Raw genomic sequence first — 51,359 nt, 5'->3', positions numbered from 1 at the left:
GAACAAGTGCCTGGACGTCACCGACAACAACTCCGCCAACGGCACCCGGATACAGATCTGGAGCTGCACCGGCGGCGCCAACCAGAAGTGGAACGCGCCCGCGGCCGGCGGCGGCACCAGCCCCTCGGCGCCGATGGCGGTGGCGCCGTACCTGTACAACGGCTGGGGCAGCCCGCCCGACCCGACCACCATCACCCAGGCCACCGGCGTCAAGTGGTTCACGCTCGCCTTCGTGCTGAGCAACGGCTACTGCAATCCGCAGTGGGACGGCAGCCGTCCACTGACCGGCGGAGTGGACCAGCAGACGGTCAACACCGTGCGGGCCAACGGCGGTGACGTCATCCCGTCCTTCGGCGGTTACAGCGGCAACAAGCTGGAGAGTTCCTGCTCCAGCGCCGGCGAGCTCGCCGCCGCCTACCAGAAGGTCATCAACGCCTACGGTCTGAAGGCGATCGACATCGACCTGGAGGCCGACGCCTACAGCAACGGCACCGTCCAGCAGCGCACGGTCGACGCGCTGAAGACCGTGAAGGCCAACAACCCCGGTCTGAAGGTCTACATCACCATCGGCACCGGGCAGAGCGGCCCCGACACCAGCCTCATCAACCGGGCCGCCGCCTCGGGGCTGACCGTCGACGCCTGGGCCATCATGCCGTTCGACTTCGGCGGCGCGGGCCAGAACATGGGCAACCTGACCGTCCAGGCGGCCGAGGGGCTGAAGAACGCGCTGAAGAACGCCTACCACTACAGCGACGACCAGGCCTACCGGGACATGGGCATCTCGTCCATGAACGGCATCACCGACCAGAACGAGACCGTCACCGTGGCCGACTTCCGCACCATCCTCGCCTACGCCCAGCAGCACCACCTGGCCCGGCTGACCTTCTGGTCCGCCAACCGGGACCGTCCCTGCACCGGTGGGCCCGCCGACAGCTGCTCCGGCGTCAGCCAGTCCGCCTGGGACTACACGCGGGTCTTCGCCGGCTACACCGGCTGACCGCCCTGGCCCCGGGACCGGCGGCGGGCACCGCCAGGACGGCCCGGGGCCCTCGCGGTGACCTCACGGGAGGCGATCGACGCGCTCGACGCCTCCCGTTTCCGGCTCTCCCGGCGCCTTCCGCGTCATGGCAGAGGCCGTCCACAAGGCGCCCGCGGGGCCAAGCACCCCGGCCGCCGGGCATCCCAAGCCGGACCTCCCCGTACACGCCCGGTGCTACGTCCATCCGCCCTCCGTCCCCGGCACCCGGGGCGCCGCACGGACCGGGAAACCCGGTGGAGGCGTCACCCGCGCCGTGCCTAAGGTCGTGGAATGAGTACGCGAACCTTCCGCATCACCGTCCGTGGCGCCTTCGACGCCCTCACCGACGCCCAGCGCGCCGCCCTGCTGGCCGACGCCGCCGAACACGACGTCCTGCGCGCCGCCTTCACCCCCGAGGGCACCCTCACCTACGACGTCGCCGCCCGGCCCGCCTTCGTCTTCCGCTTCTCGGCGACGGGAGAGAAGGAGGAGGACATCCTGGAGGCGACGGAACGGGCCGAGGAGACGGCGAAGTCCTGGCTGACTGCGCGCGGCTACGGCTTCAAGCACCTGCGGACCACCGCCGAGGACCTCTCCCAGGCTCCCCTGGGCAAGCGGCAGCGCCGCGCCGCCCGTACGACCGGCTCCTGACCCACGCCATAAACTTGAGCACTCAAGGACAAGGCAAGGGATGTGAGGGAGTGGGCCGTGAGTGAGGGCCTGGACGCGGCGCTGCGCCTGGTACGGGCCCAGTCGGCGCTCGTACGACGCTTCGACGCCCGGCTCGGCGGGCTGCACGGCGTCAGCCTCGCCGACTTCACCCTGCTGCTGCGGCTGGAGCAGGCACCGGGCGGCCGGATGCGCCGGGTGGACCTCGCCGAGGCACTGGGACTGACCGCCTCGGGCGTGACGCGCGGGCTCGCTCCGCTGGAGCGGATCGGGCTGGTGACCCGGGAGACGGACGCCCGGGACGCGCGTGTGGCGTACGCGGCGCTGACCGGGACGGGCCGGCATCGGCTGGCGGAGATGCGGGCCACGGCGGAGGAGACCGCCGCCGAGGTCTTCGCCGGCCCGGCGTGGCCCCCGGCGGACGTCGCCCGCCTCGCGGACCTGCTCACCCGTCTCGGCGGTACGGGTCTGACGGGCCGCTGAGTTCGCGCCGCCCTGCTCAACTCGTCGTGACGCAGCTCACTTTGACTCGCCCGGTATCCAGCCCTGGCGGCGCAGTACGGCCGACACGTCCGGCGCCCGGTAGTGCTCCCCCTTGAGCACCTTGCCGTCGGCCCGGCGGGCGACCGTCCCGTCCGGGCCTCGCTTGCTCATGTTGGCGCGGTGGATCTCGGCGATCACCTCGTCGAGGTCGATGCCGTGTACCAGGGCCGTGCCGTACGCCACGTACACCACGTCGGCCAGCTCGTGCGCGAGCCGGTCCAGCGGCCCCTCCACAGCGACCTCGGCGACCTCAGCGGCCTCCTCGGCGAGCAGTTCGCCGCGGTGCGCGGCCAGCTCCGGGTCCACCTCCGTCGGCGTGCTGCGGGCGTCGAGGCCGAAGGCGTGGTGGAACTCACGGACGAGGTGGGCGGGTGACGTGCTCACACGGTCGGCGGGCGAAGTGGTCATACGGCGACTGTAACGGCGGCCACTGACAACGCCCCTCGCCCCGTGCGGACCACCGCGGCATCCGCTCCCCGGTCCCGAGAGTGACCCCGGCCCTGGTCAGTGCCACGCCTCGCCTGGCAGGATCGCCGCATGTCCAAGGTGTTCCCCCGGCTCGGCAGGCGCCGAGCGCTGCAGGGCTCGGCCGTCGGTGCCGTCGCCCTCGCGCTGCTGCTGTGGTGGCTGCTGCCCTTGGGCGAGAAGCCGCCGAGCGGGACGATCGTGTTCAGCACCGGTACGCCCCGCGGGGTCTACCAGGAGTACGGCGAGCTGCTGCGCACCGAGCTGGGCAGGGACATGCCGGGCCTGAAGGTGAAGCTGCTCAACAGCGCCGGCTCGCAGGAGAACGTCCAGCGGGTGGCGACCGGGCAGGCCGACTTCACCATCGCGGCGGCCGACGCGGTGGCGACGTACGAGCTGCGGCACGGCAACGCCGTCGGCCGGTTGCGCGGTGTGGCCCGGCTCTACGACGACTACGTGCACCTCATCGTCCCCCGCGACTCCGACATCCGGAGCATCGCGGACCTGCGGCACAAGCGGGTGGCGACCGGACTGCCCGATTCGGGGGTGCGGCTGATAGCCGACCGGGTGCTGCGGGCCGCCGGCATCGACCCGCACAAGGGCATCACGCCGGTCGCGGACGGCATCGACACCGGGCCCGCGCGGCTGCGGGACGGGAAGATCGACGCCTTCTTCTGGTCCGGCGGCCTGCCCACGAAGGGGCTGGTCGCACTGGCGAAGCAGGATGGGTTCCGGTTCCTGCCGATCGACGACACCCTCGTCACCCGGCTGCACGAGCAGGGTGAGGGCGCGGGCTACTACCGGACAACGAACATTCCCGAGTCGGCCTACCCGCAGGTGCAGCAGGGGGCGCAGGTGCCGACGATCGCCGTGTCCAACCTGCTGATGACCCGCACGGACGTGGATCCCCGGCTGACCGAGTGGGTGACCCGTACGGTGATCAAGAGCCGGGACGACATCGGCGCCCATGTCCACTCCGCCCAACTGGTCGATCTGCGGACCGCCATCTACACCGACCCCCTGCCCTTGCAGGAGGGCGCCCGGCGGTACTACCGCTCGGTGAAGCCGTAAGGGTCTTTCCGTCGCCCTTGGCGGAGCCTAGGAGGCGGCGTCCGTGGCGCCCCCGCCGGTCTCGGCGTGCCGGGGCACCCGGACCGTCACCCGCAGCCCCCGCGGCTCGTGGTGGGCGTAGTCGATCGAGCCGCCGCCCGCCGCGAGGAGCGCGCGGGTGATGGACAGGCCCAGGCCCGAGCCCTTCACGTTCTGGTGCCGGCCGCTGCGCCAGAAACGGTCGCCCACGCGCGCGAGTTCCTCGTCGGTGAGGCCGGGGCCGGTGTCCGTGACGACGACGGTGGTGGTGTCGCCGTCGGCGGCGACGGTGACCGCGACCGTACCGCCCTCCGGGGTGAACTTCACGGCGTTGTCGATCACCGCGTCCAGGGCGCTGGACAGGGCGATCGGGTCGACCCAGCCGGTGGTGGGCGGGCAGTCGCCGGTCAGCCGGACGCCCTTGGTCCGGGCGGCCGGCGCCCAGGCGGCCACCCGTTCCTCGGCCAGCGCGCCGATGTCCGTCAGCACGAGGTCGGCGTCGGCGTGCTCGGCCAGCGCCAGGTCGAGCAGGTCGTCCAGGACCTGCGCGAGGCGCTTGCCCTCGGTGCGGACCGAGGCGATCTCCTCGTTGCCCTCGGGGAGTTCGAGGGCGAGCAGTTCGATGCGCAGCAGCAGTGCCGCGAGCGGGTTGCGGAGCTGGTGCGAGGCATCGGCGACGAAGGCGCGCTGCTGCTCCAGCACGGCCTCGACGTTGTCCGCCATCTCGTTGAACGAACGGGCCAGCCGTCTGAGTTCCGGCGGCCCGCCGGCGACCACGACGCGGGACTTGAGCCGCCCGGTGGCTATGTCGTGCGTGGTGGCGTCCAGGACCCTGACCGGCTTGAGCACCCAGCCGGTCAGCCGGAGCGCGGCGCCGACGGCGAGGAGCATGGCCGCGATCTCACCGGCACCGATGACCAGCCAGCCGCGCAGGATCCGGGAACGCAGCTGCTCGGTGGGCGAGTCGGTGACCACGACGGCGACGACATCCCCGTCCCGGATCACCGGCGAGGCGACGACGAGCCGGCTGTGCTGCCAGGGCCACGCCTGCGGCGGATCGTGGCTGCGCCGGCTGAGCAGCGCCTCGTCGAACGCCCTGCGTACCTGACCCGTGCTCGGGACGAACCAGTCTCCGGGCGCGTTGGCCATCGCCTCCGTACGGTTGCGGTAGAAGACGCCCGCGCGGATGCCGTAGACCTCGTAGTAACTCTCCAGTTCGCTGCGCAGGCTCTCCCGGCGCTCGTCCGTGGTGGTGCGGCGGGACCCGCCGGGCCCGTCGGTGACGAACTGGGCGAGCGCCGCAAAACGCGCCGTGTCGTCGATCCGGTCGACGACGACCCGCTGCTGCTGTGCGGCGGCCACGCTGACGGCGAGCGGGACGCCGAGCGCGAGCAGGACGGCCGCCAGCAGGACGATGAGCAGCGGGAGGAGACGTGTGCGCACCCGTCCCCGCTAGGCGGCCGGGGCGACGAGCCGGTAGCCGACGCCGCGTACGGTCTCGATCAGCGCGGGCATCCGCAGCTTGGCGCGCAGGGAGGCGACGTGCACCTCCAGGGTGCGGCCGGTCCCTTCCCAGCTGGTGCGCCAGACCTCGCTGATGATCTGTTCGCGCCGGAAGACCACGCCGGGCCGCTGGGCGAGCAGGGCGAGCAGATCGAACTCCTTGCGGGTCAGTTGGACGACCGAACCGTCCACGCTGACCTGGCGGGTGGGCAGTTCGATCCGGACGGGGCCGAGGAGCAGGGCGCTCTCGCCGCCCGTCGCCGGGTCCTCGTGCGCGGTGCGCCGGCTGACCGCGTGGATCCGGGCGAGCAGTTCCCCGGTGTCGTACGGCTTCACGACGTAGTCGTCGGCGCCCAGGTTGAGCCCGTGGATGCGGGAGCGGACGTCGGACCGCGCGGTGACCATGATCACCGGGGTGCTGGTGCGTTTGCGGATCTTGCCGCAGACCTCGTAGCCGTCCTGGTCGGGCAGGCCGAGGTCGAGCAGGACGACACCGAATCCGTCGCCCTCGGGGACGAGCGCCTGGAGGGCTTCCTCGCCGCTGCGCGCGTGGGTGACCTGGAAGCCGTGCTTCGCGAGGACGGCCGACAGCGCCGCGGCGACGTGGTTGTCGTCCTCGACGAGGAGCAGTCTCATCCCGGCCCCCTCCGGTTCGGCGGTCGTTCGGTCTCGGTTCGCGTCGGGCTTGTAGGTCACGCGCACGCGCGCGTGCACCATGGCAGTGACGCTGATGGACAAGGACGGCGTCAAGAGAGTTCCGGTTGCCCGTCGCTTCCGTTATCCGGCCGATACGCGCACCGGCGACAAGTGCTACGACATGTGTCCGATTGCTATCGGATCGTGATGCTCAGATCTCCCTCAGATGTGATGACGCAGGTCACAGCCCCTCACTACTGTCCTCGGAAACCGAGGAGGACGGAGCCTGAGAGCGATGACCAATGTATCGGTGGCCAAGGAAGATGTGGCCACGTCCGACGAACTGGTCGTCCTGAGGAGCGTCAACAAGCACTTCGGCGCGTTGCACGTGCTCCAGGACATAGATCTGACGATCGCCCGCGGCGAGGTCGTCGTGGTCATCGGGCCCTCCGGGTCCGGGAAGTCGACCCTGTGCCGCACCATCAACCGCCTGGAGACGATCGACTCGGGCACGATCACGATCGACGGCAAGCCCCTGCCGCACGAGGGCCGCGAGCTGGCGCGACTGCGGGCGGACGTCGGCATGGTGTTCCAGTCGTTCAACCTCTTCGCGCACAAGACCGTGCTCGAAAACGTGATGCTGGGCCAGGTCAAGGTCCGCAAGGCCGACAAGAAGCAGGCCGAGGAGAAGGCCCGGGCCCTGCTGGACCGGGTCGGCGTGGGCACGCAGGCCGACAAGTACCCCGCCCAGCTCTCCGGCGGCCAGCAGCAGCGGGTCGCGATCGCGCGGGCGCTGGCGATGGGCCCGAAGGTCATGCTGTTCGACGAGCCGACCTCCGCCCTCGACCCCGAGATGATCAACGAGGTCCTGGAGGTCATGCAGCAGCTCGCGCGCGAGGGCATGACGATGATCGTGGTCACCCACGAGATGGGCTTCGCGCGGTCGGCCGCGAACCGGGTGGTCTTCATGGCGGACGGCCGGATCGTCGAACAGGCCACGCCCGACCAGTTCTTCAGCAACCCGCGCAGCGACCGGGCCAAGGACTTCCTGTCCAAGATCCTGCACCACTGACGGCACCTCCGGGCCGCCCGGACTGCCCGGCCGACGCTCCGCACGGCCGCACCCGTCGCCCGGCCGCACGCCCGCCCGGTCCGCAGCACCCCCTGCCTCAGGGACCCGTACCTCACCACTCAGAAGGATGTTCACCATGAAGCTCCGCAAGGTCACCGCCGCCTCGGCCGTCCTCCTCGCCCTCTCCGTGACCGCCACCGCCTGTGGCGGCGACAAGAAGGACGACGGCGCCGATTCCTCCGGCGGTGGCAACAAGATCACCATCGGCATCAAGTTCGACCAGCCGGGCATCGGCCAGAAGACGCCGCAGGGTTACTCGGGCTTCGACGTCGACGTGGCCACCTATGTCGCCAAGAAGCTCGGTTACAACGCCGACCAGATCGAGTGGAGGGAGTCGAAGAGCGCGGACCGCGAGACCATGCTGAAGCGCGGTGACGTCGACTTCATCGCCGCCTCGTACTCGATCACCCCGGAGCGCCAGAAGCTGGTCGACTTCGCCGGGCCGTACCTGCTGGCCCACCAGGACGTGCTGGTCCGCGCGGACGACAGCAGCATCAAGTCGCCGGCCGACCTGAACAACAAGAAGCTGTGTTCCGTCACCGGCTCCACCTCGGCGCAGAACGTCAAGGAGAAGCTGGCGCCCAAGGCGCAGCTCCAGCAGTACCCGACGTACTCCGCGTGCCTGACCGGCCTGCAGAACAAGGTGATCGACGCCCTGACCACGGACGACTCGATCCTCGCCGGCTACGCCGCCCAGTCCCAGTTCAAGGGCAAGTTCAAGCTCGGCGGGCTGAAGATGACCAACGAGAACTACGGCATCGGCGTCAAGAAGGGCAGCGACCTCAAGGACAAGATCAACAAGGCGCTGGAGGCCATGGTCTCCGACGGTTCCTGGGATGCGGCCGTGAAGAAGAACTTCGGCCCGGCCGGCTACAAGAACGAGCCGGCTCCGAAGATCGGCGACATCAAGAGCTGAGGCAACGCCCGGTGGGTGCGCCGTCCGTGAGGGCGGCGCACCCGGGCATCCCTACACGCGAAAGCGCGGGAGATCGTGTTCGACTTTCTTGACGGTTACGACGTACTGGGCGCCTTCTGGACGACAGTGCAGCTCACGCTGCTGTCCGCCGTGGGCTCCCTGGTCTGGGGCACTCTGCTGGCCGCCATGCGGGTGGGCCCGGTACCGCTGATGCGCGGTTTCGGCACCACCTACGTGAACATCGTGCGGAACATCCCGCTCACGGTGATCATCCTGTTCTCGTCGCTCGGCCTCTACCAGACGCTGAACATCACCCTCGCCGGGAAGGACACCGACACGATCAACTTCCGGCTCGCCGTGCTGGGGCTGATCGTCTACACGTCGGCCTTCGTGTGCGAGGCGATCCGGTCCGGCATCAACACGGTGCCGGTCGGCCAGGCGGAGGCCGCGCGGGCCATCGGCCTGAGCTTCTCCCAGGTGCTGTTCCTGGTCGTGCTGCCGCAGGCCTTCCGGGCAGCCGTCGGCCCGCTGACCAACGTCCTGATCGCCTTGACGAAGAACACGACCGTGGCGGCCGCGATCGGCGTCGCCGAAGCGGCCCTGCTCATGAAGGACATGGTCGAGAAGGAGGCCCAGCTGCTGCTGATCTCCGCGATCATCGCCTTCGGATTCTGCTGCCTGACCCTGCCGACCGGTCTGATCCTCGGCTGGGTGGGCAAGAAGGTGGCGGTGAAGCGATGAGCTCGGTCCTCTACGACGCCCAGGGACCGCGCGCCAAACGGCGCAACATCCTCTACACGGCGCTCTTCGTCGTCGCGTTCGCGGCCGTCCTGTGGTGGGTGTACTCGTCCCTGGACGAGAAGCACCAGCTGGACTGGGCGCTGTGGAAGCCGTTCTTCAGCGGCTCCGAGGCGTACACCACGTACATCTGGCCCGGCCTGCAGAACACCCTGAAGGCGGCGGCCCTGTCGATGGTCATCGCGCTGCCGCTGGGCGCCGTCCTCGGCATCGCCCGGCTCTCGGACCACATATGGGTGCGGGGCCCGGCCACGGTCGTGGTCGAGTTCTTCCGGGCGATCCCCGTCCTGGTCCTGATGATCTTCGGCAACGAGCTGTACAGCCAGTACACCGACGTCAGTTCCGACGACCGTCCGCTGTACGCGGTCGTGACCGGCCTGGTGCTGTACAACGCGTCGGTGCTCGCCGAGATCGTCCGCGCGGGCATCCTCTCCCTGCCGAAGGGCCAGTCCGAGGCGGCCATGGCGATCGGCATGCGCAAGAACCAGGTGATGCGGCTCATCCTGCTGCCGCAGGCGGTCACCGCCATGCTTCCGGCGATCGTCAGCCAGCTCGTGGTCATCGTGAAGGACACCGCGCTCGGCGGCGCCGTCCTCACCTTCCCCGAACTGCTCGCCTCGGCGAACACGATGAGCGGCTACTACGGTGCCAACACCATCGCCTCCTTCACGGTGGTGGCCGTGATCTTCGTGGCCATCAACTTCTCGCTGACCTCGTTCGCGAGCTGGCTGGAGGGCCGGCTGCGACGCGGCAAGAAGTCGACCGGGGCGGTGCTCGGCGTCGACGAGACCGTGGACATCCCCGGCCACGCGGGCACGGGAACCGCGGCCTGACGTCCGGTCAGACCCGAATGCCTCACCCGGGGGCAGTGGCATGATCGCCACTGCCCCCGGTCGCTTGACGCAAACTCTGCCAATGGGTTGCATACGTTGTGTGATCGTGCACCCCGCTTCACCTTCCTGTTCACTTGTCTCCGTCAAGGCATCGCCGCGAGCAGGGGGCGCCACACCGTGGACCCGGTGATCATCGTCGGAGCGGGGCCCGTCGGGCTCACGCTCGCCCTGGCGCTGGCGCGTCAGCAGGTGCCGTCCATCGTGCTGGACGAGGGTGTCGGCAAGGACGAGCCCCGTCCGGCACGCACCGTCGTCCTGCGCGAGGACACGGCCGCCCTGCTGGAGCGGCTGACCGGGGCAACGCTCGCGGAGCAGGGCGTGCGCTGGGCCAGCTGGCGGTCCGTCAGGCGCAAGCAGGTGATGAGCGAGGTCGCCTTCGCCGAGACCGAACCCGCGCCGCTGCACATCGCCCAGCACGTGCTCACCGGCCTTCTGCGCGGGGCCATCGCGGCGGAGCCCCTGGTGAAGACGGCGGCGGAGAGCCGCCTGGACGCGATCGAGCAGGAGCGTTCCGGCGTCACCGCGCGCACGCGCGGCCCCGAGGGCACCTGGTGGCGCGGCAGTTATCTGGTGGGCTGCGACGGTGCCCGCTCGACCGTGCGCAAGCTCCAGGACATCCGCTTCCCGGGCCGTACGGCGGTGGAGCGGCACGCGGTCGCCGCGCTGCGCACGGAACTTCCGTGGGAGGGTCACGCGTTGCTCCATCGGATGCCGCCGTGGCGGTCGTCCGGGCCCTCGGCCGGGGAGGTGACCGCCCGCCCCCTCCCGGACGGCGTGTGGCGCCTGGACTGGCTGCTGCCACCGGGCAAGGACCTGGTCACCCCCGAGATCCTGCTGGCCAGGATCCAGGAGACCCTCACGGGCTGGACGGGCAGCACCACCCCCGTGTACGAGCTGCTCGACACCGGCGTCCACACGGTGCACCACCGCCTAGCCCGCCGGTGGCGCGCCGGCCGGGTCTTCCTCGCCGGGGACGCGGCCCACCTGCTCGGCGCGCTCGGCACCCAGGGGCTCGACGAGGGCCTCAGGGACGCCGACAACCTCGCCTGGAAGCTGGCCGCGGCCTGGCACCACGGCCCGCACGAAGCCCTGCTGGACAGTTACCAGACCGAGCGGCGCGCGCTGGTCTCCGCCCGGCTGCGCGCCGCCGACCAGGCCCTGCCGGTGCTGCGCGGCGGAGGCGGTCTGCGCCACATCGTCCCGGGCGCGGCCCGCAGCCACGACGCGCTGCTCACCGACGGCCATCTGGGCCGCGGCCCGCTGGGTGCGCCCGGCACGTACGCCGACTCGCCGCTCGCACCCCGGCGACTGGAAGGGGAGATCCCGGTCGACACCCCGCCCGGCGCACCGGTCGCCGACGTCCGGGTCACGGCGGAGGACGGGTCCTTCGTCCAGCTGCACGACCGGCTAGGCCGTGGCGCGCTGCTCGTCGTGCTCATCGCGCCCGGTACGGGTGTCTGGGACCGCAAGCACTGGATGTCCGCCGGGGTGATGCCCCGGCTCGCGGCCGCCGTGACCGCGCTGCCGCACCCCGCCGAGCTCCTGGTGGCCGAGAGCTACCCGGGAGCGCCGGCGCACAGCGTGCTGCTCGTCCGCCCCGACGGGCACCTGGTCACCGCACTGAGCGGGGTCCGCCCGGCCGACCTGTACGCGGCGGCCGAGGCGACGGTGGGGGGCGCGGTGCGGACGCAGGAGACGGAGCAGAAGGAGGAGACGAAGAGGGACAGGGAGAAGGAGAGGAAGGCGGCGGCGGAGGCCGGCTCGGGCGCCCGCTGACGGCGGGCCCGCTCGTACACCGACGGTGGATCCCGGCGACGGCTCCGACGCGCGCCGACCGCGCTCCGCAGGTGACTCCCGTACGCGCCGACCACACGCCCTCGCACCCCGTCCACAGGGTGACACTCGGTTGACCGCGGTGCGGCAGCAGTGCTGTACTCCGGATCGTGACCGACACCTGTGTGCGCCTGTGGCGGAGGGTCCATATGGACCTCGTCCGCTATGCGGGCTGCGTGTGTCGCCCGTCCTGCTGAATTCGCACCCTCTTCTCTTCCCGGGCGCCGTCGCGCGCCCGTTCCGCGAACGCTCCTCAGGACGGTGTACGTGTCTGTCCCCTCCCCCTCTCCTTCCCTGCCCGCGTCCGTCTCCCCCACCACCGGCCCGGCGCCCACCCAGGCGGACCTCCTGGACTTCGTCCGGCGTACGGCGGCCGACGCCGAGCTGATCGCCTCGCTGCCGCTCGATCCGGAGGGCCGCACCTGGGTGCGGCTGCGGGGCCCCGGCGGCAGCGAGGCCTGGCTGATCGGCTGGCCGCCCGGTACCGGCACCGGCTGGCACGACCACGCCGACTCGGTCGGCGCCTTCCTCACCGCTTCGGGCGAGCTCACCGAGAACTCCCTCGCCGCCCGGCTGCCCACCGACGGCTGGAAGACCCTGGAACTCACCGAGGGGGTGGACCGCGTACGCCGGCTGCCCGCCGGACAGGGCCGCGCCTTCGGCCGCCACCATGTGCACGAGGTCCTCAACGAGTCCCGCGAGCGACACGCGATCTCCGTCCACGCCTACTACCCGCCGCTGCCCCGGATCCGCCGCTACAGTCGCACGGGCCAGGTACTGCGCCTGGAGCAGGTCGAACGCCCGGAGGACTGGCAGTGAGCGGCACGATCGAGCAGCCGGGGACCACGGGTGTGGCGGTGGAACGGCCGCTCGGCATCGACGAGTTGCTGGAGCGCGTGCGAGCCGGCTACCGGCGCGTCGAGGCACGGGAGGCGCATGAGGCGGCGCAGTCCGGCGACGCGCTCCTGGTCGACATCCGGTACGCCGCCCTGCGCGACCGGGACGGACTCATCCCCGGCGCCGTCGTGGTCGAGCGCAACGAACTGGAGTGGCGACTCGACCCCCAGGGCAGCCACCGCCTCCCCGAGGCCACCGGACACGACCTGCGGGTCGTGGTGATCTGCAACGAGGGCTACGCCTCCAGCCTCGCCGCCGCCTCCCTCCACCAGCTCGGCCTGCACCGGGCGACGGACCTGGTGGGCGGCTTCCAGGCATGGCGCGCGGAGGGCCTGCCGGTGAACCCGGCGACGCCGTAACCGGTGCCGAGCGCCCCTGACCGGACATCCGCACGTCCGAGGGGCCCGTACTACTCCTTCGCCGTGGCCGCGGTCACCGCCCGCACCCGGAGCGCCGCGCGCCCCGGCACCGCACTGGCGAGGAGCGCGAGGAGACCGGCGACCGCGACGACGCCGACGTAGAGCAGCGGGGTGACCGTCGGGGCGGGCCGGCCCGTCATGCCGACGCTGAACGCGGTGAGCACGGCGAGGGCGATACCGCTGCCGACCGAGGTGGCGAGGAGCAGGACGGACAGCGCCTCGGTGCGCAGCATGCGCAGCACCTGACGGCGGGTCGCGCCGGCGAGGCGGAGCAGTGCGAACTCCCGACCACGGTCGGCGACCGACATGGCGAGCGTGTTGACGACGGCGATGGCGGTGAAGGCCAGGACGAGCCCCATGGCCAGGTAGTTGACCTCGGCGTTCGTCTGCTGCCGATCGGCCTGGAGGGCGTCGGCGGCGGCCGGCGAAAGAATTCTCAGTCCCGGGAACTCACGGAGAGTAGTCGCGAGTTGTGTCTGTGTACGGGTCGTGCGGACGAGGACGGAGGAGGCGAGCGGGTTGTCGACGTGGCGGGCCACGAGGTCGTGGGCGAAGGTGAGGTCGCCGAAGCCGAGACCCCGGGCGTAGACGGCGGCGACGGTCAGCGTGGCGGGCGTGCCGTCGCCGAGCGTGAGTTTCAGGGTGCTTCCCGGCTTCAGATGCCGCTGCTCGGCGGCCAGTTCGCTGACGGCGACAGTGCCGGGGCCGAGCCGGTCGAGAGAGCCGGCGGTGACCTCCGGGTCCCAGGTGCGGGTCAGGCCCGCGGGGGTGACGCCCTGCGCGGGGTACTTGTCGAGGCCGACGCGCACGGTCGTGCGGACCACCTCGGTGACGGTGTCATGCCGTGCGCGCAACCGCTGGGCGGCCTCACCGGGGATGCCCGGCCCCTGGGCGGTGACGACCCAGTCGGCCCGGACACCCTCGCGGACCTGGGCGCGGGCGGCGTTGCCGAGGGTCTCCTGGACGAACAGGACGGTGCAGGTCATGCCGACGAGCAGGGTGAGGGGGGTGACGACGGAAGCCATGCGGACGGCGTTGCCGCGCAGGTTGGCGGTGGCGAGCCTGCCGTCGTGACCGGTGAGCCGGAGCGGGCCGGCGAGCAGCAGCGCGGCGCACCTGACCAGGAGGGGACCGAGCAGGGCGACGGAGGCGGACAGGACGACGACGGCGAGGAACGTCACGGGAGTCGAGGCGGGCTCGGTACGCAGGGAGGTGAGGACGGCGACGAGGACGACTCCGCCGGCGAGGAGTAGCAGCCCGGCGGCGACGCGGCCCCAGGCGAGCCTGGTCCGCTCTGTCCTGGCTTCGGTCAGGGCCTCGGCCGGGCGGATCCGGGCGATCCTGCGGGAGGCGATCCGGGCCGCCGCCCAGGCGCCGAGGAGAGTGGCGGCGAGTGCGGCGAGCGGCGGGAAGACACTGACGGTGTGTTCGAGCGTGGCGGGTACGGCGCCCAGGGCGACGAACCTCGCGTGCAGCCATCCGCCCAGCGGCAGCCCCAGCAGTGCGCCGGCCGTGCCCGCCGCCGCGCCGACGATCAGCGCCTCCCGGCCGAGCAGTTTGCGGATCTGCCCGGACGTGGCGGCGATGGCCCGCAGCAGGGCAAGTTCGCGGTGGCGCTGCTGGACGGTGAGCGCGAAGGTGCCGACGACCACGAGTACCGCCACCAGCAGCGAGGTGCCGCCCATGGCTCCGCCCATGCTGACCAGCCGGGTGCGGGCCGCGGCCGCGTCCAGGAACTCGACGGGCCCGCGGGCGTCTCCCGTGCTGACCTGGGCCGTGGTGCCGTGCAGCGCCCGCGCCAGGGCCCGGCGCACTCGCTCGGGGTCCGCCCCCTTGGCCGGCAGCACACCGAACGCGGTGACCTGCCCGGGGTGCGCGGCCAGCCTGCGGGCCTCGCCGGCGGAGAAGAACAGGGACGTCTGGTGGCGTACGGCGGTGGCCGGGGTGGCGATACCGGTGATCCGGTAGGTGCGCGGGGCCTGGGTGGACTGCACGGTGAGCCGGTCGCCGGGCCGCAGCCGGGCCCGCGCGGCGAGGCCACCGTCAATGACCACGTCACCGGCGGCCTGGGGGGCTCGGCCGGTGGTCAGTCGGTAGGGGGTCAGCGCGGCGGAGTCCCAGGCATGGCCGTAGGCGGTACGGCCGCCGGTGCCGGCTGGAACCAACGGCTGGGCTGGGAAGGTGAGTTCCGGGACGACCTGCGTCACTCCCGGGGCATGGGCAAGCGTGCCGTACAGGTTCTCGGGCAGCCAGGCGCGCTCGGCGATGGGCTTCGCCTTGTGCTTGACCTTGGTCTTGCCCTTCTTGTGCTTGACGGTGGTCATGTGCACGTACTGGTCGGCGGAGACCACGACGGGAGCGGCGGCGTAGCGCTCGGTGCGGATGGTGCCGCGCAGGCCGGTGTCCAGGAGGGTGCCGCAAGCGGTGATCAGAGCGGCCGCGCACATCAGGGCGAGGAAGGCGCCGAGAAATCCCGCCTTGCGGGCGCGGACTGTCTGCAGGGCGTAACGCAGCATCATGGGGACGGGCTCTCTTCTGTTGTACGCAGCGGTTGTGTCGTGCGCGGGGCGCACGTACAGACTCGCCGGTGCGGGGTGGGAGAGCACTGCGGTGGCCCGGCGTCTCCCGACGGGGGCCACCCCTACCATCCACGGCGGGGGTCAGCCCCACCTCGGGGCGCCCGTCACAAGCCTCCCGTCCCGGGGAACTGTCACGCCCACATCGGTCCCGAAGAACGGTCGCGTCTCCGCCCCCCGCGGTGCCGCCTCACCCCTCCGTTCCGCGGTGCCGTCTCGCCCCTACGTCCTACGGAGCCACCTCACTCCTCCGCCCCCCCGGAGCCGCTCGCCCCTACGTCCCACGGAGCGCCTCGCCCCTCCGTCTCTGAGAAGCAGTCAGAAGCGCTCGCCACGAGAACCCGTCAGAGCCTCCGTCCCCGAGGATCCATCAGAGCCCCCGTCCCCGAGGACCCGTCAGAATTCCCCCTCCCCGAGGAACTCCGTGTCCTCGCCCTCTTCCTCCAGGGCCTGGCGGACGACCCTGAGGGCCATGCCCTCGGGGTAGCCCTTGCGGGCGAGCATGCCCGCGAGCCGGCGGAGCCGCTTGTCCCGGTCGAGGCCACGGGTGGCCCGCAGTTTGCGGGCGACGAGTTCACGGGCGGTCGCCTTCTCCTGCTCGGAGTCGAGCCGGGCGACCGCGTCCTCGATCAACGCCGAGTCGACGCCCTTGGTGCGCAGTTCCCGGGCGAGCGCGCGGCGGGCGAGCCCCCGGCCGTGGTGCCGGGACTCCACCCAGGCGTCCGCGAAGGCGCCGTCGTCGATGAGCCCCACCTCCTCGAAGCGTGACAGCACCTCCTCGGCCGCTTCCTCGGGGATCTCCCGCTTGCGCAGGGCGTCCGCGAGCTGCTTGCGGGTGCGCGGGGTCCCGGTGAGCAGGCGCAGGCAGATCGCCCGGGCCCGCTCGACCGGGTCCGCTGAAGACTCCCCCCGCTCGTCCCTCGCCGAGGAAGGGGCGCCTTCGTCCTCACCGGGCCCGGACGCGTCACCGAACCCGCGCCGCCGGCCACGCCCCCGGCGGCCGCTGCGCGCTCCCCCGGACCGCCCGGACCCACGACCGCCGAGCGAACCACCCCCGTACGGCTCGCCGCCCTCGTCTCCCGGGTCCGCGGCACCGCCGTCACCGTCGTGGCCGCCGGTCCCGTGGTACGGATCATGTCCGCCGTACGCGGCACGATCGTGGTACTCGTCGTGCCCGCCGTACGCGCCGAACCCCTCGTCCCTGTGCCCGCCAGGCCCGTGTCCGTCGTCACCGTCCGGTGCGGAGTCCGGGTGGCCCCCGGTGCCCCTCCCCCGTGGGGCACCGGGGGTGGCGTACTCGTACTCGGCCCAGTCGGTTCGTCGTGTCACGGGTCAGCTCTTGGCTGCGGCGGCCTTGGGCTTGGTTGCCTTGGCGGCTGCCGGGGCGGGTACCGACTTGGCGGGGTCGTCGGCCGCCGCGGTGGTGACCGCCGCGTCGCCGCCCGGCTCGGCGGCGGGCTCCTCCGGCCGGACTCCCACGCCCAGCTTCTCCTTGATCTTCTTCTCGATCTCGTTGGCCAGGTCGGGGTTGTCCTTGAGGAAGTTGCGCGCGTTCTCCTTGCCCTGGCCGAGCTGGTCGCCCTCGTACGTGTACCAGGCGCCGGCCTTGCGCACGAAGCCGTGCTCCACGCCCATGTCGATCAGACCGCCCTCGCGGCTGATGCCCTGGCCGTAGAGGATGTCGAACTCGGCCTGCTTGAAGGGCGGCGCGACCTTGTTCTTGACGACCTTGCAGCGGGTGCGGTTGCCGACCGCCTCCGTGCCGTCCTTCAGGGTCTCGATGCGGCGGATGTCGATGCGCACCGAGGCGTAGAACTTCAGCGCCCGGCCACCGGTCGTGGTCTCCGGGGAGCCGAACATCACGCCGATCTTCTCGCGGAGCTGGTTGATGAAGATCGCGGTGGTCTTGGACTGGTTGAGCGCGCTGGTGATCTTCCGCAGTGCCTGGCTCATCAGGCGGGCCTGCAGACCCACGTGGCTGTCGCCCATCTCGCCCTCGATCTCCGCGCGCGGGACGAGCGCGGCGACGGAGTCGATGACGATGAGGTCCAGGGCACCGGAGCGGACCAGCATGTCCACGATCTCCAGGGCCTGCTCGCCGTTGTCCGGCTGCGACAGGATGAGGTTGTCGATGTCGACGCCGAGCTTGCGCGCGTATTCGGGGTCGAGGGCGTGCTCGGCGTCCACGAAGGCGACCTGGCCGCCGGCCTTCTGTGCGTTCGCCACGGCGTGCAGGGTCAGGGTCGTCTTACCGGAGGACTCCGGTCCGTAGATCTCCACGACACGGCCGCGCGGCAGGCCGCCGACACCGAGGGCGACGTCGAGGGCGGTCGACCCGGTCGGGATGACCTCGATGGGCTCCTTCGACCGCTCGCCCATGCGCATGACCGCGCCCTTGCCGAATTGCCGTTCAATCTGCGCGAGCGCGGCGTCGAGCGCCTTCTCGCGGTCGGTTCCTGCCATGGGTTCCACCCGGTTTGCTTGAGTCGATCGCTTCACGTCAAAGACGCTAACGCCTGCCACTGACAATGCGCCCCGACGCAGGCCCAGCCTGTGGATAACCGAGGGACATCTACCCGCGAATCGGGATGAAATCCCCAACCGAAAGCCTCGCCTGAGCCTCCATAAGAATGGATGTTCGATTTTCGTGTCAAGCGCGCCACACGGCACCGGCCGGGGCCTCCCGGGGGGGAGGGCCACGGCATCCGCGGGGCCGACCACGGCTCCCGTGAGGCAGCGGCCAGGGCTTCCGTAGGGTGGGCGGAGATGCACGACGACGACCTGACGCGGGCCCTGTTCCACTCCCTGGACAGGCTGCCCGGACCGCACCACCTGGAGCACCCCGACGGCTTCGACCGCGCCGGGGCCCGGCTCCGGGCGGCGAGGCTGCGGGACCGGCTCACCCGGGACTTCGGCCGGCCCTGCCGGCTCGACGAGGGCGTCCAGGACGCGAGCTTCTCCTTCTCCGTGGACATCCCGGCCGAGGCGACCGGGGCCGGGGTGCTCCTCGCCGTGCGGCTGAGCAACTACGGCGATCTGGCGGTGGTCATCACGCCGACGCCCGGCAGCCATGACGACCTGGACGACGCCGTGCGCGACCGAGCGCTGTCCGAGGCGGACCGCGACCGGATCACGGCCGCCCTGTCCGACCTGGGCTACCGACTGGTTCCCCCACGGCTGCTCCACCGGCCGTACGACGGTGTGACCTGGCTCGCCGACGAGAGCCACGCGACCTGGTGGACGCGGTTCTTCGACCACCTCTGACACGAGCCGGCCTGCTCCCGGTGACGTACCGCGAGAGTCTCCAGCCGGACGACGACCGCGCGAGCCGCGCCCGGAAGCCTTGCCCCCATGAAGAACCCGCGTGCCGCCGTCGACCGCCTCTGCCACACGACGGGGCTGCTCCTCGTCCTGTCCGGCCTCGTCCACCTGGTGGTGTTCGCGGTCGACGGCGGCCCCTGGGACGGTCCCGTCTCCTGGCGCAAGCCCGTCACGTTCGGGCTGTCCTTCGGAGTGACGCTGGTCGCGGTCACGTGGGTCACGGCGTACCTGCGCACCGGTGACCGGCTGCGCTCGGTCCTGCTGCTGGTCTTCGCCGCCGACTGCGTGGCGGAGGTGGCCGGCATCACCCTCCAGGCGTGGCGCGGGGTGCCCTCGCACCTGAACCGGGAGACACCCTTCGACACGGTGGTGTCCATGATGCTCGCGGTGGGCGGCGGCGTCCTGATGGTCCTGCTCACCGTCTTCGCCGTCTCGTCCTTCCGGCACCGGCCGACGGGCCCCGCCGGCATGCCGCTCGCCGTGCGTTCCGGTTTCGCGCTCCTGCTGGTCGCGCTGGCCTCCGGTGCGGCGATGATCGCGCGCGGGGTCGTCCTGACCCGGACCGGCCATCAGGAGGCCGCCTATCACTCGACGGCTCCGCTCAAGCCACTGCACGGCGTGAGCCTGCACGCTGTCCTCGTCCTGCCCCTCCTGGCCCGGCTGCTGTCCCGCACGGAGTGGAGCGAGCGGACGCGCCGGCGGATCGTGGCCGTGGCGGTGGGCTGCTACACGGCGGCCGTCACCGTGGCCGCCGCGTGGGCGGTCCTGACGTACTGAGGCGGTGACGTAGGGGGCGGTGCGGTCGCGCCGGAAACAGGACCCGTTGGGCGATGTCAGCCAGGAAGCGTACGTCGGCCGGCGCCCGCGGCCGACGCGGTGGGCGGCCAGGATCATGCCGAGGACGCCGACCAGGCCGGTGCAGACGTAGGAGGCCACGTAGTGGCGGTCCCACAGACAGCCGACCTCACGGCCCGCGCAGCAGGGGTACCGGCCAGGACTCTTTGCAGGACGGCGGCGAACACGGTGGCGCCGACGACGACCGGGCCCTGGGCGAAGGCGGCCACGAGCGGGCAGGGCGATCAGCAGGAAGCTGACCGGCCACTCAACGGGCGTAGCGGGTTCCGGCAACAGAAGGGCCGCGACGTACAGGACGGGTGGCCGCCACATCCATGCCGGAGCAGCCGACAACTGCGTCCGCGCGCAGCCAGGCCGCTACGGCCGCTGTTCCTCGCCGGAGCGTCGGCCGGCCCAGGCCAGGCGCACGCGCGTGAGCATCCCGGGACCGCCCGGCCCGTTGCCGCGGCGCCCGTGTACCCGGGGGTCGTCCGTGACGGCGTACCGCTTCACGTACGCCCCCAGGAACGCCTGGAGCGTGGCCACCGCCGGGATGGCGATCAGCGCGCCGACGGCGCCCAGCAGCGCGGTGCCCGCGACGACCGAGCCGAAGGCGACCGCCGGGTGGATGTCGACGGTCTTGGCGGTCAGCTTCGGCTGGAGCATGTAGTTCTCGAACTGCTGGTAGATCACGACGAAGATCAGCACCCAGAGCGCGTACCAGGGGTTGACGGTGAACGCGATCAGCATCGGCAGCGCGCCCGCGAGGTACGTGCCGATGGTGGGGATGAACTGCGAGACCAGGCCCACCCAGACGCCGAGCACGGGCGCGTACGGCACGCCGAGGGCCTCCAGCAGGATGTAGTGCGCGATGCCGGAGATGAGCGCCATCAGGCCGCGCGAGTACAGATAGCCGCCCGTCTTGTCGACGGCGATCTCCCAGGCGCGCAGCACCTCGGCCTGACGTGCGGGCGGCAGGACGGAGCACAGGGCGCGGCGCAGCCGGGGGCCGTCGGCGGCGAAGTAGAAGGAGAACAGCGTGACCGTCAGCAGCTGGAACAGCCCGCCGAGCACCTGGGCGGAGACGTCCAGGACTCCGGCCGCGCTGTTCTGCACGTACTTGCGCAGCCAGTCGGAGTGGAGCAGGCCCTCCTGGATGTCCACCCGTCTGAGCTCCGTGTGGAAGGTCTGGTTGATCCAGTGGATGAGCGAGTCGAGGTAGCCCGGGAAGCCCTCGATCATCTTGATGATCTGGCCGGCCAGCATGGACCCGAGCAGGGTGACGAACCCGGCGGCGAGGACGGTCAGCCCGAGGAAGACGAGGAAGGTGGCGAGCCCCCTGCGCATGCCACGGGCCGCCATCCGGCTGACCGCGGGCTCGATCGCGAGGGCCAGGAAGAACGCGATCAATATGTTGATCAGGAGTCCGGTCAGCTGGTGGAAGGCCCAGCTGCCGAGCTGGAAGGCGGCGATCAGCGCGAGCGCGAGCACCATGGCGCGCGGCAGCCAGCGCGGCATCCGGCCGCCCGGAGCGACGGCGCCGGAGACCGGGGGCCGGCCGGGCGGGGTCGCAGCGGCCGGTGCTGCCTGCCCGTGGGACGGTTCGCCGTCCTCGGGAGTGGGTGCCAGGGAGTCCTCGTTGGGTGCCACGCGCCCAGTCTCGCCCACGCCACCGACAACCGGTGCCCCGCGGCGATCTTCGTGACAGATCAGTGCCGTACCGTCGACTTCTTCACCGGCAAACCCGACATTCCGGTCGACGTGTCAGCGCGGCCGACGTGTCAGCGCTTCTCGCCCGGTACGTCCATCACCGCGCAGACCACCCGCCACACGTCCTTGGCCTCCCAGCCGGCGTCCAGCGCCTGGTTCACCGTGCGTTCGCCCAGTTCCGACATGACGTGATCGCGCGCGAAGGTGTCGGCGTACCCCGGACCGAAGTGTTCCGCCATCCGCTGCCAGAAGACCGTCAACCGCATGACTCCAGTATCCCGCCCCTGGGGGTGGGCCCTGCCCGGGAGCGCCTGCCGAGACCGCTTTCCGCCCTACGGTCTGACGCATGGCCGAAACAGGAGCTTCCCCACTCCCCTCCACGCCCCCGGCGCGCTCCCCGCTCTTCCGCGCCGAACAGTTCGTGTGGCTCACCGCGCGCGTGCTGGAGCAGCATCTCTTCGCGTACCACTTCCTGCGCGGCAGCCCGGAGGCGGTGGAAGCGGCACTGGACGCCTACCGCAACGAGGACGGCGGCTACGGGCACGCGCTGGAGCCCGATCTGCGCGGACCGGTCAGCCAGCCCCTGCACACCGTGCACGCCCTGCGCGTGCTGGACGCCATCGGGCGCTGCGGCGGCCAGCGGGTGGAGCGCGTGTGCCGCTACCTGACCTCCGTGTCCACCCCGGACGGCGCCCTGCCGGCGATCCACCCCGGTCAGCGCGGGTATCCGACGGCACCGTTCATCCCGGTCGTCGACGATCCGCCCAGCGATCTGCTGGCCACCGGGCCGGTGGTCGGGCTCCTGCACCGCAACGAGGTGTGGCACGCCTGGCTGTTCCGGGCCACCGACTTCTGCTGGCAGTCGGTGGAGTCCCTGGAGAAGTCCCATCCCTACGAGGTGCAGGCCGCCGTGACCTTCCTGGACGCCGCTCCCGACCGCCCGCGCGCGGAGGCCGCCGCCGACCGGCTGGGCCGCCTGGTGCGGGAGCAGCGGCTCGCCGCGCTGGACCCGGACCGGCTCGACGCGTTCCCGGTCGCGTCCGGCTATGCCCCGGGCGAGCACCACTTCCCGCACGACTTCGCCCGGACTCCGGACTCACTCGCGCGCGCGTGGTTCACGGACGACGAGATGGCGCGCTCACTGGATCACCTGGCCGCCGGGCAGGAGGAAGACGGCGGCTGGCCGGTCCGGTGGCGCCGGTGGGCACCGGCGCCCGCCCTGGAGGCGCGCTCCCTGGTGACGATCGAGGCCCTGTGCACCCTGCGGGCCTACGGCCGCTTCGTGGGCTGAGCGGCACTGCGCGCGGGCAGGGTCCGCCCGTCGGCGGGCGGCCCTGCCGCTCAGCCACGGCCGGCCGCCTCACGCGCGGGCCGCCCCCGCCGACTCGCCTCCGACCCGCGTCACCCAGCGACGGCCCGTACGCCCGCCGTCACCACCACGGCCGCCGCGACGACCAGCAGGAACGGCGCACGCAGCACGAGTGCCACGGCCGCCGCCGCGAGCCCGGCGGCCCGGGCGTCCAGCACCAGCGTGTGGCCGACGGCGAACGTCTGCTGGGCCGTCAGCGCGGCGAGCAGGGCGACCGGCAGCAGGACGGCGAGCCGCCGCACGTACGGCCGCTCCACGGCGTGTGCCGGGACCAGCAGGCCGACGAGCTTGACGGCGTAGCAGCCGAGGGCGGTCACGCCGATCGCGATCCAGGTGTTCACCGGTTCTCCTCCGAGCCGTCCGGACCCTCCTGTCGGGTACGGCCCCCGCGCCGCCCCTCCGCAAAGAGCGCCAGCGGGGCCGCCAGTGCCGCCACCAGCACCGGCACGCCGGCCGGCAGGACGGGCAGCAGACCGAGGCCCAGCAGGACGGCGAGACCCGCGACCGCACGCTCGGTGGTCGTCTTCAGCATCGGGGCGAGCAGCGCCAGGAACACGGCCGGCCCCGCCGCGTCCAGGCCCCACGCGCGCGTGTCGCCGATCGCCCGGGCACCCAGGGCGCCGAGCAGCGTGGTCAGGTTCCACAGCACGTACAGGCTGAGCCCGGTGACGGTGAAGCCGAGCCGCGCGGCCCGCCGGGTCGGCTGGGCCAGGGTCACGGCGGTGGTCTCGTCGATCACCCACTGCGCGGCGAGCGGCCGTACCGCGCGCGGGAGGGCGAGAAGCTGGGAGAGCCGCAGCCCGTAGAAGGCGTTGCGCACGCCCAGGAAGAAGGCGCCTGCGGCGGCCGTGAACGGGTTGCCGCCGGCGGCGAGCGCGCCGACCAGGGCGAACTGGGAGGCCCCGGTGAACACCAGGAGGCTGAGCGCGCAGGTCTGGAGCAGCCCGAGTCCGCTGCCCGCCGAGGTCACTCCGAAGGCGAATCCGGACAGGCCCACGGCGACGCCGACCCCGAGGGCGTCCCGTACGACGGCCGCGTCCGGCTTGTCCGCGCCGTCGGCGGTCTGGTTGGTGAGTGCTATGTGCTGTGCCACGCCCCGGACGGTACGGGCGTCCGTCAGCCCACGTCTTGTACGTTCTTGCGCTCGACCAGCCCGGCGCGCTCCTCCAGTCCCGCGGGCGTTCCCGGCCCGGTGCGCTCTTCCAGCCCGGCGCGCTCGCGCTGGTACGCGCCCGGGGGCACGCCGACGATCCGGGCGAAGTGCCGGTTGAGGTGGGGCTGGTCGGTGAAGCCGACGGCGACGGCCGCCTCGGCGGGGGTCGTACCCGCGTCCAGCAGCAGCCGTGCGTGGCGCACGCGGGCGTCGGTCAGCCAGGTGTGCGGCGGCATGCCGTAGGCGTCGCGGAACGCCCGCAGAAGGGCGAACGGGCTGGTTCCGAGGCCGGCGGCCAGCTGTTCCAGGGTCGGCGGTGCGGCCATCCGTTCCTCCAGCACCGCACGCGCGCGTGCCGCGATCCGCGTGCCGGCCGTGCGAGGCCGCCGCTGCGGCAGGGGGCCGCCGTTCAGCCGCAGCAGTCTGGTCACGGCGACCCGCAGGAGCGTGTCGGCGGCCAGTGCGTTGCCCTCGTCGGCGGCGCGCAGCACCTGGTGCACCAGGCGGACGGTGTAGGGGTCGTCGAGGACCGGGCTGACGAAGCCAGGTGCTCCCCGGAGGGTGGTGGTCTCGGCGGCGATCGCGGCGACCACGTCCGGCGACGGGTACAGGGCGCCGTACCGCCAGCCCTCGGGGACGCCGGCCCGGCCGGTGTGGGGCGTGTCCGGGTTGACGAGGGCGAGCGCTCCCGCACCGGCGGAGACGTCGGAGCCGCGGTGGTGGAAGACCTCGACGCCGTCGGCGATGGCCGCGATCACGAAGTTCTCGTGGGTGTGCCGGATGAAGGTCTTGCGAATGTACCGGGCCCGCAGCAGGTCGACCCCGGGCAGCTCCGCGTACCGCCAGTGCCGTGCCCGCTCCGCTGAACCCGCCATGAAACCCATTGTCCGCCGCGCCCGCCCTCCCACCGACTCCACTCGGTCCCGGCCGGTTCCGCACGGCCAGTCCCGGCCCCGCCCGACACCGCAGGCCGAGCACAGCCCCCGAGCCCCCGCCCCACCCGACACCGCAGGCCGGTCCCGGCCCCACCCGCACGCTCGGCTCGGCTCGGCTCGGCTCGGCTCGACAGCAATCAGCACCGACCACCGCCCTCGCGGCACCCCGCCCGATCCCCAAGCACGCCCACTGCCCTCCTCGCGGCCCGCGCCACCGGCCCACCCCTCGGCACGCCACGCACAAGCCCCGCGCTCGTCCCGTTTGCCCAGGTCAGGGCAATTGTCAGTGGGTGGGTGCAGGATGGACGCATGGTCAGCTCCGCACACCGAGCCCTCGACGGCTTCTCCCCCGCGACCCGCGGCTGGTTCACGGGGGCCTTCTCCGCGCCCACCGCGGCTCAGGCGGGCGCGTGGCAGGCCATCCGGGAGGGCTCGGACGTGCTGGTGGTCGCCCCGACCGGCTCCGGCAAGACGCTCGCCGCGTTCCTCGCCGCCCTGGACCAACTGGCCTCGGCCCCGCCCCCGGCCGACCCGAGGAAGCGCTGCCGGGTGCTGTACGTGTCCCCGCTGAAGGCCCTGGCGGTCGACGTCGAGCGCAATCTGCGCAGCCCGCTGACCGGCATCCGCCAGGAGTCCGTGCGGCTCGGCCTGCCCGAGCCCGAGGTCAGGGTCGGCATCCGCTCCGGCGACACCCCGGCCGCCGAGCGCCGCGCCCTGTCCACGCGCCCGCCGGACATCCTGATCACCACTCCCGAGTCGCTGTTCCTGATGCTGACGTCGGCCACGCGCGACGCGCTCACGGGCGTGGAGACGGTGATCCTGGACGAGGTGCACGCGGTCGCGGGCACCAAGCGCGGCGCGCACCTCGCGCTCTCCCTGGAGCGGCTCGACGAGCTGCTGCCCAGGCCCGCCCGCCGGATCGGCCTGTCGGCGACCGTGCGCCCGGTGGACGAGGTGGCCCGGTATCTGTCCCCGCGCCGCAAGGTGGAGATCGTCCAGCCGGAGTCCGGCAAGGAGTTCGACCTCTCGGTGGTCGTCCCGGTGGAGGACATGGGCGAGCTGGCGGGCGCCCCGGCCGCCGACGCCTCCGAGGGCGGGGAGCGGCCGTCGATCTGGCCGCACGTGGAGGAGCGGATCGCCGACCTGGTCCAAGCCCACCGGTCCACGATCGTCTTCGCCAACTCCCGCCGTCTCGCGGAGCGGCTGTGCAACCGGCTCAACGAGATCGCGTACGAGCGGGCCACCGGCGAGACCCTGGACGAGCACCACTCCCCCGCCCAGCTGATGGGCGGCTCCGGCGCGGCCCAGGGCGCGCCGCCGGTGATCGCCCGCGCGCACCACGGCTCGGTCTCCAAGGAGCAGCGTGCCCTCGTCGAGGAGGACCTCAAGGCCGGGCGGCTGCCCGCGGTGGTGGCCACCTCCAGCCTCGAGCTCGGCATCGACATGGGCGCCGTGGACCTGGTGGTGCAGGTCGAGTCCCCGCCGTCGGTCGCCTCCGGCCTCCAGCGGGTCGGCCGCGCGGGACACCAGGTCGGCGCCGTCTCCACCGGTGTCGTCTTCCCGAAGTACCGGGGCGACCTGGTCCAGGCCGCCGTGGTCACCGAGCGGATGCGCACGGGCGCGATCGAGTCGCTGAAGGTGCCCGCGAACCCGCTGGACGTGCTCGCGCAGCAGCTGGTCGCCATGACGGCACTGGACACCTGGCAGTTCGACGACCTGCTCACCATGGTCCGCCGCGCGGCCCCGTTCGCCTCGCTGCCCGAGTCGGCGTTCACGGCCACGCTGGACATGCTGGCGGGCCGCTATCCGTCGGACGCGTTCGCGGAACTGCGCCCGCGCGTGGTGTGGGACCGCGTCACCGGCGAGATCACCGGCCGCCCGGGCGCCCAGCGCCTCGCCGTCACCTCCGGCGGCACGATCCCGGACCGTGGTCTGTTCGGCGTCTTCCTCGCCGGTTCCGACCCCAAGAAGGGCGGCGGCCGGGTCGGCGAGCTGGACGAGGAGATGGTGTACGAGTCCCGGGTGGGAGACGTCTTCACGCTGGGCACGAGTTCCTGGCGGATCGAGGACATCACGCGCGACCGCGTCCTCGTCTCGCCCGCGCCGGGCGTGCCCGGCCGGCTGCCCTTCTGGAAGGGTGACCAACTGGGCCGGCCGCTGGAGCTGGGCCGCGCGGTGGGCGCGTTCCTGCGCGAGGTCGGCTCGCTGCCCAAGGACGACGCCCGGCTGCGGCTGCTGGCGGCGGGCCTGGACGCGTGGGCGGCGGACAACGTGCTGTCGTACCTGGACGAGCAGCGCGAGGCCTGCGGCCACGTACCGGACGACCGCACGATCGTCGTGGAGCGGTTCCGCGACGAGCTGGGCGACTGGCGGGTCGTCGTGCACTCGCCGTTCGGAGCCCAGGTCCACGCCCCCTGGGCTCTCGCCCTCGGCGCCCGCCTGTCCGAGCGGTACGGCATGGACGCCCAGGTCATGCACGCCGACGACGGCATCGTGCTGCGCCTGCCCGACGCCGATTTGATGGGCCTGGACCTGCTCGACCGCGAGCCCATGAAGGCCGGCACCGAGTTCGACAGCGACCAGGCCCCGGTCGGCGCGGCCGACGTCGCCTTCGACAAGGGCGAGGTCGACCAGATCGTCACCGACCAGGTCGGCGGCTCGGCGCTGTTCGCCTCCCGGTTCCGCGAGTGCGCCGCCCGCGCGCTGCTGCTGCCGCGCCGCAATCCCGGCAAGCGCACCCCGCTGTGGCAGCAGCGCCAGCGGGCGGCGCAGCTGCTCCAGGTGGCGAGCGAGTTCGGGTCGTTCCCGATCGTCCTGGAGGCGATCCGCGAGTGCCTCCAGGACGTCTTCGACGTCCCCGGGCTGGTCGAGCTGATGGGCGACATCGAGTCCCGCAAGGTGCGCCTCGTCGAGGTGACCACCCCGGAGCCGTCCCCGTTCGCCCGCTCCCTGCTCTTCGGGTACGTCGCGCAGTTCCTGTACGAGGGCGACTCCCCGCTGGCCGAGCGGCGTGCCGCCGCGCTGTCGCTGGACTCACGGCTGCTGGCGGAGCTGCTGGGCCAGGCGGAGCTGCGCGAACTGCTCGACGCGGAGGTGCTGACCGAGCTGGAGCGCGAGCTTCAGTGGCTCACCGAGGACCGCCGGGTCAAGGACGTCGAGGGCGTCGCCGACGTGCTCCGGCTGCTCGGCCCGCTGACCGACGCGGAGCTGGTCGCGCGGGGTGCGGACCCGCAGTGGGCGCGGGAGCTGGCCGGGGCCCGCCGGGCGATCAAGGTACGGATCGCGGGCGCCGACCACTGGTCGGCCGTCGAGGACGCGGGCCGGTTGCGCGACGCGCTCGGCACGGCGCTGCCGGTCGGTGTCCCGGAGGCGTTCACCGAACCGGTCAAGGACCCACTGGGCGACCTCCTCGCGCGGTACGCCCGTACGCACGGCCCGTTCACCTCGGCCACCGCGGCGGCCCGGTTCGGCCTGGGCGTGGCGGTCACCGAGGGCGCGCTGCAGCGGCTGGCCGCGGCCGGCCGGATCGTGCAGGGCGAGTTCCACCCGGCCGGCATCGGGCAGGAGTGGTGCGACGCGGCCGTGCTGCGCCGGCTGCGCCGCCGTTCCCTGGCGGCCCTGCGGCATGAGCTGGAGCCCGTGCCGCCCGCCGCGCTCGCCCAGTTCCTGCCGCAGTGGCAGCACATCGGCAGGGGCCACGGTCTGCGGGGCGTCGACGGACTGGTGCGGGCCGTCGAGCAGTTGCAGGGTGCCTCCGTGCCGGCCTCCGCGCTGGAGAAGCTGGTCCTGCCCTCCCGGGTGGCGAACTACACGCCCTCGATGCTGGACGAGCTGACCGCCGCGGGCGAGGTGGTGTGGGCCGGAGCGGGCGCCCTGCCCGGCAAGGACGGCTGGGTGTCCCTCTACCTGGCGGACGCGGCCCCGGTGCTGCTCCCGGCGCCGCACCCGCTGGAGCTGACCGCGCTCCACCAGTCGGTCCTCGACGCCCTGTCCGGTGGCTACGGCCTGTTCTTCCGGCAGATCGCCGACCAGGTCCGCGCCACCATGCACCCCGACGTCACCGACCCGCAACTGGCCGACGCGCTCTGGGACCTGGCCTGGTCGGGCCGGCTCACCAACGACACCCTGGCGCCGATGCGCTCGCTTCTGGGCTCCGGCCGTACGGCGGGCTCGACCGCCCATCGTGCCAAGCGCGCCGTCCCGCGCGGGCGCTACGGCTCCCTGACGGCCACCGCGCGCACCGCCTCCCGCACCGGCCCGCCGACCGTCGCCGGCCGCTGGTCACTGTTGCCCGCGGCCGAGCCGGACGCCACGGTGCGCGCGCACGCGCTGGCCCGCACGCTCCTGGACCGGCACGGCGTGGTCACCCGGGGCGCGGTCGCCGCGGAGGGTGTCGAAGGCGGCTTCTCGGCGGTATACCGGGTGCTGTCGGCCTTCGAGGAGAGCGGTCAGGCCCGGCGCGGTTACGTGGTCGAGGGGCTGGGCGCGGCCCAGTTCGCCATGGACGGCGCGGTGGACCGCCTCCGCGCGGTGGCGAACGCCCGCGAGCGAGCGGAGGGCCTGCCGGCCCCGTCCCGCCCGCAGGGCTTCGGCGTCCCTGGCGGTGTGAACGGCTTCGGCGCCGGCGATGCCGTGAACGGCTTCGCCGGGCCGGGCCACCCGAACCCGTTCGACGGGCCCGCGGGGCCGCCGCTCGGGCTCGGCGGACTGCCCGACGGTCCCGGCAGCCCCACCGGCACCCCGCACGGCCACACGCCCCCCGGCGCGTTCGACGGAGCCGAGGGCGGTTTCGGCCATCCCGGACTGGACGGCGACTTCACCTGGCCCCCGGAGGACGCCTCCGGCGGCGACGGCGACCCCTCGGCTGCCCGCGACCTCGCCGACCCGTTCGCCTCCCCCGGCTACGGCGGCCCCCGCGGCGGCGGCTCCACCCACTACGGCTCGAACGCCTACGGCGCGGCCCCGTACCGCGGCTACGGCAACGGCCGGCCGGGCACAGCCGCGCCCGATTCCCGCGCCGTGGTCCTCGCAGCGGCCGACCCCGCGAACGCCTACGGCTCCGCGCTGCCCTGGCCGGAGCCGCCGACGGGAGCCGGGCACAAGCCGGGCCGTAAGGCGGGCTCGCTGGTCGTCCTGGTGGAAGGCGAGCTGACGGTGTACATGGAGCGCGGCGGTAAGACGCTGCTGGCCTGGCCGACCGCCCCGGACACGGCCGCGACGGACGACCCTCGCCTGCGTGCGGCCGCCGAGGCGCTGGCCGCGGCAGCCCGCGCGGGCTCGCTCGGCACGGTCACGGTCGAGCGGATCAACGGCGCCCAGGCCCTGACGTCCCCCATAGGCACCCTCCTGGAGGCGGCGGGATTCGTGGCGACACCGCGCGGCCTGCGCCTGAGAGCGTGAGGCACAGTTCGCCGGGCAGCGGGGCCGGCCGCGACACGGGGCCGGCCCCTTGGTCCCGGCACAGCCGCTGCCCCCGCGCCGCCTCCACCACGCGATGCCCGCGCCCGATCCCCGCACCGCCCCGCGCGGGCCATCGACCCGCACCCATGCCGCCCACGCCCCCTTCCAACCCCCACCCCGCACCCCCGTGCCCGCTCACTCCACCGTGGCACCCTTGACCCATGCCCGAAGGTGACACGGTCTGGCAGGCTGCGCGGCGGCTGCATGAGGCCCTCGCGGGCAAGGCGCTGACCCGCAGCGACTTCCGCGTGCCGAAGTACGCGACGGTCGACCTGTCCGGCCGCGGGGTGCTGAGCACGATCCCGCGCGGCAAGCACATCCTCACCCGGTTCGAGGGCGGCCTCACCCTGCACACCCACCTGCGCATGGAGGGCGCGTGGAAGGTGTACGGCACGGGCGAGCGCTGGCGGGGCGGGCCGGCGTACCAGATCAGGGCGGTTCTCGGCACCGCCGACCGTACGGCCGTCGGCTACCGGCTGCAGGTCCTGGAGCTGCTGCGCACGACCGAGGAGGAGCGGGTCGTCGGCCACCTCGGCCCCGATCTGCTCGGCCCGGACTGGGACCCCGAGCGCGCCCTGGCCAACGTCCTCTCCGACCCGGCCCGCGAGCTCGGCGAGGCCCTGCTGGACCAGCGCAATCTGGCCGGCATCGGCAACGTCTACAAGAGCGAGCTGTGCTTCCTTCTCGGCGTTACCCCCTGGCTGCCGGCCGGGGCGCTCCCCGCGGACCTCGCCCGGCAGCTCCCCGGGCTGGCCAAGCAGCTACTGGAGACCAACCGCGACCGCCCGGTCCGGCAGACGACCGGCTTGCACCGGCACGACCTGTTCGTCTACGGCCGCGCACCCCGCCCGTGCCTGCGCTGTCACACCCCCGTGCGGGTGGCGGACCAGGGCGACGGCTCCCAGGAACGCCCCACCTACTGGTGCCCCACCTGCCAGACGGGCCCCGCCCCCGCACCCGGCACGCCCCAACGCTGGCGCGACAAGTACCCGCGCCGCACCGGCTGACCGTCCGGCCTGCCCCCTCGGCGCCGTGGATACGCGCCCTCACTCACGCCGGCGTACGCAGCCGCGTCCCGGACCCCATCACGCACCGCTGATTGACGGGTCGTCAGAAACGCTCGTACCGTCCCCTCATGACCCTCACCGCGTACGACCTCAGCGGACGCGCCGCCTTCGTCACCGGAGCCGCCGGTGGCATCGGGCGGGCGTCCGCCGTACTGCTGGCCGAGGCGGGTGCGACAGTGCACTGTGCCGACCGGGACGCCGACGGCCTGGACGGCACGGCGGCGCTGATCGAGGACCGCGGCGGCAAGGCCCGTATCCACGTCCTCGACGTCACCGACCGGGCCCGGCTGGGCGAGGCGGTCCGGTCCTGCGGCCGGCTGGACGTGCTGGCGGCGATCGCCGGAATCATGCACAGCAGCCCGGTGCTGGAGACCCGCGACGAGGATCTCGACCGGGTGCTGGACGTCAACTTCAAGGGCGTGCTCCACGCCTGCCAGGAGGCGGCCCGGCTGATGCTCGCCCACCGGACCCGCGGCAGCATCGTGACCATGGCCTCCGGCGCGGTGGACACCGGCGGCGCCGGACTGCTCTGCTACGGCGCGGCGAAGGCGGCCGTGGTGCAGCTCACCAAGACGCTGGCCACCGAGGTCGGCCCGCACGGCATCCGGGTCAACGCCGTCGCGCCCGGCTGGATCCGCACACCCATGACCGACCGGCACGACCGCGAGGCACAGGCGCACACCGAGGCCGCGATGACCCGGATGACCCCGCTGGGCCGGGTCGGCGAGCCGGACGACGTCGCGCACGCGGTGCTGTACCTGGCGTCGGACGCGTCGGCGTTCATGACGGGTCAGATACTTCGCCCGAACGGGGGCGTGGCGATGCCTTGGTGACATCCCCCGCCCGCCAGGCGGCCATCCAGCGCCCCGGGTGCACGGCGCCGGTCGCGCGCCCCTTGGGCACACAGTGCACGGGCAGCAGGCTCAGCCCCCAGCCGCCGGCGGCGACGGCCCCTTCCAGGACGCCCGCGCCCTCCCCCACGGCGATCCGCAGCACGGCCCACCACCACACCGCTCCCAGGCCGAGCGCCAGTCCCCAGCGCACTGTCCGTCCCGCCATGCCCACCATCACCTCCAGCCGGACGCTAGACCGCCGCCCCGACCGCACGGGAGGCGCACTGAGGGCTCACGGGTGCAGCGCCGGGAGGCAAGCAGCCCGCCCGGCGTTCACAGCGGCCTCGCCGCCCAGGACACCGGCCCCGGCCGCACCGACCCGGGTGCCACCGTTTACGCGTTCTCCGCCTGGAACATCCAGTGGTGTTTCTCCAGATCCGCGGTGATCCCGATGAACATGTCCTGGGACACCGGGTCGGGCTCCCCGGTCGCCTCCACCCGCTCCCGCATCCGGGTGATCACCGAGCCCAGCGCGTCCACCATCGCCCCGACCGCGTCCGTGTCCTTGATCCATCCGGCCGGGGTGGTCTTGATGCCGCTGCTGGAGGCCACCGTGCCGGCTCGTCCGTCGGGCGGTATGCCCAGGGCCGAGGCCCGCTCGGCCACCGTGTCCATGTGGGTGCGGGCGGAGTCGACCACCTCGTCGAGTTGGAGGTGGACGGAGCGGAAGCGCGGGCCGACGACGTTCCAGTGGATCTGCTTGGCGACCAGGGAGAGGTCCACCAGGTCGACGAGGGCGCCCTGGAGCGCCTCGGACACGGTCTTCAGGTCTCCGTCGGCCAACGGGCTCTTCACGACGTACATCCGTTTCCTCCGGTGTTCAGGCGCTGTCACGTCCCTCCCACGATGACCGCACCTCACACCACCGGCAAACGGGCGCAGATCGCTTCCAGAGCGACGAAAAGCCCCGGCCGGCTCCCCAGGTCTCCCTGGAGAAGCCGGCCGGGGCTCAAGCCGTCTCGGATCTTGACCCGCAGCGGGATCGCTTCACCCGGAACAGGGTCGAGTCACCCGCGACCGGATCGCTTCACACGCATCCGGATCGCTGCGCCGTGTCCAGGTCGTTCACCGGTATCGGAGCGTCACTCGTCTCGGATGGTCAGACCGCGTACGCGAACCTCAAGCGGCGACGACGTCCACCGCTTCCGCGGGCGCCTTGATGGTCACCCGTTCCGGTGGCACACCGGTCACCGACACGGAACCCAGCATCGGCCGGACCGGCGTGGGTACCGGTTCAGTGGCCCGGGCGGACTGGGCCAGTTCGGCGAGCGCCAGCTCGTCGCTCACCTCTCGCATGAGTTCCGACATCCGTACGTCCAGCGCGTCGCAGATGGCGGAGAGCAGTTCGGAGGAAGCCTCCTTCTGCCCCCGCTCCACCTCGGAGAGATAGCCGAGTGAGACTCGGGCGGACGAGGAGACTTCGCGCAGAGTACGGCCCTGGCGTTGGCGCTGCCGACGCAGCACGTCACCCAGCAGGCGACGGAGCAGAATCATCGGTGGCTCCCTCCTCGGACCGCGTAGCCGCATCCTTCTCGCCCCACCGTACCGCCTTGCGCCGCGGCCGTGCGGGGAGCGATGTCGTGTTCACTCAGGGCTGCAAACATCAAAACCCCCCGTTCCGTTCCGTATCCTGTGCCCGCTCATTCCCAGTCTGTTCGCCCGCAAGCTGCTCCAGGAGCACTGCGAGTACGCTCCGTACACTCTCCATACGAATTTCCGCACGGCTGCCGTTCAACCGCAGAGCCTCGACTTTTCCGCCACCGGCAGAACCGGCCCGGGCGGCAAGGGGTCCGTCGACGGCCACGAAGACCGTCCCGACGGGCTTGCCGTCCTGCGGATCGGGGCCGGCGACCCCGGTGGTCGCGATGCCCCAGTCGGCGCCCAGAACCTTGCGGACTCCGGCCGCCATCTGGCCCGCGACCTGCGGATCCACCGCTCCGCGCTGGGCCAGCAGGGTGGCGTCGACGCCCAGCAGCTCATGTTTCAGTTCGGTGGCGTAGGCGGTGATCGAGCCCCGGAACACCCGGGAGGCTCCGGGTACCCCGGTGATCTCCGCCGCTACCAGGCCACCGGTCAGCGACTCCGCGACGGCGAGGGTCTCGCCCCTCACGGTCAGTAGTCGCACCAGTTCGGTGGCCCGCGAACTCACGCTTCCGTCTCCTCCAACGCTGCGGCACGCTCGGCGATTCCCCGCCGGCGCAGCACAATGGCTTGTCTTACGTAGTCGAGGCCCGTGACGACGGTGAGGACGACCGCCGCGGCCATCACCCAGAAGCGCAGGGTGGCGAGCCACCCGGTCAGGGCCAGGACGTACATCCCGACGGCGACGCCCTGGGTGAGCGTCTTCAGTTTGCCGCCCCGGCTGGCGGGGATCACACCGTAGCGAATGACCAGAAAACGCAGCAGGGTGATGCCGAGTTCCCGGCCGAGGATGACGGCCGTCACCCACCACGGCAGATCGCCGAGGCCGGACAGACAGATGAGCGCCGCACCCATGATCGCCTTGTCGGCGATCGGATCGGCGATCTTCCCGAAGTCGGTGACCAGGTTGTAGGTGCGCGCCAGATGCCCGTCGAACAGGTCGGTGATCATGGCGATGGCGAAGGCCGCCCAGGCCAGGGAGCGCCAGGCCGGGTCATAGCCGCCGCCGGCCAGCATCAGTGCCACGAAGCCGGGCACCAGGACCAGCCGGAGCATCGTCAGCAGATTGGCGACGTTCCAGACGCTCGCCTGGTTGACGGCCGCGGCCGCGATCTTCCCGCCACGCGGGGACTTGCCGCCCTCGGGGGCCGTGGCCGCACCCGAAGCAGAACCGGAGACCTCGGACGGGTTTCCGCCGTCGGCAGCGGCGGCGGAGCCCCGGGCGCCCTGCGCACCGGAGGAGCCGCCCGCGGCGGATGCCGGGACTCCGGTCATCTGCCCGCCTCCTCACTACACGCGAGCGAGCCGGTCAGCGGCTCGGCCACCAGGTCGACGCCCTCGGTGCCGACCACCTTCGCCTCGACCATACGTCCGACGCTCAGACCCGCGCCGCTCGTGAGGAGCACCTGGCCGTCGGTCTCCGGCGCCTGGTGGGCGCCGCGGCCGTAGACGCCCTCCTCCTCGTCCACGGACTCCACCAGGACCTGGACGGTCTCGCCGACGCGCTCCTCGGCGCGCTGCGAGACGAGTTCCTCGGCGAGCCGGGAGATGTGGGCGAGGCGCTCGGCGACGACGTCCTCGTCCAGCTTGTTGTCGTACGTCGCCGCTTCCGTGCCCTCCTCGTCCGAGTACCCGAAGACGCCGATGGCGTCCAGCCGGGCGCCGGTCAGGAAGCGCTCCAGTTCGGCCAGGTCGGACTCGGTCTCACCGGGGAAGCCGACGATGAAGTTGGAGCGCACACCGGCCTCGGGGGCCTTGCTCCGGATCGTGTCGAGCAGTTCCAGGAAGCGGTCGGTGTCGCCGAAGCGGCGCATGGCGCGCAGCACGTCGGGCGCGGAGTGCTGGAAGGACAGGTCGAAGTAGGGGGCGACCTTCGGGGTGGAGGTCAGGACGTCGATCAGGCCCGGGCGCATCTCGGCCGGCTGGAGGTAGCTCACCCGGACCCGCTCGAGGCCGTCGACCTCGGCCAGCTCCGGCAGCAGGGACTCCAGCAGGCGGATGTCGCCGAGGTCCTTGCCGTAGGAGGTGTTGTTCTCGGAGACCAGCATGATCTCCTTCACGCCCTGCTCGGCCAGCCAGCGGGTCTCGTTCAGGACGTCGCTGGGGCGGCGGGAGATGAAGGAGCCGCGGAAGGAGGGGATGGCGCAGAAGGAGCAGCGCCGGTCGCAGCCCGAGGCGAGCTTGACCGAGGCGACCGGGGCACCGTCCAGACGGCGGCGCAGCGGTGCCCGGGGGCCCGAGGCGGGCGCGACGCCCTCCGGGAGGTCGGCCGGGCCGTGCCCGGGCAGCGCGACGGACGCGGCCGACTCCTGGCGTTCGGCGGGGCTGATCGGCAGCAGCTTGCGCCGGTCGCGCGGGGTGTGGGCGGCGTGGATGCCGCCGGACAGGATGGTCTGCAGGCGGTCCGAGATGTTCGTGTAGTCGTCGAATCCGAGGACACCGTCGGCTTCCGGCAGCGCCTCGGCCAGCTCCTTGCCGTACCGCTCGGCCATGCAGCCCACCGCCACGACGGCCTGGGTTCTGCCGTGGCTCTTGAGGTCGTTGGCCTCCAGCAGCGCGTCGACGGAGTCCTTCTTGGCGGCCTCCACGAAGCCACAGGTGTTGACCACGGCGACGTCGGCGTCCGCGGCGTCCTCGACGAGCTGCCAGCCGTCCGCCTCCAAACGGCCTGCGAGCTCCTCGGAATCCACCTCGTTACGAGCGCAGCCGAGAGTGACGAGTGCGACGGTACGGCGTTCAGGCATGGGCTCAAGACTACTTTGTCTCACTGACAGCCCACGTCGACGGGGTTGGCCGATTGTGGCCGACTCCGTCACACAACCGTCGCGCCGCGCCCCGCGTCAGCCCGCGACCGGGTCGCCCTTGGTGTAGGTGAGGCGCTCCACCGCGCCGGGCCGGAAGGTGTCCTCGATCTTCTTGCCGTTGACGTACAGCTCGATCGCACCGGCGTCGCCGAGGATCAGGTTGATCTTGGAGCTGTCCTGGAAGGTCTTGGACTGGCCCTTCTTCAACAGCCCGTCGAAGAGCATCCGGCCGTTGTGGTCCTTGGCCGAGATCCAGCTTCGTCCGTTGGGCGCGCTGACCTGGACGGTGACCTTGTCCTGGGGCGCGGCGGCGATGGCGCTGTCGGAGGGCTCGCCGGTCGGCGCGGCGGGCTTGTCCTTCTTGGGCGTGGGCGAGGCGGACTTGCCGGGGGTGGGCGTGAGGCCGTCGGCGACCTGCGACTTCGCGTCACCGGAGTCTCCGCCGCCCTTGAACGCGGTGAACCCGACGAACCCGATCACGACGACGATCGCGGCGACCATCGCGGCGGTCCAGTTCGGGCCGCGCCGCTCGGGCCGGATGCGCTCCGCCTCGAACAGGGGTGCGGCGGGGGTGGGCGCGGGCCGGCCGCCGTGCTCGGCGTCGTACTGGGCGATCAGCGGTTCGGGATCGAGGTGGACGGCCCTGGCCAGCGTGCGGATGTGTCCACGGGCGTACACGTCACCGCCACAGGGGGCGAAGTCGTCCGCCTCGATGGCGTGCACGATGGCGATACGGACACGAGTGGCACTGCTGACGTCGCCCACGGTGAGCCCGGCCGCGATCCGCGCCTGCTGCAGCGCGCGGCCCACAGAAGGTCGGGCTTCCTGGGACTCGTCTCGGAACGGACGCTCGTCTTCAGGGGAGTTGCCGATGGACACGGGGGCGCCTTTCGAGCGTGTAGCCACCTGTGCTGGAAGCTCAGTCTAGGGGGGGTACGAAAGGGTGGGACAACCGGACGGTAGGACATTTGTGCGCCATCGGAATGGACGGACAATCCGATGGTTCGACAGGCTGGTACCCCATGATGGGGCGCCTACCTGTCCTTTCGCTCAACTGGACGTACGACAAAGGGAAACGGTTGCCCGCCGGTGGCTAACGGGTGGGTCACGGCGGTCCCGCCACCCGGCGTAAACCGCGTCCGCCGAACGGCCCTTCGCGCCTCACCCCTCCGACTCCCCACGGATCACGGCGAGCACACCGTCCAGGTCGTCGGGCTTCACGAGGACGTCACGCGCCTTGGAGCCCTCGCTCGGCCCCACGATGTTGCGGGACTCCATGAGGTCCATGAGCCGCCCGGCCTTGGCGAAGCCGACGCGCAGCTTGCGCTGGAGCATGGACGTCGAGCCGAACTGGGTGGAGACGACCAGCTCGGCCGCCTGGCACAGCAGGTCGAGGTCGTCGCCGATGTCCTCGTCGATCTCCTTCTTCTGCTTGGTGCCCACGGTGACGTCGTCCCGGAAGACCGGCGCCATCTGCTCCTTGCAGTGCCGGACGACGGCCGCGACCTCCTCCTCGGTCACGAACGCGCCCTGCATACGCGTGGGCTTGTTCGCGCCCATCGGCAGGAACAGGCCGTCACCCTTGCCGATGAGCTTCTCGGCGCCGGGCTGGTCGAGGATGACCCGGGAGTCGGCCAGCGAGGAGGTGGCGAAGGCCAGCCGGGAGGGCACGTTGGCCTTGATCAGACCGGTGACCACGTCGACCGACGGGCGCTGGGTGGCGAGCACCAGGTGGATGCCGGCCGCGCGCGCGAGCTGCGTGATGCGCACGATCGCGTCCTCGACGTCCCGCGGGGCGACCATCATGAGGTCGGCCAGCTCGTCCACGATCACCAGCAGGTACGGGTACGGCTGCAGCTCGCGCTCGCTGCCCTCGGGCGGCTTGGCCTTGCCCTCGCGCACCGCACGGTTGAAGTCGTCGATGTGCCGGTATCCGTAGGCGGCCAGGTCGTCGTACCGCAGGTCCATCTCGCGGACCACCCACTGCAGCGCCTCGGCGGCCCGCTTGGGGTTGGTGATGATCGGCGTGATCAGGTGCGGGATGCCCTCGTAGGCGGTCAGCTCCACGCGCTTGGGGTCGACCAGGATCATCCGGACGTCCTCCGGGGTCGCCCGCATCATGACCGAGGTGATCAGGCAGTTGATGCAGGACGACTTGCCGGAGCCGGTGGCGCCGGCGACCAGCATGTGCGGCATCTTCGCCAGCGAGTGCATGACGTACCCGCCCTCGACGTCCTTGCCGAAGGCGACCAGCATCGGGTCGTCGTCCTCCGCCGACTCCGCGAGACGCAGCACGTCGCCGAGGTTGACCATCTCCCGGTCGGTGTTCGGGATCTCGATGCCGACCGCGGACTTGCCGGGGATCGGGCTGATGATCCGCACGTCGGGGCTGGCCACCGCGTACGCGATGTTCTTGGTGAGCGCGGTGATCCGCTCGACCTTCACGGCGGGGCCGAGTTCGACCTCGTAGCGGGTGACCGTCGGGCCGCGGGTGAAGCCGGTGACGCGCGCGTCGACCTTGAACTCGGTGAAGACCTGGGTGAGCGAGGCGACGACGGCGTCGTTGGCCGCGCTGCGGGCCTTGCCGGGGCCGCCGCGCTGGAGCAGGTCCAGGGAGGGCAGCGCGTAGGTGATGTCGCCGGAGAGCTGGAGCTGCTCCGCGCGCGCGGGCAGGTCGCGGGGCTCCTCCGGGGCCTTCTTGGTCAGGTCCGGGACGGAGCCGGTCGTCAGCTTCTCCTGCTTGGGACGGGCCGCCGGGACCGGCGCGGGAGCAGGAGCGGGAGCCGGTTCGGCGGCGGGCGCCGGCGCGGGCACCGGCGTGGTGTCCTCCCGCTCGCCCGCACTCACCCCCTGGGTGAGGTCGGCGACGAGCGGGGACGGCGGCATGCCGTGCAGGACGGCGCCGTCGAGCGCGGCGGCGGCCGCCGCCGCGACGTCCACGGCGTCCATCTGCCGCTGCAGGTCCGGCTGGGGCACCGCGGAACGCCTGGGGCGCCCGCGGCGCTGCGAGAGGGCCTCCTCCTCGGCGCCGTCGGGGTCGTACGTCTGCGGGGCGGCTGAGCGTCTGCGGGGGCGCGCGGGCGTCGCCTCGCCCCACTGCTCGTCGTAGTGCTCCTCCCCGAACTCGTCCTCCTCGGGGTCGCGCAGCACGCCCAGGTGCACGCCGAGCGTCCGCAGCCGCTGCGGGATGGCGTTGACCGGGGTGGCGGTCACCACGAGCAGTCCGAAGACGGTCAGCAGCACCAGCAGCGGTACGGCGAGGACGTCGGTCATGGTGTACGTCAGCGGGGTGGCCGCCGCCCAGCCGATCAGGCCGCCGGCGTCCCTTATGCCCTGCATGCCGTCGCTGCGCGCGGGCGAGCCACAGGCGATGTGGACCTGGCCGAGGACGCCGACGACGAGCGCGGACAGGCCGATCACGATCCGCCCGTTGGCCTCCGGCTGCTCCGGGTGCCGGATGAACCGTACGGCGATCACCGCGAGCAGTATCGGCACCAGCAGGTCGAGCCGGCCGAAGGCGCCGGTGACCAGGATCTCGACCAGGTCACCGACGGGCCCCCGCAGATCCGCCCAGGTACCGGCGGCGACGATCAGGGCGATGCCGAGCAGCAGCAGCGCGACGCCGTCCTTACGGTGGGCCGGGTCGAGGTTCTTCGCGCCCTGCCCTATGCCGCGGAAGACGGCGCCGACGGCGTGCGCCAGGCCGAGCCAGAGGGCGCGCACGAGCCGGTACAGGCCACCGGTCGGGCTGGGCGCCGGCTTGGCGGGCGCGGCCTTCTTCGCCGAGACCTTCTTGGCGGGCGCCCTCTTGGCCGGGGCTTTCCTCGGGGCGGCCTTCTTCGCCGGAGCCTTCGCGGGAGCCGCCGCCTTCTTGGCGGGCTGCTTCTTGGCTGCGGAGGGACGTGAGGCCATGGTGTGAGGTTACCGGGGGAGACGACAACGGACACGTGTGCCCACAGCTTCACCCGTTCGTGTCGTGCCTGCGGAGGCCCGGAACTGACGCACGCTCATCCGCGACCCGGTCGCGGCGCACGTCAGTTCCGCGCGTACGTCCGTTCCGCGTGGGCTCAGTCCTGCGTGTACGTCAGCTCTGCCGGTTCGTCAGTTCTGCGAGGGCACCGAGGCACCGGCGCCGCCCGCGCCCGGCTCCAGGGCGTCGAGGGCGCGGCGCAACCCGGTGAGTTTGCGCTCCAGATGGGCCGCCGTGGCCACCGCGGCCGCGTCCGCGGAGTCGTCGTCCAACTGCTTGGACAGCGCCTCCGCCTGCTCCTCGACGGCCGCGAGCCGCGCGGACAGCTCGGCGAGGAGCCCTGCCGACTCCTTGCCGGCGGATCCGCCCTTGCCACCGCCCTCCAACTGGAGCCGCAGCAGCGCCGCCTGCTCCCGAAGCTGGCAGTTCTTCATGTACAGCTCGACGAAGACCGAGACCTTCGCGCGCAGCACCCACGGGTCGAACGGCTTGCTGATGTAGTCCACCGCGCCCGCCGCGTACCCCCGGAAGGTGTGGTGCGGGCCGTGGTTGATCGCCGTGAGGAAGATGATCGGGATGTCCCGGGTGCGCTCGCGCCGCTTGATGTGCGCGGCGGTCTCGAACCCGTCCATGCCCGGCATCTGGACGTCCAGCAGAATGACCGCGAAATCGTCCGTGAGCAGCGCTTTGAGCGCTTCCTCCCCGCTCGATGCCCGCACCAGCGTCTGATCGAGCGCAGAGAGGATGGCCTCCAGCGCCAGCAGATTCTCCGGCCGGTCATCGACCAGGAGGATCTTGGCCTTCTGCACCATGGCCCGCCCTCCTCGCCCCGGCGGTACACCGGGCGCCGCCCCAGGGGACGACTCCCTTTCGCCGCCCGTCCTTGTGCCGGTCATCGTAGCCGCACCCCGCCTGTCGACACACCCTGTCACCGCGATGTCACTGTGCACATAGCGGAAACGCGGCGAGACCCCGTATGGTTCCCGGAATCCGGGATTCCCGCGCGTACCCGGCCTTCATCATGCAGCAACTCCCGGGGGCCGCCGGAGGTTCCCCCGGCGTTCACCGCGCACCCGTCCGATCCGCTCACCGCGGTCACTCCGCGGTCATCCACTGACGCATCACCGACAGCAGGTGATCAGGATCGACCGGCTTGGTGACATAGTCGGAAGCGCCCGACTCGATCGCCTTCTCCCGGTCGCCCTTCATCGCCTTCGCGGTGAGCGCGATGATCGGCAGCCCCGCGAACTGCGGCATCCTGCGGATCGCCGTGGTCGTCGCGTACCCGTCCATCTCGGGCATCATGATGTCCATCAGGACGACCGCCACGTCGTCGTGCTGCTCCAGCACCTCGATGCCCTCGCGGCCGTTCTCCGCGTACAGCACCGACAGGCCGTGCTGCTCCAGGACGCTGGTCAGCGCGAACACATTGCGGATGTCGTCGTCGACGATCAGCACCTTCTCGCCGCCGAACCGCACCGCGCGGCCCTGCGGCGCGCGTTCCTGCTCCGGCACCGCCGTCCACTGCTCGGACAACCGCTGCCCGTCCTCCGGCAGGCTCCGCCGCCGGCGCCTGAAGAGCGCGGCGGGGCCGTTCTGCGTCTCCCGGTACGACTTCACCTCGGCCGGCGTCTCGATCTCCACCGCGGACAGCTCCGAGGACAGATGCGCCTCCGAGGCGACCAGATCACCGGCCTCCAGCGCGGCCACCGACTGCTGGTAACCCTGCGGCGGCAGTTCGCTCGGGTGCAGCGGCAGGTAGAGCGTGAACGTCGAGCCACGCCCCGGCTCGCTCTGCGCGTGGATCTCACCGCCGAGCAGCTGCGCGATCTCCCGCGAGATCGACAGGCCGAGGCCGGTGCCGCCGTACTTGCGGCTGGTGGTGCCGTCCGCCTGCTTGAACGCCTCGAAGATCACCCGCATCTTGCTGGCCGCGATGCCGATACCGGTGTCGGTCACCGAGAACGCGATCAGCTCGCCGCCCGGATCACGCAGGGAACCGGCCTCCAGCAGCTGCTCCCGGATGGACTGGGGCACGCTCGCGCCGGCGGGCCGGATCACCAGCTCCACCGATCCGGAGTCGGTGAACTTCACCGCGTTGGACAGCAGGTTGCGCAGCACCTGCAGCAGCCGCTGCTCGTCGGTGTGCAGGGTCGCCGGCAGCTCCGGCGAGACCCGTACGGACAGGTCCAGGCCCTTCTCCGCGGTCAGCGGCCGGAAAGTGGCCTCCACGTAGTCCACGAGCTGGACGAGCGCGATCCGCGTCGGGGAGACGTCCATCTTGCCCGCCTCGACCTTCGACAGGTCGAGGATGTCGTTGATCAGCTGGAGCAGGTCGGAGCCCGCGCCGTGAATGGTCTCGGCGAACTCGACCTGCTTGGGCGAGAGGTTGCCCTCGGCGTTGTCGGCGAGCAGCTTCGCCAGGATCAGCAGCGAGTTGAGCGGGGTGCGCAGCTCGTGCGACATGTTGGCGAGGAACTCGCTCTTGTAGCGCATCGAGACCGCGAGCTGCTCGGCACGCTCCTCCAGGACCTGCCGGGCCTCCTCGATCTCGGTGTTCTTCACCTCGATGTCCCGGTTCTGCCGGGCCAGCAGCTCGGCCTTCTCCTCCAGTTCGGCGTTGGAGGCCTGCAGCGCCTTCTGCCGGTTCTCCAGCTCGGCCGACCGCTCCCGCAGCTGCTCGGTCAGCTCCTGCGACTGCTTCAGCAACTGCTCGGTCTTGGTGTTGACCGAGATGGTGTTGACGCTGGTGGCGATCATCTCGGCGATCTGGTTGAGGAAGTCCTTCTGGATCTGCGTGAAGGGCGTGAAGGACGCCAGCTCGATCACACCGAGCACCTTGCCCTCGAACAGCACCGGCAACACGATGACCTGCGCGGGCGGCGCCTCGCCGAGCCCGGAGGAGATCCTCAGATAGCCGCTCGGCGCGTCCGAGACCAGGATCGTGCGCTTCTCCTGCGCGGCCGTGCCGACCAGCGCCTCACCGGGCCGGAACGACGTCGGCATGGAGCCCATCGAGTAGCCGTACGAGCCGAGCATCCGCAGCTCGTAGTCGTCCTCGCCGTTGCCGACGCCCTTGCCCTCCATGAGCGGCATCGCCACGAAGAACGCGCCGTGCTGCGCGGACACCACCGGCGTCAGCTCGCTCATGATCAGCGACGCCACGTCCTCCAGGTCCCGGCGGCCCTGCATGAGCGCCGAGATCCGGGCCAGGTTGCCCTTGAGCCAGTCCTGCTCCTTGTTGGCGATCGTCGTGTCGCGCAGGTTGGCGATCATCTTGTTGATGTAGTCCTGGAGCTCCTGGATCTCGCCGGACGCGTCCACGTCGATCTTCAGGTTCAGGTCGCCGCGGGTCACCGCGGTCGCCACGCGCGCGATGGCCCGCACCTGCCGGGTCAGGTTCCCGGCCATCTCGTTCACGGACTCGGTGAGGTCCCGCCAGGTGCCGTCGACGTCACGCACGCGTGCCTGACCGCCCAGCTGTCCTTCCGTACCCACCTCACGGGCCACCCGGGTGACCTCCTCGGCGAAGCTGGACAGCTGGTCGACCATCGTGTTGATCGTCGTCTTCAGCTCGAGGATCTCGCCGCGGGCGTCAATGTCGATCTTCTTCGTCAGGTCACCCTTGGCGATGGCCGTGGTGACCATGGCGATGTTGCGCACCTGCCCGGTCAGGTTGGACGCCATCTGGTTCACCGACTCGGTGAGGTCCTTCCAGGTGCCGGCCACCCCCGGCACGTGCGCCTGGCCGCCCAGGATTCCGTCCGTGCCCACCTCGCGGGCCACCTTGGTGACCTGGTCGGCGAACGAACTCAGCGTCTTCACCATGGTGTTGATGGTGTCGGCGAGCTGCGCGACCTCACCGCGCGCCTCGATCGTCACCTGCCGCGTCAGGTCACCATTGGCGACGGCCGCGGCCACCTGGGAGATGTTCCGCACCTGCATGGTCAGGTTGTTGGCCATCAGGTTGACGTTGTTGCTGAGGTCCTTCCAGATGCCCGTGACACCCGGTACGTGCGCCTGGCCGCCCAGGATGCCCTCCGTGCCCACCTCACGGGCCACCCGGGTCACCTGCTCGGCGAAGCTGGAGAGCTGGTCGACCATCGTGTTGACCGTCGTGACGAGCTCGAGGATCTCGCCCTTCGCGTCGACAGTGATCTTCTTCGACAGGTCACCCTTGGCGACCGCGGTGGTCACCTCGGCGATGTTGCGCACCTGGATCGTCAGGTTGTTCGCCATGAAGTTCACCGACTGCGTGAGGTCCTTCCAGGTGCCGGAGACACCCTGCACCTCGGCCTGACCGCCGAGGATGCCCTCCGTACCCACCTCACGGGCCACCCGCGTGACCTCCTGGGCGAACGACGACAGCTGGTCCACCATCGTGTTCAGGGTGTTCTTCAGCTCCAGGATCTCCCCGCGCGCGTCCACGGTGATCTTCTGGGACAGGTCACCGCGCGCCACGGCGGTGGCGACCTGCGCGATGTTGCGCACCTGGGCCGTGAGGTTGCCGGCCATGCCGTTCACGGAGTCGGTCAGGTCACGCCACACACCGGCCACACCGGGCACCTGCGCCTGCCCGCCCAGGCGGCCCTCCGTACCCACGTCCCGCGCGACCCGGGTCACCTGGTCGGCGAAGGCGGACAGCTGATCGACCATCGTGTTGATCGTGTTCTTCAGCTCGAGGATCTCGCCCCGCGCGTCGACGTCGATCTTCTGGGACAGGTCACCGCGCGCCACGGCCGTCGTCACCTGGGCGATCTGCCGCACCTGGGACGTCAGGTTGCCGGCCATGAAGTTGACGGAGTCCGTCAACTCCTTCCACGTACCGGAGACGCCGTCCACCCGGGCCTGACCGCCCAGCCGGCCCTCCGTACCCACGTCCCGGGCCATCCGCGTGACCTGGTCGGCGAAGCTCGACAGCTGGTCCACCATCGTGTTCACGGTGTTCTTCAGCTGGAGCATCTCGCCGGACACGTCCACGGTGACCTTCTGCGAAAGGTCTCCGTTGGCCACCGCCGTGGTCACCTGGGCGATGTTGCGCACCTGCCCGGTGAGGTTGCGGAACGCGGTGTTGACGGAGTCCGTCAGGTCCTTCCACGTGCCGGCCGCGCCCGGCACCTGCGCCTGGCCGCCCAGCTCACCCTCGACACCGATCTCCCGCGCGACCCGCGTCACCTCGGCACCGAACGCCGACAGCTGGTCCACCATGCCGTTGACGGTGTTCTTCAGCTCCAGCATCTCGCCGGCCACGTCCACCGTGACCTTCTGCGACAGGTCACCGCTGGCCACCGCCGTCGTCACGGCGGCGATGTCCCGCACCTGCGTGGTCAGGTTCCGGAAGACCGTGTTGACGGAGTCCGTGAGGTCCTTCCACGTGCCCGCCGCGCCCGGCACGTTCGCCTGCCCGCCGAGCCGCCCCTCCGCGCCGACCTCGTTCGCCACCCGCGTGACCTCGTCCGCGAAGATCCGCAGCGTCTCGGTCATCTGGTTGATCGTCTCGGCGAGCTGCGCCACCTCACCGCGCGCCGGCACCGTCACCTTCTGCGACAGGTCACCGTTGGCGACAGCGGTCGTCACCTGAGAGATCCCACGCACCTGCGCGGTCAGGTTGCCCGCCATCGTGTTGACGGAGTCCGTCAGCTCCTTCCACACGCCGGCCACCTCGGGCACCTGCGCCCGGCCGCCCAGGATGCCCTCGGTGCCCACCTCCCGGGCCACCCGCGTGACCTCGGACGAGAACGCCGAAAGCTGGTCCACCATCGTGTTGACGGTGTTCTTCAGCTCCAGCATCTCGCCGGCGACATGGACGGTCACCTTCCGCGACAGGTCGCCCTTGGCGACCGCCGTGGTCACCAGGGCGATGTCCCGCACCTGAGCGGTCAACCGGTCCGCCATGGTGTTGACGGACTCGGTCAGGTCCTTCCACGAACCGGACATACCGCGCACCCGGGCCTGGCCGCCGAGCTTGCCCTCGGTACCGACCTCGCTGGCCACGCGCGTGACCTCGTCCGTGAACGTCGACAACTGGTCGACCAGGTTGTTGACGGTCCGGCCGACCTTCAGGAACTCGCCCCGCAGCGGATGCCCCGTAGCGCCGTCCGGCGCCTGCGTCCGCAGCTCCATCCGCGGCGACAGATCGCCCTCGGCGACCGCCGTGAGCACGCGGCCGACCTCGGAGACCGGCCAGACCAGGTCGTCCACCAGCGCGTTGGAGTTGTCGATGGCCGTGGCCCAGGAGCCCTCACAGGCTCCCGTCTCCAGCCGCTCCGTGAGTTTTCCCTCACGCCCCACCATGCGCCGCACCCGCGACAGCTCACCGGTCAGATGCAGATTCCGGTCGGCCACCTCGTTGAAGACGGCCGCGATCTCCGACATCACGCCGTCCCCGGAGACCGTGAGCCGCTTGCGGAAGTTCCCGTCCCGCATCGCCAGGAGAGCCGCCAGCAACCGGTTCAGGGCAGCCGTGTCCACCGTGGTGGTGCCGCCGCTCCTGCCCAGGGACGGTTCGCCTTTCGCGCGCGTCCTCGTGCCTCGCGTCGCCGCGCCAGACTCCACTGTGTCCCTCCCGGAGGGGTAGACCGTTACTGCTGTGCTCGGCCGCGTCGGCCCCGGCCTGCCGGTCATCGGCATACCGGTTACTTCCGCGTACCGGTTACTGCTGCGTATTTCTGCCAGACGAGATCCGGCCACACCAGGGGCTGCTGCCCGCCGTACACGCAACACACGCAGCCCGACCCGACCTTCATCAGAAGCTTGCCCAGTGTTTCACCCCGGCCGAACCCGGCCATAACAGTTCGGCAGCTTCGCACATCGTCCGCACACCCTGGGGGCGTAAACACCGGCGACCGGCATCCGCTCGGACCGCGAAGGTAAGTAACCTTGCATGCGGCTGTCCAGCCGCACCGGTCCGACCGGTCTGGGCGGTGGCACGAGTACGAGCGGGCATCGGAGGGGCGGCCGGACACCATGACCACCGGACTGATCCCCGGGGGACAGCCCCCGGAGCCACAGCCGACGGGCGAGCTGATGCCGCAGCAGCGGAGCGAGCCGGCCGGCCACGCAGCCCTGCATGTCGACAACCGGCCGAGGAGTTCTGTGATCACCGCGCGCGCGGCTGCCAGTTTCGAGCCCGTCGGACGATCGGTCGCGACCGCCCGGTCCTTCGTCCGCGACACCCTCCAGGGCTGGGGGTTCGCCGACATCGTCGACGACGCGGTCGTCCTCACCAGCGAGTTGGTGACCAACGCCGTCGTCCACGCGGGCACGCACGCGGAGGTGCTGTGCCTGCGCACCGAGGACGGCGTGCGCATCGAGGTCTCCGACCGCTACCCGGAGCGCGAGGTCCCCCTCCAGAGCTCCGCCGTCGCCATGAGCAGCCCCGACCGCGAAGGCGGCCGCGGCCTCCAGCTCTGCGCGGCCCTGGCCGCCCGCTGGGGCGTGGACTACACCCCCACCCACAAGAACGTCTGGTTCCACCTCCACCTCCCCGAACGCCCGGTCGGCACCCGCACCGCCGGCCCGGCCCTGCCCGCCGACCTCCTCCCGCTGGCCGACGGCCGGGTCCGCGTCGCCGTCCTCCAGGTCGACCGGAAGGGCAACGTCAGCGCCTGGAACGAGGACGCCGAGGAGCTGTTCGGCTACCCGGCGTCCGAGGTCATCGGCAAGCCCCTCACCGACCTGGCCGCCTGGCCGCACACCCCGGGCACCGGCACCGGCATCGCCGAGGCCCTCCAGCTCTCCCGCTGGGAGGGCACCTACGGCATCCGCGGCACCGACGGCCGCGTGGCCCAGGTGTACGCCTCCCACCTCCGGGTCCGCGACACCGGCGGCGAACCCTCCACCGTCTGCCTCCTCGTCCGCGACCACGAGCGCGCCGTCCTGCAGACCCCGTCCCGCGTCCCGGCCACCGACCCGGCCCCGTCCGCCGACGGGCAGAACACCGACCCCTTCGAGGTGTTCATCGGCTCCCCCGCCCCGGACGACCTCGACGGCCTCCTCCAGCGCACGGTGGAACGCGCCCGCGACATGCTCGACGGCGACTCCGCGTTCCTCCTGCTCGCCACCGACGACGAGACGGAACTGGAGGTCCGCGCCTCCACCGGCCTGCCCTCCGCCCGCCAGCGCTTCGCGCGCGTACCCGTCGAAGCGGGCCCCGGCCGCTACGGCTCCGCCCGCATGCCCGCCGTCCACGACGACCTCGCCGCCGTCCCCGGTGCCGTACCGCTGCTCGCCGGAACCGGCATGCGCTCCGTCGTCACCGTCCCGCTCAAGGTCGAGGGCCGCCTCACCGGCTCCCTCGGCGTCGCGGCGGAGGCACCCGGCCGGTACACCAACGAGGAGGCGCTGCGCCTGCAGTTCGCCGCCGACCGCATCGCCCTGGCCGTCGAGTCGGCCCGCCTCGGCGAACTGGAACGGCTGCGCCGCGGCTCCCTGAGCTTCCTGGTCGAGGCCTCCGACCTGCTGGCCGGAACCCTGGACCGCGACCAGACCCTCGCCCTGATGGCCCAGATGACGGTCCCGACCCTGGCCACCTGGTGCGCGGTCTACACGATCGCCGACCAGGCCTCCGAGCCCTACCTGTCGTACGTCCTGCACGAGGACGAGGAACTCATCGACGGCATCAAGTCGTTGCTGTCGAAGGTCCCCCCGCCGGACCCGGTGCCGACGCCCGGCGCCCGCGTGTGGACGGCCCCCGGCGAGGTCGCCCACCAGGCCGCCCTGCGCACCTCCATGCGCAGCCTGGGCCTGGCCGGCGGCCCCACGCACCAGATCGCCTCCGGCATCGGCCCGACGCTCGCGACGGCCTCCGCGGTCGGCGGTGAGACGGTCGTCCTGCCGCTCGTCGCCCGCAACCGGGTCATCGGCATGCTGACCCTCGGCAAGCCCACCGACGAGCACTTCCGCCAGGAAATCCTGGAACTCGCCGAGGACTTGAGCCGCCGGGCCGCCCTCGCCCTGGACAACGCCCGCCTGTACTCGGAGCGCACGGCCATCAGCCAGTCCCTCCAGCGCAGCCTGCTCCCGCCGGGCCTGCCGCAGATCGACGGCGTCGAGGTCGAGGTCATCTACCGCGCGGCCGGCGAGGGCAACGAGGTCGGCGGCGACTTCTACGACCTCTTCCCCATCGGCGACGGCGCCTACGGCTTCGCGATCGGGGACGTCTGCGGTACGGGCCCCAACGCGGCGGCGGTCACCGGCCTGGCCCGGCACGCCCTGCGCCTGCTGGCCCGCGAGGGCCTGTCCGGCCCGGCCGTGCTGGAGCGCCTGAACTCCGCGATCCTCGACGAGGGCGACCGCAGCCGCTTCCTGACCCTCCTCTACGGCGAGATGCGCCCGCAGGAGGACGGCAGCGCCGAACTGAAGGTGGTCTGCGCCGGCCACCCGCTCCCGCTGCGCCTGCGCCAGGACGGCACGGTGCTCGCCGCGGCTGAACCGCAGCCGCTGCTGGGCGTCATCGAGGACCTGGAGCTGTACGAGGAGACGGTCACCCTCGACCCGGGTGACGTGCTGCTCTGCGTCACGGACGGCGTGACCGAACGCCGGGAGGGCTCGCGCATGCTGGGCGACGACGGCCTCGCCGACGTCCTCACGACGTGCACGGGTCTGACGGCGGGCGCGGTCGCGGCACGCATCATGCGCGCGGTGGAGCGGTTCGCCTCCGACGCTCCGTCCGACGACATGGCGATTCTGGCGATGCGGGTCCCGGGAATCCACAAGGACGCCTGAGGGAGCACGAAAAGGCCCCACCCGTAAGGGTGGGGCCTTTTTTCTGGAGCCCCCAAACGGAATCGAACCGTTGACCTTCTCCTTACCATGGAGACGCTCTGCCGACTGAGCTATAGGGGCCTGTCGTTTTCGAGGTTTCCCTCGCGGCGACGAAGAAACTGTACCCCGAGCAGGCCCGAGTTCCCAAATTCGTACGGTGCCCGGTCAGAGCCCGGTCAGAAGGCGGGCTGAAGCAGACCGCCCAGGGCGTTGCAGGCGGACACGATGCGGTGCATCTCCCGCTTGGTGAGCGCGGCGTCCACGGGCAGCGCGAGCGTTTCGTCGGCGGCGAGCTCGGTCTGCGGCAACGACATGCACCGACGGAACTCCGGCAGCCGGTGCACGGGCGTCTTCACCGGCACCCGGCACTCGACTCCCTTGGCCCGCACGGCCCGCGCGAAGGCGTCCCGGTCCGGCCGGCCGTTCCCCGGTACCCGCACGACGTACTGCTGATAGGTGTGCCCGTCCCCGCCGTCCGGCGTCCGTACGCCCTTCAACTTGGCGTCGAGATAGGCGGCCCGCTGCCTGCGCTGCGCTATCTCGTCGTACGGCGCCTCGGACTCGCCCTGCTCCAGCACCAGCAGCCCGTGCCGCTGCCCGAGCGCGTGCAACCGCCCGATGTCGGCCCGCCGTCCGAAGCGGTGGACGACAACCACCGCGGCGGTACGGGCGGTTACGGCCGCCTCGACCGCGTCCGGGTCGAGGCAGTAGGTCACGGGATCTATGTCCGCGAACACCGGGAGCGCGCCCGCCAGCGTCACGGCCTCGGCGACCTCGACGTTCCCGAAGGCCGGTACGACGACCTCGTCACCGACTCCGACGCCGGCGGCCCTGAGCATTGCTGCAGTTCCCATGTCTGGGATGCTGGGCTCGCAACGTGAACGACACGTTACGCACAACGGAAAAAGGCCGGACCCTGAACCGAAATTCAGGATCCGACCTTTTCAAAATTTGTTCGGCGGCGTCCTACTCTCCCACAGGGTCCCCCCTGCAGTACCATCGGCGCTGTGAGGCTTAGCTTCCGGGTTCGGAATGTAACCGGGCGTTTCC

The 51,359-nt window shown here is 71.7% G+C and carries 41 protein-coding genes, 1 tRNA gene and 1 rRNA gene; 19 read left to right on the top strand and 24 right to left on the bottom strand.

Going from position 1 to position 51,359, the window contains the following annotated elements; all coding sequences use genetic code 11:
• From OO52_RS39870 to OO52_RS39860, 3 genes are all read left to right on the top strand, one after another.
• Nucleotides 1-997 (top strand): RICIN domain-containing protein (locus tag OO52_RS39870; protein WP_030655912.1); only part of this gene is annotated, 997 nt, incomplete at its 5' end.
• Between the two features lie 312 nt (nt 998-1,309).
• Nucleotides 1,310-1,669: a DUF6204 family protein gene (locus OO52_RS39865; RefSeq protein ID WP_030655914.1), complete on the top strand. Its 360-nt coding sequence runs from the start codon at nt 1,310-1,312 to the stop codon at nt 1,667-1,669.
• Nucleotides 1,670-1,726: 57 nt separating this feature from the next.
• The gene (locus OO52_RS39860; protein WP_030655916.1) at nt 1,727-2,170 is read left to right on the top strand and encodes a MarR family winged helix-turn-helix transcriptional regulator; all 444 of its coding nucleotides are present in this window, start codon (nt 1,727-1,729) and stop codon (nt 2,168-2,170) included.
• 36 nt (nt 2,171-2,206) lie between these two features.
• On the opposite strand, the gene OO52_RS39855 is transcribed toward OO52_RS39860, so the two are convergent.
• Nucleotides 2,207-2,614 carry a MazG nucleotide pyrophosphohydrolase domain-containing protein gene (locus OO52_RS39855; RefSeq protein ID WP_030655918.1) on the bottom strand — a complete coding sequence of 136 codons (408 nt, stop codon included), beginning with the start codon at nt 2,612-2,614 and terminating at the stop codon, nt 2,207-2,209.
• Between the two features lie 153 nt (nt 2,615-2,767).
• Here OO52_RS39855 and OO52_RS39850 point away from each other — a divergent pair, with 153 nt between their 5' ends.
• Nucleotides 2,768-3,766, top strand: a complete 999-nt coding sequence (locus OO52_RS39850) for a TAXI family TRAP transporter solute-binding subunit (protein WP_030655920.1) — start codon at nt 2,768-2,770, stop codon at nt 3,764-3,766.
• A 27-nt stretch (nt 3,767-3,793) separates the two neighbouring features.
• Here the strand turns inward: OO52_RS39850 and OO52_RS39845 are convergent, their stop codons facing one another.
• Both OO52_RS39845 and OO52_RS39840 read right to left on the bottom strand, forming a co-directional pair.
• Nucleotides 3,794-5,227, bottom strand: coding sequence for a sensor histidine kinase (locus OO52_RS39845; protein WP_030655922.1), 1,434 nt, complete (start codon nt 5,225-5,227; stop codon nt 3,794-3,796).
• Between the two features lie 9 nt (nt 5,228-5,236).
• On the bottom strand, nt 5,237-5,923 hold the full coding sequence (locus tag OO52_RS39840; protein WP_030655925.1) for a response regulator transcription factor: 687 nt from the start codon (nt 5,921-5,923) through the stop codon (nt 5,237-5,239).
• A 295-nt stretch (nt 5,924-6,218) separates the two neighbouring features.
• On the opposite strand from OO52_RS39840, the gene OO52_RS39835 reads away from it, so the two are divergent.
• The 8 genes from OO52_RS39835 (at nt 6,219) to OO52_RS39805 (ending at nt 12,751) form a co-directional block, all read left to right on the top strand.
• Nucleotides 6,219-6,995, top strand: a complete 777-nt coding sequence (locus tag OO52_RS39835; RefSeq protein ID WP_014675420.1) for an amino acid ABC transporter ATP-binding protein — start codon at nt 6,219-6,221, stop codon at nt 6,993-6,995.
• A gap of 136 nt (nt 6,996-7,131) precedes the next feature.
• On the top strand, nt 7,132-7,971 hold the full coding sequence (locus OO52_RS39830) for a glutamate ABC transporter substrate-binding protein (protein WP_030655927.1): 840 nt from the start codon (nt 7,132-7,134) through the stop codon (nt 7,969-7,971).
• A 75-nt stretch (nt 7,972-8,046) separates the two neighbouring features.
• Nucleotides 8,047-8,712, top strand: a complete 666-nt coding sequence (locus OO52_RS39825; RefSeq protein ID WP_030655930.1) for an amino acid ABC transporter permease — start codon at nt 8,047-8,049, stop codon at nt 8,710-8,712.
• Nucleotides 8,709-9,602, top strand: coding sequence for an amino acid ABC transporter permease (locus OO52_RS39820; RefSeq protein WP_030655932.1), 894 nt, complete (start codon nt 8,709-8,711; stop codon nt 9,600-9,602). Before OO52_RS39825 ends, OO52_RS39820 begins: the two co-directional genes overlap by 4 nt.
• A gap of 177 nt (nt 9,603-9,779) precedes the next feature.
• Nucleotides 9,780-11,438 (top strand): FAD-dependent monooxygenase, encoded by a 1,659-nt coding sequence (locus tag OO52_RS39815; protein WP_030655935.1) that lies wholly within the window; start codon nt 9,780-9,782, stop codon nt 11,436-11,438.
• Nucleotides 11,439-11,644: 206 nt separating this feature from the next.
• Nucleotides 11,645-11,692: a hypothetical protein gene (locus tag OO52_RS54390; protein WP_309506048.1), complete on the top strand. Its 48-nt coding sequence runs from the start codon at nt 11,645-11,647 to the stop codon at nt 11,690-11,692.
• 70 nt (nt 11,693-11,762) lie between these two features.
• Complete coding sequence (locus tag OO52_RS39810) at nt 11,763-12,314, top strand: cysteine dioxygenase (RefSeq protein ID WP_030655937.1); 552 nt, start codon at nt 11,763-11,765, stop codon at nt 12,312-12,314.
• Nucleotides 12,311-12,751 (top strand): rhodanese-like domain-containing protein, encoded by a 441-nt coding sequence (locus OO52_RS39805; protein WP_037630731.1) that lies wholly within the window; start codon nt 12,311-12,313, stop codon nt 12,749-12,751. The genes OO52_RS39810 and OO52_RS39805 overlap by 4 nt, the downstream gene beginning before the upstream one ends.
• Nucleotides 12,752-12,801: 50 nt before the next feature.
• Here the strand turns inward: OO52_RS39805 and OO52_RS39800 are convergent, their stop codons facing one another.
• The 3 genes from OO52_RS39800 to recA form a co-directional block, all read right to left on the bottom strand.
• Nucleotides 12,802-15,330 carry an ABC transporter permease gene (locus OO52_RS39800; protein WP_030655943.1) on the bottom strand — a complete coding sequence of 843 codons (2,529 nt, stop codon included), beginning with the start codon at nt 15,328-15,330 and terminating at the stop codon, nt 12,802-12,804.
• A gap of 453 nt (nt 15,331-15,783) precedes the next feature.
• Nucleotides 15,784-16,716: a recombination regulator RecX gene (gene recX / locus OO52_RS39795; RefSeq protein ID WP_030655945.1), complete on the bottom strand. Its 933-nt coding sequence runs from the start codon at nt 16,714-16,716 to the stop codon at nt 15,784-15,786.
• Between the two features lie 3 nt (nt 16,717-16,719).
• Nucleotides 16,720-17,850 carry a recombinase RecA gene (recA, locus tag OO52_RS39790; protein WP_030655946.1) on the bottom strand — a complete coding sequence of 377 codons (1,131 nt, stop codon included), beginning with the start codon at nt 17,848-17,850 and terminating at the stop codon, nt 16,720-16,722.
• Between the two features lie 303 nt (nt 17,851-18,153).
• Here recA and OO52_RS39785 point away from each other — a divergent pair, with 303 nt between their 5' ends.
• Nucleotides 18,154-18,651 carry a hypothetical protein gene (locus OO52_RS39785; RefSeq protein ID WP_030655949.1) on the top strand — a complete coding sequence of 166 codons (498 nt, stop codon included), beginning with the start codon at nt 18,154-18,156 and terminating at the stop codon, nt 18,649-18,651.
• 87 nt (nt 18,652-18,738) lie between these two features.
• The gene (locus OO52_RS39780) at nt 18,739-19,485 is read left to right on the top strand and encodes a hypothetical protein (RefSeq protein ID WP_030655951.1); all 747 of its coding nucleotides are present in this window, start codon (nt 18,739-18,741) and stop codon (nt 19,483-19,485) included.
• 435 nt (nt 19,486-19,920) lie between these two features.
• Here the strand turns inward: OO52_RS39780 and OO52_RS39775 are convergent, their stop codons facing one another.
• Both OO52_RS39775 and OO52_RS39770 read right to left on the bottom strand, forming a co-directional pair.
• Nucleotides 19,921-21,171 (bottom strand): AI-2E family transporter, encoded by a 1,251-nt coding sequence (locus tag OO52_RS39775; protein ID WP_199820039.1) that lies wholly within the window; start codon nt 21,169-21,171, stop codon nt 19,921-19,923.
• Nucleotides 21,172-21,323: 152 nt separating this feature from the next.
• Complete coding sequence (locus OO52_RS39770; RefSeq protein WP_030655955.1) at nt 21,324-21,518, bottom strand: DUF3046 domain-containing protein; 195 nt, start codon at nt 21,516-21,518, stop codon at nt 21,324-21,326.
• An 80-nt stretch (nt 21,519-21,598) separates the two neighbouring features.
• Between OO52_RS39770 and OO52_RS39765 the strand changes: the two genes are divergently transcribed.
• On the top strand, nt 21,599-22,543 hold the full coding sequence (locus tag OO52_RS39765) for a hypothetical protein (protein ID WP_030655957.1): 945 nt from the start codon (nt 21,599-21,601) through the stop codon (nt 22,541-22,543).
• Between the two features lie 110 nt (nt 22,544-22,653).
• Here the strand turns inward: OO52_RS39765 and OO52_RS39760 are convergent, their stop codons facing one another.
• Genes OO52_RS39760 through OO52_RS39750 form a run of 3 tightly spaced genes read right to left on the bottom strand, consistent with a single transcriptional unit; the run spans nt 22,654 to nt 24,649 of the window.
• Nucleotides 22,654-22,962 (bottom strand): AzlD domain-containing protein, encoded by a 309-nt coding sequence (locus tag OO52_RS39760; protein WP_030655961.1) that lies wholly within the window; start codon nt 22,960-22,962, stop codon nt 22,654-22,656.
• Nucleotides 22,959-23,714, bottom strand: a complete 756-nt coding sequence (locus OO52_RS39755; RefSeq protein ID WP_030655963.1) for an AzlC family ABC transporter permease — start codon at nt 23,712-23,714, stop codon at nt 22,959-22,961. The genes OO52_RS39760 and OO52_RS39755 overlap by 4 nt, the downstream gene beginning before the upstream one ends.
• A 23-nt stretch (nt 23,715-23,737) precedes the next feature.
• Entirely contained in the window at nt 23,738-24,649 is a 912-nt protein-coding gene (locus tag OO52_RS39750) for an AraC family transcriptional regulator (protein ID WP_030655966.1), read from the bottom strand.
• A gap of 369 nt (nt 24,650-25,018) precedes the next feature.
• On the opposite strand from OO52_RS39750, the gene OO52_RS39745 reads away from it, so the two are divergent.
• The 3 genes from OO52_RS39745 (at nt 25,019) to OO52_RS39735 (ending at nt 32,069) form a co-directional block, all read left to right on the top strand.
• Nucleotides 25,019-30,109, top strand: coding sequence for an ATP-dependent helicase (locus tag OO52_RS39745; RefSeq protein ID WP_030655968.1), 5,091 nt, complete (start codon nt 25,019-25,021; stop codon nt 30,107-30,109).
• Between the two features lie 221 nt (nt 30,110-30,330).
• A complete protein-coding gene (locus OO52_RS39740) occupies nt 30,331-31,176 on the top strand; it encodes an Fpg/Nei family DNA glycosylase (RefSeq protein WP_030655970.1) in 846 nt (281 codons plus the stop codon).
• A 128-nt stretch (nt 31,177-31,304) separates the two neighbouring features.
• Nucleotides 31,305-32,069 carry an SDR family NAD(P)-dependent oxidoreductase gene (locus OO52_RS39735; protein WP_030655974.1) on the top strand — a complete coding sequence of 255 codons (765 nt, stop codon included), beginning with the start codon at nt 31,305-31,307 and terminating at the stop codon, nt 32,067-32,069.
• Here the strand turns inward: OO52_RS39735 and OO52_RS48610 are convergent.
• From OO52_RS48610 to OO52_RS39690, 10 genes are all read right to left on the bottom strand, one after another.
• Nucleotides 32,017-32,295: a hypothetical protein gene (locus tag OO52_RS48610; protein ID WP_078630089.1), complete on the bottom strand. Its 279-nt coding sequence runs from the start codon at nt 32,293-32,295 to the stop codon at nt 32,017-32,019. The genes OO52_RS39735 and OO52_RS48610 overlap by 53 nt on opposite strands.
• 167 nt (nt 32,296-32,462) lie before the next feature.
• Complete coding sequence (locus tag OO52_RS39730) at nt 32,463-32,933, bottom strand: Dps family protein (RefSeq protein WP_030655976.1); 471 nt, start codon at nt 32,931-32,933, stop codon at nt 32,463-32,465.
• Nucleotides 32,934-33,248: 315 nt separating this feature from the next.
• Nucleotides 33,249-33,623 carry a helix-turn-helix domain-containing protein gene (locus OO52_RS39725; protein ID WP_030655977.1) on the bottom strand — a complete coding sequence of 125 codons (375 nt, stop codon included), beginning with the start codon at nt 33,621-33,623 and terminating at the stop codon, nt 33,249-33,251.
• Between the two features lie 109 nt (nt 33,624-33,732).
• A complete protein-coding gene (locus OO52_RS39720; RefSeq protein WP_030655979.1) occupies nt 33,733-34,278 on the bottom strand; it encodes a CinA family protein in 546 nt (181 codons plus the stop codon).
• The gene (gene pgsA, locus OO52_RS39715) at nt 34,275-35,045 is read right to left on the bottom strand and encodes a CDP-diacylglycerol--glycerol-3-phosphate 3-phosphatidyltransferase (protein WP_030655982.1); all 771 of its coding nucleotides are present in this window, start codon (nt 35,043-35,045) and stop codon (nt 34,275-34,277) included. The genes OO52_RS39720 and pgsA overlap by 4 nt, the downstream gene beginning before the upstream one ends.
• Nucleotides 35,042-36,514 carry a 30S ribosomal protein S12 methylthiotransferase RimO gene (rimO, locus tag OO52_RS39710; RefSeq protein WP_078877414.1) on the bottom strand — a complete coding sequence of 491 codons (1,473 nt, stop codon included), beginning with the start codon at nt 36,512-36,514 and terminating at the stop codon, nt 35,042-35,044. The genes pgsA and rimO overlap by 4 nt, the downstream gene beginning before the upstream one ends.
• Nucleotides 36,515-36,610: 96 nt before the next feature.
• Nucleotides 36,611-37,453 carry a helix-turn-helix domain-containing protein gene (locus tag OO52_RS39705; protein ID WP_030655987.1) on the bottom strand — a complete coding sequence of 281 codons (843 nt, stop codon included), beginning with the start codon at nt 37,451-37,453 and terminating at the stop codon, nt 36,611-36,613.
• Between the two features lie 282 nt (nt 37,454-37,735).
• Entirely contained in the window at nt 37,736-40,486 is a 2,751-nt protein-coding gene (locus OO52_RS39700; RefSeq protein WP_030655990.1) for a DNA translocase FtsK, read from the bottom strand.
• 189 nt (nt 40,487-40,675) lie between these two features.
• The gene (locus OO52_RS39695; RefSeq protein ID WP_030940050.1) at nt 40,676-41,356 is read right to left on the bottom strand and encodes a response regulator; all 681 of its coding nucleotides are present in this window, start codon (nt 41,354-41,356) and stop codon (nt 40,676-40,678) included.
• Nucleotides 41,357-41,639: 283 nt separating this feature from the next.
• Entirely contained in the window at nt 41,640-47,099 is a 5,460-nt protein-coding gene (locus OO52_RS39690) for a HAMP domain-containing protein (RefSeq protein ID WP_106972149.1), read from the bottom strand.
• 411 nt (nt 47,100-47,510) lie between these two features.
• On the opposite strand from OO52_RS39690, the gene OO52_RS39685 reads away from it, so the two are divergent.
• The gene (locus OO52_RS39685; RefSeq protein WP_037630742.1) at nt 47,511-50,270 is read left to right on the top strand and encodes a SpoIIE family protein phosphatase; all 2,760 of its coding nucleotides are present in this window, start codon (nt 47,511-47,513) and stop codon (nt 50,268-50,270) included.
• A gap of 44 nt (nt 50,271-50,314) precedes the next feature.
• Here OO52_RS39685 and OO52_RS39680 read toward each other — a convergent pair.
• From OO52_RS39680 to rrf, 3 genes are all read right to left on the bottom strand, one after another.
• Nucleotides 50,315-50,390: transfer RNA gene (locus OO52_RS39680), tRNA-Thr, on the bottom strand.
• Between the two features lie 95 nt (nt 50,391-50,485).
• Nucleotides 50,486-51,148 carry a DegT/DnrJ/EryC1/StrS family aminotransferase gene (locus tag OO52_RS39675; protein ID WP_030655997.1) on the bottom strand — a complete coding sequence of 221 codons (663 nt, stop codon included), beginning with the start codon at nt 51,146-51,148 and terminating at the stop codon, nt 50,486-50,488.
• Between the two features lie 114 nt (nt 51,149-51,262).
• Nucleotides 51,263-51,359, bottom strand: a 5S ribosomal RNA gene (gene rrf, locus OO52_RS46290); the annotation flags it as partial.

The sequence above is a fragment of the Streptomyces flaveolus genome (genome assembly GCF_000716535.1).
Lineage (GTDB): Bacteria > Actinomycetota > Actinomycetes > Streptomycetales > Streptomycetaceae > Streptomyces > Streptomyces flaveolus_A.
This window is presented reverse-complemented; position numbering and strand designations above follow the sequence as displayed.

Excerpts from the sequence above, each read along its gene's own strand:
- OO52_RS39865 (WP_030655914.1), top strand. The coding sequence starts at position 1,310 with ATGAGTACGCGAACCTTCCGCATCACCGTCCGTGGCGCCTTCGACGCC.
- OO52_RS39850 (WP_030655920.1), top strand. The coding sequence starts at position 2,768 with ATGTCCAAGGTGTTCCCCCGGCTCGGCAGGCGCCGAGCGCTGCAGGGC.
- OO52_RS39840 (WP_030655925.1), bottom strand. The coding sequence starts at position 5,923 with ATGAGACTGCTCCTCGTCGAGGACGACAACCACGTCGCCGCGGCGCTG.
- OO52_RS39835 (WP_014675420.1), top strand. The coding sequence starts at position 6,219 with ATGACCAATGTATCGGTGGCCAAGGAAGATGTGGCCACGTCCGACGAA.
- OO52_RS39830 (WP_030655927.1), top strand. The coding sequence starts at position 7,132 with ATGAAGCTCCGCAAGGTCACCGCCGCCTCGGCCGTCCTCCTCGCCCTC.
- OO52_RS39820 (WP_030655932.1), top strand. The coding sequence starts at position 8,709 with ATGAGCTCGGTCCTCTACGACGCCCAGGGACCGCGCGCCAAACGGCGC.
- OO52_RS39800 (WP_030655943.1), bottom strand. The coding sequence starts at position 15,330 with ATGATGCTGCGTTACGCCCTGCAGACAGTCCGCGCCCGCAAGGCGGGA.
- recA (WP_030655946.1), bottom strand. The coding sequence starts at position 17,850 with ATGGCAGGAACCGACCGCGAGAAGGCGCTCGACGCCGCGCTCGCGCAG.
- OO52_RS39785 (WP_030655949.1), top strand. The coding sequence starts at position 18,154 with ATGCACGACGACGACCTGACGCGGGCCCTGTTCCACTCCCTGGACAGG.
- OO52_RS39780 (WP_030655951.1), top strand. The coding sequence starts at position 18,739 with ATGAAGAACCCGCGTGCCGCCGTCGACCGCCTCTGCCACACGACGGGG.
- OO52_RS39770 (WP_030655955.1), bottom strand. The coding sequence starts at position 21,518 with ATGCGGTTGACGGTCTTCTGGCAGCGGATGGCGGAACACTTCGGTCCG.
- OO52_RS39765 (WP_030655957.1), top strand. The coding sequence starts at position 21,599 with ATGGCCGAAACAGGAGCTTCCCCACTCCCCTCCACGCCCCCGGCGCGC.
- OO52_RS39750 (WP_030655966.1), bottom strand. The coding sequence starts at position 24,649 with ATGGCGGGTTCAGCGGAGCGGGCACGGCACTGGCGGTACGCGGAGCTG.
- OO52_RS39745 (WP_030655968.1), top strand. The coding sequence starts at position 25,019 with ATGGTCAGCTCCGCACACCGAGCCCTCGACGGCTTCTCCCCCGCGACC.
- OO52_RS39740 (WP_030655970.1), top strand. The coding sequence starts at position 30,331 with ATGCCCGAAGGTGACACGGTCTGGCAGGCTGCGCGGCGGCTGCATGAG.
- OO52_RS39735 (WP_030655974.1), top strand. The coding sequence starts at position 31,305 with ATGACCCTCACCGCGTACGACCTCAGCGGACGCGCCGCCTTCGTCACC.
- OO52_RS48610 (WP_078630089.1), bottom strand. The coding sequence starts at position 32,295 with ATGGCGGGACGGACAGTGCGCTGGGGACTGGCGCTCGGCCTGGGAGCG.
- OO52_RS39730 (WP_030655976.1), bottom strand. The coding sequence starts at position 32,933 with ATGTACGTCGTGAAGAGCCCGTTGGCCGACGGAGACCTGAAGACCGTG.
- OO52_RS39725 (WP_030655977.1), bottom strand. The coding sequence starts at position 33,623 with ATGATTCTGCTCCGTCGCCTGCTGGGTGACGTGCTGCGTCGGCAGCGC.
- pgsA (WP_030655982.1), bottom strand. The coding sequence starts at position 35,045 with ATGACCGGAGTCCCGGCATCCGCCGCGGGCGGCTCCTCCGGTGCGCAG.
- rimO (WP_078877414.1), bottom strand. The coding sequence starts at position 36,514 with ATGCCTGAACGCCGTACCGTCGCACTCGTCACTCTCGGCTGCGCTCGT.
- OO52_RS39700 (WP_030655990.1), bottom strand. The coding sequence starts at position 40,486 with ATGGCCTCACGTCCCTCCGCAGCCAAGAAGCAGCCCGCCAAGAAGGCG.
- OO52_RS39695 (WP_030940050.1), bottom strand. The coding sequence starts at position 41,356 with ATGGTGCAGAAGGCCAAGATCCTCCTGGTCGATGACCGGCCGGAGAAT.
- OO52_RS39685 (WP_037630742.1), top strand. The coding sequence starts at position 47,511 with ATGACCACCGGACTGATCCCCGGGGGACAGCCCCCGGAGCCACAGCCG.
- OO52_RS39675 (WP_030655997.1), bottom strand. The coding sequence starts at position 51,148 with ATGCTCAGGGCCGCCGGCGTCGGAGTCGGTGACGAGGTCGTCGTACCG.